Raw genomic sequence first — 55958 nt, forward strand, 5'->3', positions numbered from 1 at the left:
AACGTTCGGTCGGTCTTTGGCGCCGAGGTGGCGGGCGGCTGAATTCTTTGCCGTCCGTCCCGGCCGACCGTTCCATATGTCCAGGATGGGGGGACTTTATCATCCTGTAACCGAGTAGGATGCTCTCACCTACCTGATCATCCAAAGAGTTTGCACGCTGGAGAACCCGCAACCCATGCCCCCGCGCCTGAGCATCGTCGTCCCCGTCTACAACGTCGAGCTCTATCTCGACGAGTGCCTGGAGTCCATTGCCGCCCAGACGTTCGCCGACTTCGAGTGCATCCTGGTCGACGACGGTTCCACGGACAACAGCGCCGCCATCGCCAAGGCCTTCGCCGCGCGGGACAAGCGCTTCCGGGTGGTCATGCAGGAGAACGCCGGCCTCGGCGCCGCCCGCAACGTCGGCGCCCGCCACCTCTCCGAAGGCAGTGAGTACCTGGCGTTCGTCGACAGCGACGACACCATGCCCGACTACGCCTACGAGCGCCTGATCGCCGCCCTCGACGAAACCGGCTCCGACTTCGCCGGAGGCAACGTCAAGCGCTTCCGCTCCGTCGGCATGCAGCAGTCCTGGGGCCACCGCGCCGCCTTCGCCAAGACGCAGCTGAAGACCCACATCTCGAAGTTCCCGGCGCTGGTCACCGACCGCACCGCATGGAACAAGGTCTACCGCCGCACCTTCTGGGACGAGCACGGCTTCCAGTACCCCGAGGGCATCCTCTACGAGGACGCCCCCGTCAGCATCCCCGCGCACTACTTCGCGTCCAGCGTCGACATCCTCAGCGAGTGCGTCTACCACTGGCGCGTCCGCGAGACCGGCGAGCGCTCGATCACCCAGCGCTCCACCGACCCGGTCTCCGTCATCGACCGCGTCACCTCCATCCGCCTGGTCCGCGAGGCCCTCAAGGGCAAGCAGGGCGCCAAGTACGTCCGCTACCTGCGCGACTACGACCACAACGTGCTGAGCGAGGAGCTCCCGCTCATCTACAAGTACGTCGAGGAGGGCGGCCCCGAGTTCCGTGCCGCGTTCGTCAAGGAGGTCGGCGGCCTGATCCGCGAGATCGGCCCCGAGCCCTGGTCCGGCCTGACCGTCGCCGACCGCCTCAAGGCGTTCCTGGCCAGCGAGGGCCGGGTCGAGGAGTTCATCGCGCTCAACAACCACCAGCGCGACTACTCCTACAGCGTCCCCGTCAAGGGCCTGGCCCGCCCGCAGGCCGACTACCCGTTCCTGCAGGGCCGCCCGCCGGTCCCCGCCAAGCTCCTCACCCTCGGCAACCGCGAGCGCCGCGTCGTCAGCCGCCTGGAGCAGGCCGTCTGGAGCGACGGCAAGCTGCTCCTGCGCGGTTACGCCATCCCCGGCCACCTCGGTGCCGAGAGCCGCCTCGCCTCCCGCAAGATGCTGATCTTCCGCGAGGGGGGCAAGCGCCGCCGCACCGTCGTCAGCGCCCGCACGGTCGCCTCCCCGCAGGCCACCGCGAACGTCGCGCACCTGGCCCTGCGCCACGCCGACTGGGCCGGCTTCACCGCCGTCGTCGACCCCACCGTCTTCCAGTCCGGCGGCACCTGGCGCGACGGCATATGGACCACCTCGGTCGCCGTCACCGGCGCCGGCGGCCTGCACCGCGCCCGCCTCAAGGGCGGCGAGTCCGACAGCGGCCAGAACCCGCCCGCCCACTGGGTCGCCCCCGACGTCCGCATCCTGCCGAACGCCCAGGGTGCGCTCACCATCCAGGTCGAGGTCGTCCGCGCCCGCGCCCTGGACGCCCGCCCGGTCGGCGACGACGCCGTCGAGATCAGCGGCGAGCTCGCCGCCTCCCTCGCCTCCGGCGCCACCCTGCGCCTGGAGCACGTCTCCACCGGCACGGTGCTCACCCTCCCGGTCGAGACCGCCGCCGGCGGCGACCGGATCCCCTTCACCGCCCGCGTGCCGCTCGCCGACCTGGCCGCCGTGCCGGACGCCGAGACCGAGCCCGGGGCCTGGGCCCCCGAGCCGTGGAGCGTCACCGTCACCGCCGCGGACGGCACCGAGCACCGCCTCGCCTACGACGAGCGCGGCGGCTTCACCGGCCTGGTCGTGGCGCTGCCCGGCGACACCCCCGGCCGCACCCTCTACGTCAAGCGCGGCAACACCGGGCACCTGACCCTGTCCGTGCAGCCCTCGCCGCCGCTGGTCGACTCGGTCTCGGCGCAGGACGGCACCGTGACCCTGCGAGGCCGCTTCACCGCACCCACCGACGAGCCGTACGAGCTGGTCTTCCACGACGCGAACGGCATCGAGTTCAGCTACCCCGTCACCCGGGACGGCGACACCTTCGAGGCCTCCTTCGAGCCCGTGTGGCCCGAGTCCTTCGCCGGCCGCACCAGCATCCCCAGCGGCCGCTGGTGGCCCACGCTGCGCCCCGTCTCCCAGGGCGGCACCACGGCCGGCCTGCTCGGGGTCGAGCGCGGCGCCCCGGTCCAGTTCGCCCCCGGCGCCCTGCACGCCGGTCCCGTCGCCCTGACCGTCCTGGGCCGCCGGATGCGCGTCGAGGCCCGCTTCTACGACCGCATGGCGCTCGTCGCCGACTCGATGCTCAGCCTCCACGACCGCTCCCGGTACGCCCAGCGCGTCCTGCGCTTCGAGACGTACCCGGCCCGCCGCGCCCTGCCGGTCAAGGACATCGTCGTCTACGACGTGCACCAGGGCCTCGGCGGCGGCGACTCGCCCCGCGCCATCCACGAGGAGCTGGTGCGCCGCGGCGAGAAGCTCGACCACGTCTGGCTCGTCCGCGACGGCCGCACCGAGGTCCCCTCGACGGCCCGCGCCGTGCAGTACGACAGCGCCGAGTGCTGGGACGTCCTGGCCCGCGCCCGCTACTACGTCGTGAACGACAGCGTGCCGCGGCACTTCCTGCGACGCTCCGGCCAGGTCGTCGTCCAGACCTGGCACGGTACGCCGATCAAGGAGATCGGCCACGACTTCATCCACGACTACTACACGAGCCCGGACGTCCTCGACGGGCTGGAGCACGACAGCGCCCAGTGGACGCTGCTCGCCTCCCCGAGCTCGTACGCCACGCCGATCCTCCAGCGCGCCCTGGGCTACCGCGGCGAGGTCATCGAGTCCGGCGCCCCGCGCGCCGACGCCCTCGTCCGGCCCGACGCCAAGCGGATCGCCGAGGTCAAGCGGCGGCTCGGCCTGCCCGAGGACAAGAAGGTCGTCCTCTACATGCCGACCTGGCGGGAGAACCGCGAGGGCTGGTCCGGCGGCTACAAGCTCGACCTGCAGATCGACCTGGACGCCGCCCGCCGCGAGCTCGGCGAGGACCACGTCCTGCTCGTCCGCGGCCACCACAAGGTGACCGAGCAGGTCCGCGACCGCGTCCGCGACGGCTTCGTCGTCGACGTGAACCGCTGGCCCGACCCGACGGACCTGCTGCTCGTCGCCGACGTGCTGATCACGGACTACTCGGCGGTGATGTTCGACTTCGCGCTCACCGACCGGCCGATCCTGTTCTTCACGTACGACCTGAAGCACTACCTGAGCACGCTGCGCGCCCTCAACATCGACCTGGAGGAGAAGGCGCCCGGCCCGCTGCTGGCGGACTCGGCGAGCCTGATCGAGGCCGTCCGCAACGCCGACGCGCTCGGGGAGCAGTACAAGGACGCGCGTGCCGCGTTCCGCGCCGAGTTCTGCGACCTGGACGACGGCCGCGCCGCCCAGCGCGTCGTCGACCGGATGCTGGAGCAGGGCGCCAAGCCGAAGGCGTAAGCCAGAGGAGTGCAATCCAGGCACATCCGAGACCGGCCCCGGGCCCACCGATGAATTTCGGGCCCGGGGCCGGTCTGTAGTGGAAAGCGATGCGGCGCCCCGCCGGGGCCGCACCCGACCCACCCGCCTGGAGGGCAGTCATGAGCAGCAACGGCTTCACCACGTGCCTGTGGTTCGACGGTGTCGCGGAGGAGGCCGCCGCGTACTACGTGTCGGTGTTCAAGGACGGCCGGATCGGCCGGATCGCCCGCTACACCGACGCGGGGCCCGGCCCGGCCGGCGAGGTGATGGTCGTCGAGTTCGAAATCAACGGCCAGAAGTTCGTCGGCCTCAACGGCGGCCCCCAGTTCACCTTCAACGAGTCGATCTCCTTCCAGATCCACTGCGCGGACGAGGCCGAGGCCGACTACTACTACGACGCGCTGACCAAGGACGGCGGCGAGGAGTCCGCCTGCGGCTGGGTGAAGGACAGGTTCGGCGTGTCCTGGCAGGTCGTCCCGCCCGGCGCGATCGACCTGGTCACCGACGCCGACCCGGGGCGGGCCGCCCGGGCCACCGAGGCGATGATGAAGATGAAGAAGCTGGACGTGGCGCAGATGCGCCGGGCCGCCGACGCGGCCCCGTGACCTGCCGGGCGGCGCCGCAGGGGGCCCGGGTCCGGCGTCCGGCCGGCCCGGTCCCGCGCGGACGTCCCCGGTCCGGTCTCAGCCGCCGGCGATCCCGGCCAGCAGCTTCGGCAGGGCGGTTCCGATCGGCTCGCGGATCACCTCGTCGGCCAGGGCGTCGTACGGGGTCTCCTCCGCGTTGACGATGATCAGCCGGGCCCCCGCCTCGGCGGCCATCCCGGCCAGCGAGGCCGCGGGCTGCACCTGCAGCGTCGACCCGACCGCGATGAAGACGTCGCAGCCCTTGGCGATGGCCACGGCCTGCGCCAGCACCTCGGGGTCGAGGTGCTGGCCGAACATCACGGTCGCCGTCTTCAGGATTCCGCCGCAGGACAGACAGGCGGGATCCGGATCCCCGGCCGCAAGCCGGTCCAGCGCCTCCTCCATGGCCGTGCGCGCCCCGCAGGCCGTGCACACCACGGCCCGCGCGGTGCCGTGCAGCTCCAACACCTTGCGCTCCGGGACTCCGGCGAGCTGGTGCAGTCCGTCCACGTTCTGCGTGATCACCCGCACCGGCACGCCGCTGCGCTCCAGCTCTGCCACGGCCAGATGCGCGGCATTCGGCCCCGCCGCCAGCGCCCCGATCTCGGCACGCATCCGCCAGGAGCGGCGCCGGATCTCCGGATCGGCCATGTAGTACTGGTACGTCACGAGCTTCTCGGCGTCGGGCTCCCGGCGCCACAACCCCTGCGGTCCCCGGTAGTCAGGGATCCCGGAGTCGGTGGACATCCCGGCCCCACTGAACACTGCGACAAGCGGCTTACCCATGCCCCGACCCTACGGAGCGCGGGCAGGGGACCGCGACCGGATTTGCCGTGTGCCCGCGGACGGCCCGGCGCCGTTCCTGCGGTGAATCCCGCCCTCCACAGGAGTGAGATCCGGCCTCCACCCCTGCCCGCGGCGCCGCCCGGCGGTTACACATCCCCCATGGACCTCTCGCCGTACCGCCTCGGCGCCGCGCTGCTGACCCTGCTCCTGCTGCCGGCCCCGACCACCGCCCTCGCCGATCCGGCCCCGGTGCCCGCCCGGCACCGGCACAGCGCCGCCGAGATCAGCGACTTCCTCACGTCCTTCTACGGCCACCACGGCCCCTCCGAGCGCGACCGCGAGCAGAAGGTGTCGCAGCAGCTCAAGGACCGACAGGTGCAGAGCCGGTACATGGACGTGCTGCTCTGTGCCAGCGGTGAGCCGCAGGACATCGTCGTCGGCCCGGTCACCGTGGCCCAGTCCGCGAAGGTCGGCTGGGCGACCGTCACGACCCACTGGAGCGCGGAGGAGACCGACACGTTCACCGTCTACGTCCGCCTCGACTCCCGCCCGATCAAGATCGACGATGTGATCTGCGCCGGCTGACCCCCCCGGAGCGCGGATCCCAGCCGACTCCGCAGTGCGGGCGCGCCGTTCGGGCGTGGCCGGGGACTTCCCGGGCGCCTGCGGGTCCCTCGGTGCGTCTGGTACAACACGGGACATGACGGGATTCGAGATCGGCGGTGCGAGCGCCGCGGACATGGAACTGATCCGCACCTGGGCCGACGAGGAGGGCTGGAACCCGGGCGACTCCGACCGGTTCGCCTTCGCCGTCGCCGACCCGGCCGGCTTCCTCGTCGGCCGGATCGACGGGGAGCCGGTGGGGTGCATCTCCGCCGTGCGGTACGGGTCCGGCTTCGGGTTCATCGGCTTCTACATCGTCCGCCCGGAATTCCGCGGCCAGGGGTACGGGATCCAGCTCTGGCACGCCGGGATGAAGCGCCTCGACGGGAGGCTGATCGGCCTCGACGGGGTGGTCGACCAGCAGGACAACTACCGCCGGTCCGGGTTCCGTTCGGCGTGGAACAACGTCCGCCACGAGGGCCGCCCGCGGCGCGACGGCGCAGCCGGGGGTACGGGCGGGGGCGGGGGCGGGGGCGCGGGCGCCGGGGTGGAGGTGGTCGACGCCGCCACGCTGCCCTTCGGGATGCTCGCCGCGTACGACCGCCGGTTCTTCCCCGAGGCCCGCGACGCCTTCCTGTCGGCCTGGACCGCCCTGCCGGGCCGCACCGCGCTCGCGGCCGTGCGGGACGGGCGGATCGAGGGGCTCGGGGTGGTCCGGCCGAGCAGCGGGGCCTCCCGGATCGGCCCGCTGTACGCGCAGAGCCCGCAGATCGCCGCCGCCCTGCTGCACCGGCTCGCGGAGCACACCCCGGACGGCGTGGTCGCCGTGGACGTGCCCGACACCCACACCGTGGCCACCGAACTGCTGACCGGACTGGGGCTGGTCCCGACCTTCGAGGCGGCCCGCATGTACACCGGCCCGGCCCCGCAGCTGGAGCTGTCCGGGCTGTACGGCGTCACCAGCCTGGAACTCGGCTGAAGGGCCCGGCCCTGACGCGGGGCCGGGCACGCCACGGCCGCCGCCGGGGTCCGGACGGCGGTCGCACGGCGCCGCCCGGACCCCGCCGCGCGCGCGGCCGGTCAGACGCGGCCGGTCAGAAGCGGAAGAGGGCGCCGCTCGCGTGCCGCAGGCCGCAGGGGTTGCCGAAGGTGTACGAGTAGCTGAGGCGGCGGCCCTGCCAGACGCCCTCGGCGGTCACCGTCATCGGGTTCCACTCCCGGGTGCAGTCGACGCCCGGACCGGGCTGGGCGCTCACGTCCAGCCGCGTCGCGTGCGCCCGCAGGTCGGCGCAGGCGGCCGCCGGGGACGGATGGGTGCCGCCGGGGGCGGGCGCACAGACCAGGGTGACCGCGCGCATCACCCGGTCCTGCGCGGGGTTCTCGCCGGCGGTGATGCTGAGGACGATCGCCGAGGGCGCGTACAGGCTCTCCGTACCGGCCGGCGCGGCGTCGGCGGCTCCCGGCCAGGCCAGCGCGCTGAGCGCGGTGAGCGTCATGGCGGCGGAACCGAGGCCGAGACTCCGTGCGATGGACCGCATTTCGAACTCCCTTTGGGGTGGTTGCTTCGGATAGCGGACAGGAGTCTTGCCGAACGAAGCCGTGAACGCCCGTTCGGACCGTGATTTTCCGTCACCGTTCGTGAGCGGATGTATGCAGTCCGCAGTGGGGTGGGTGCAGTTGACCTGTGCCGACGCGCTGCCGCGAATCGGCCGAACACAGGCGCTGAAACCTTTGGCGCGGTCCCGCGCAGCCCCGGTCCGACGCAGCGCGGCGCCGGTCCGGGGCCGAGGGCCCGCCTACTGGGTCGCGTGTGCGTGCGGGGCGTACAGGTCGAGCAGCCGGGAGCGGGTCTGCTGCAGGCGCAGCGCGAGGACGCGCCCGACCCAGTGCCCGATGGCCGAGCCGAAGGCGGGGTCGGCGTCCATGAGCATCCGTACGGCGGTCGCGTCGAACTCGTAGCTGCGCACCGGCGTCATCGCCTCCGCGCTCAGCTGCCACACGTACGGCGGGAACAGCCAGGACCAGCCCACCAGCTCGCCGGTGCCGAGGTTCTCCACGGAAGCCGGCCGCCGCAGGCCCGGGACCGGGAGCTGGAGGGTCACCGTGCCGGAGCGCACGATCCAGAAGGACTCCGCCGGGGAGCCCTCGTCGAAGATGCGGGCGCCCTCGGGGAAGTTGACCTCGCGGGCCCGGTCCATCAGCCGGGCGCGGTGCTCCGCGGACAGGACCGCGGCGATGCGGACGGGGGAAGGTGTGCTCACGACGGCCTCCGATCACGGCCCCCCGCTACCCCCAGTGTGGCCGACCCCGGGCACATCCGGGTGAGGCCGCGCCCGCCGGCCCGGCCGCAGCCGGTCACTCCTCGGCATTGGCCTCCAGGCAGGCCAGCTCCATCGCATCGAGGACCGCCTCGTGGCTGCGCCGGCTGAGCTCGGCCACGTTCTCGATCTGGGCCGTGGCCCAGGCGGCCAGCGTCATCGCCAGCACCCGCAGCCCGTCCGTGCCGTGCTCGGCCAGGATCGCGTCGGCCACGAGCATCGCCTCCTCCGGCACCCGCTCCGGCGGCTCCAGCCCGGCGAGGGCGCGGAGCATGACGAGGGTGCGGCGGGAGATCTCCGGCGTGATCCTCGCCAGCCGCAGGTCTTCTTCTTCGTCCATCCGCCCCGCCCTCCGATGCCTCGCCCGTCCCCTGAGGGCACGGTAGAGGCCGGAGGCAGCGAGCGGGGCCGTTTCGGCGGGCCGGCTCCGCGCGAAACGCCCGTCCCGTGGGTTCCCTGATTGCCGACCGGCCGGTAACTTGGCCGCCGCAGTCGCCCGGACCGGGCGGCCCGGACCCGGCGGGAGACCGATGAAGAGCCTCGTGCGAGCGGTGTCGGCCGTCCTCCTGCTGCTGGGGGGCGCCCTGCCGGCAGCAGCCGCGCAGTCGGGCGCCCCGCCGGCCGCCCCGGCCGCCGCCGCGGAGGACTGGACGCCGCCGCTGGCCACCCGGGGCCGCTGGATCGTCGACGCCCACGGCAACCGGTTCCGCCTGCGCTCCGGAAACTGGGACGGCGCCCAGGGCTCCTGGACCGGCTCCGGCGACCGCACCGACCCCGCCGCGCACCACGCCGGCCAGGACTCCCACGGCATCCCGCTCGGCCTGGACCGGGTCGCGCTGCCCACGCTGCTCGCGGACTTCCGCGCCCTCGGCCTCAACAGCATCCGGCTGCCCTTCTCCAACGAGATGCTCCGCAGCACCGCCCCCGTCCCGGACGCGGCCGTGGCCGCCAACCCGGCGCTGCGCGGCCGGACCCCGCTCCAGGTCTACGACGCGGTCGTCGCCGCGCTCACCGACGCCGGCTTCGCGGTCATCCTCAACAACCACACCGTCACCACCCGCTGGTGCTGCGGCCTCGACGGCAACGAGCGGTGGAACAGCGGCCGCACCACCGCCCAGTGGGCCGACGACTGGGTGTCCGTGGCCCGCCGCTACCGCGACAACCCGCGCGTGGTCGGCGCCGACCTCTACAACGAGGTCCGCCGCGACACCTTCGACGACCCCAACTGGGGCCTGGGCGACGGCCACGACTGGCAGGCCGCCGCCCAGGAGGCCGCCGACCGCATCCTCACCGAGGCCAACCCGGACCTGCTGATCGTCGTCGAGGGGATCAACTGGACCGGAATCCCCGCGGACGGCCTCCCGCACGGCCGCCCGGTCCTCACCCCCGTCCGCACCCTCTCCCACACCCTCGTGGTTTCGCACAAGCTCGTCTACTCCGCCCACTTCTACGGCTACACCGGCCCCCGGCACAGCGGTGCCACCGGCATCGGCGAGACCCACGACCCCCGCTACCAGGACCTCACCCGCGCCGAGCTCGAGCAGGCCCTGTACGACCAGGCCTTCTTCGTCGCCGCCGAATCCGGTACGCACTTCACCGCACCCGTATGGATCAGCGAGTTCGGCATCGGCGCCGACGAGGGCGCCGCCCGCCCGCGGGCCTGGTTCGACAACCTCACCGCGTACCTGGCCGCCTCCGACGCCGACTTCGCGTACTGGCCGCTCGTCGGCTGGAGCACCACCGCCCAGGGCGCCCCGGGCGGCGACACCTGGGCCCTGCTCCGCTACGACGCCGCCGGCCGCCGCTCCGGCGTCCTCGACGCGGCCGACTGGCGCACCCCGCAGTGGACCGGCCTCGCCGCAGCCGCCGGGCGCACCGGGCCCGTGCCCGCCACCCCGTCCTCGTACCAGCTGAGCACCGACCACCGCGACCACAGCGCCTCGCTGCTCACCCGGGCTGGCGGCGACTGGGATAGCGGCGCCCGCAAGGCGGTCTGCCCCGACGGCGCCCGCCTGGCCGGCCTCTCGCACACCGGCGGCCGCGGCCTGTGCGCCGACGCGGACCTGCGCGCCGCGGCCGGCGGCGCCACCGTGGTCCGCGACGAGGCGTACGTCCCGCCCGGCGGCGACTGGGCCACCGGGTACACCAAGCTCCAGTGCCCGCAGGGCGGGTTCCTGATCGGATACAGCCTGCGCGGCGAGCGGGTCTCGGCGGCCCTGTGCGCCCCGGCCCGTACGGCCCTGCCCGCGGCCCCCGGCCGGACGGTCTGGTTCGACCGCGGGGACAACCGCCCGCAGGGCGCCTCCGGCGGTGACTTCGCGTACGGCCGCTACAAGGGCCAGTGCCCGGCGGGGGAGTACGCCGCGGGCATCGCCTTCACGACCCGCTTCGCCGCCCGCCCCTCGCCGGCGGCCCTCCTGTGCCGGCCCCTGCCGGCCGGCTGAGCCGCCGCCCGCGCGGGCCGGCCGATTTCGCATCCGATACGCCAAGTCCGGTGACCGGATGCGCGAGGCGCCCTAGGGTGCCGGTACACGCGGCCGGGGCCTGGCGTACGCCCGGTCCCGGCCACCACCGCAGCACACACTGGGGGGTTCATGCGGAGATCCATGCGGAGAGCCGTGCGGGCGTCCGGAGGGGCCGCGGCCCCGGTCGCCCTGTCCTTGTCCCTGTCCCTCTCCTTCTCCCTGGCCGCGGCCGGCGCGGGCGTCGGGCTCGGGCTCGCCGGGCCGGCGGCGGCCGTCACCCCGCCGGTGGCCTTCACCGCCGACGCGCTGCCCACCTGGCAGCCCAACGGGGTCGTCTGGGCGCTGGCCGAGGCCGGCGGCACCGTCTTCGCCGGCGGGACCTTCTCCGCCGTACGGCCCCCGGAGGGCTCCGCCGGCGCCGACCGGCCGGCGGTGAACTTCGCGGCCCTCGACGCCGCGACGGGCACCCCGACCTCCTGCACGCTCTCCTTCACCGTCACGAGCGGCACCGCCACCGTCCGGGCCCTCGCCGTCTCGCCCGACAAGAAGACCCTCTACGCAGGCGGCTACTTCGGCGCCGTCAACGGCACCCCGGTCTCCAGCCTCGCCGCCGTCGACGTCGCGACCTGCACGGTGAAGCCGTCCTTCCGGCCGGCGTTCGCCGCCACCGTCAGGGCCCTGGCCGTCACCGGCGACACCGTCTACGCCGGCGGCGACTTCCTGACCGTCTCCGGACAGCCGCGCCTGCGCTTCGCCGCCGTCGCCGCGTCCGACGGCGCCCTGAAGCCCTTCCGGGCCGATGCCGACGAGCCCGGCCGCGCCGTCGAGCTCACCCCCGACGGGGCCCACCTCGCCCTCGGCGGCGACTTCTTCACCGTCAACGGCGCCGACACCCACGCGCTGGCCGTGGTCGACGCCGCCACCGGCGCCCTGACCAAGGCCTACCCGGGCTTCATACCGACCAACTCCGTGGTCAAGGACCTCGCAGCCGACGCGAACGGCATCTACACCGCCAACGAGGGCACCGGCGGCGGCGTCTTCGACGGCCGGATCGCCCTGCACCCCGCCGACTTCACCCAGCGCTGGCGCGACACCTGCCTCGGCGCCACCCAGGCCGTGCTGCCGTACCGGGACGTGCTCTACAGCGCCTCCCACGCGCACGACTGCTCCAGCGTCGGGGAGTTCCCCGACGGCCAGCGCCACCACCTGCTCGCCCAGCCGACCGGCGGCACCGGCAAGCTGGGCTGGGCCCCCGACACCAACGACGGCATCGGCGAGGGCATCGGCCCACGCGTGATGACGGTCGGCTCCGGCGGCGGCGTGCCGTACCTGTGGGTCGGCGGCGAGTTCACCACCGTCAACGGCGCCGCCCAGCAGAGCCTGACCCGCTTCGCGTCCACCGGCGACACCGGCGCCCCCACCGTCCCGCTCGCGAGCGCGGCGAGCTTCCGGCCCGGCGAGGTCCAGGTGCGCTGGCGCACCGGCCTCGACCTGGACGACAGCACGCTGACCTACCGCATCTACCGGGGCGGCGCCGCCGCGCCCGTCGCCACGGTCACCGCCGACTCGCTGTTCTTCCGGCGCCCGCAGGCCTCCTGGACGGACACCGCCGTCACGGCCGGCCAGACGTACACGTACCGGGTGACCGCGACCGATGCGGCCGGCAACACCAGCGCCCTCTCGGCGCCCGCGAGCGTCACCGTCCCGAGCTCGGCCGAGGCCTACGCCGGCCAGGTCCGCGCCGACGGGGCCCAGCTGTACTGGCGCTACGACGACACGGTCCTGCCGTACGCCGCCGACTCCTCGGCCGGCGGCAACCAGAACGGCGTCCACCTGGGAGCCCCGGCCCTGCGCCAGGCGCCCGCCGCGGTCGGCGGGGCGAGCACGGCCATCGGCTTCAACGGCACCGACACCCAGGTGTACGGGGACCGCCGCCAGACGGTCGGCAGCAGCTACTCCCTCGAGACCTGGTTCAGGACCGGCACCACCCGCGGAGGCAAACTCCTCGGCTTCGGTAACAACCAGTCCCGCGGCAGCAACCAGTACGACAAGCACCTCTACATGACCGACGACGGGCGGCTCGTCTTCGGCGTCTACACCGGAGCCACCCGCACCGTCACCACCGGCGCCGGCTACAACGACAACAGGTGGCACCACGTCGTCGCCACCCAGGGCCCCGGCGGCATGGCCCTGTACGTCGACGGCGTCCGCAAGGGCACCCTCGACGTCACCGCCCACGAGAACTACTCGGGCTACTGGCACGCAGGCGGCGACAGCCTCGGCGGCTGGCCCGACCGCCCGACCAGCGAGTACTGGGCCGGCCGGCTCGACGAGACCGCCGTCTACCCCACCGTCCTGAGCGCGGCGCAGGTCCAGAACCACTACGCCCTGGCCACCGCACCCGCCGACTCGGTGGTCCGGGTCACGGCCGCCGAGGACACCTACGCCAACGCCGGCGCCCCCGACGGCAACTTCGGCGCCTCCGGTTCCCTGGCCGTCCGCGGCACCCCGCTGTACACGAGCTACCTGCGCTTCGACCTGCCCGCCGCGCCCGCGGGCACCGTACTGAAGTCGGCCGCCCTCAGCGTGAAGACCAGCACCATGAGCGGCGCCGGCACGGCCGACACGGTCTCGGTCCTCCCCGTCACCGGCGCCTGGGCGGAAGGGGCCGTCACCTACAACAACCGGCCGGCGCTCGGCCCCTCCGCGATCGGCGGCTACCCGGGCATCCCGGACGGCTCGGCGGTCCACACCACCGCGCTGTCCACGTCCGCCGTGGCCGCAGCCCTCGGCACCGGCTACGGGCTCGCCCTCACCGGCAGCGGGACCGACGCCCTGTGGCTGTGGTCCTCGGAGGCGCAGGCGAACGAGGGGACGCCGCAGCTCACGCTCACCTTCGGCGCCCCCTAGCGGCAGCACCGGCAGCACCGGCAGCCACGGCTGTCACGGGCATCACGGCCGCCACGGCTGTCACAGCCGCCACCGGCGCCACGGCCGTCCCGTCACGTCACGGCAGGGCGTACGTCATGACGTACGGGACGGACGTCTCGCCGTGGCGGTACTCGAACCCGCCGGAGCCGGAGAGCCCGGCCAGGCCGCCCGTCCCCGACCCGGGGACGACCTCGAAGGTGCACCGGGTGCCGCCGGCGTCGAACGTGCCGTGCTGCTCCAGCGCGAACGACCCCGTGTGGCCGTCTACGGAGCCCGACAGCAGCTCCACGCCGGTGAACGTGCCGACGCTCTCCCCGGTGTACGTGATCGTGTAGGCGCAGGAGGTGGAGGGGGCCTCGATCCCGCCGGTGAAGGAGTTCACCACCGTGGAGCGGGCGAGCCGCGGGGCGGAGCCGGCCGGGCCGACCGGCTGCTCCTCCCAGTCGGCGAACGTGAATCGGCCCGTGGTGCGGATGGACACGGCAAAGCCTCCCGGGGGACGGGGCCGGGGAGGGCCTGTCCCGCCCCGGTACGGGAACCAGCCTGTCCGGGGTACCTGACACCTGCTGTCAGGTACCCCGGACGGCGCGGGGACAATGGCCGGCATGCGCGCCGACCGCCTCCTGTCCCTGCTCCTGCTGCTGCAGAACCGCGGCCGGATGACCGCACCCGAGCTCGCCGCCGAGCTGGAGGTCTCCGTGCGCACCGTCTACCGCGACATCGAGGCGCTGGGCGCCTCCGGCATCCCCGTCCACGCCGACCGCGGACCGGCGGGCGGCTACCGGCTCGTGGACGGCTACCGCACCCGCCTCACCGGTCTCACCGACAGCCAGGCGGACTCCCTCTTCCTCGCCGGTACACCCGGCCCCGCCCGCGATCTCGGCCTGGGCGCCGACCTCGCCGCCGCACAGCTCAAGCTCCAGGCCGCGCTGCCCGCCGGACTGGCCGACCGGGCCCGGCGGCTCCAGGGCCGCTTCCACCTCGATGCCACGGCCTGGTTCAGGGACGCCGACCCCGTCCCGCACCTCGCGCAGATCGCCCAGGCCGTCTGGGACCAGCGGATCCTCGTCGCGGGCTACCGCCGCTGGAACGGCGAGGTGCGCACCGGGCGCGTCCTGCACCCGCTCGGCCTGGTCCTCAAGGGCGGCATCTGGTACCTGGTGGCCCGGCCGGCGGACGAACCCGCCGCCGGGCCCGCCGGGACTCCCGCAGGGAGCCACCGGACCTACCGGACCTACCGCGTGTCCCGGTTCCTGGACGTGGACACCGCGCCCGGGACCTTCGTACGCCCGCCCGGCTTCGAACTCGCCGCGTACTGGGAGGAGTCCGCCCGGCGGCTGGACGACGCCCTGCGCCACCAGACCGCCGTCGTACGCCTCTCCCCGCGCGGGCTGCGGCTGCTGCCGATGCAGTTCGGCGCGGCCGGGAGCCGGGCCCTGGCCGACGCCGGGCCCGCCGACGCCGACGGCTGGACCACGGTCCGCCTGCCCGTGGAGACGCAGTCCGTCGCCGTCGGCGACCTGCTGCGCCTGGGGGCCGAGGCCGAGGTGGTCTCCCCGCCCGAGCTGCGCCGGGCCGTCGCCGGGACGGTCGCGGTTCTCGCAGAGCGATACCGGTGAACCGCTCCGTAGCGTCCCGACTACCCTGGCGCCATGACGATGCAGAAGACGGTTCATGTGAGTGTCGAGGCGATGCTGGAGGACCTCAGGACGCTCGTGGAAGTCGAGTCCCCGTCGCGTGACCACGCAGCGCTGACGGCATCGGCCCAGGTGGTGGCCGGGGTGCTCGAGAACCGGCTCGGCGGGCGGGCCGTCCTCATCGACAGCGAGGCCGGGCCGCACGTCCACTGGTCGGGCGGCGGCGAGCCCAGGGTGCTGGTCCTCGGCCACCACGACACGGTCTTCCCGCTCGGGACCCTCGAACGCCGCCCGTTCGCGGTCGAGAACGGCCACGCCACCGGACCCGGCGTCTTCGACATGCTCGGCGGCCTGGTCCAGGCCGTCCACGGCGTGGCCGCCCTGGAGGACCGGTCGGGCGTGGAGATCCTGGTGACGGCCGACGAGGAGGTCGGCTCCCACTCCTCCCGCGCCCTCATCGAGGAGCGGGCGCGCGCCTGCGGCGCCGTCCTCGTCCTCGAAGGCGCCGCCGAGGGCGGGGCGCTGAAGACCGGCCGCAAGGGCTGCGGCACCTTCCAGGTCTCCATCACCGGCCTGGCCTCGCACGCGGGCCTGGAGCCCGCGGCCGGGGTCAACGCCCTGATCGAGGCGGCCCACCAGGTCCTGGACATCGCGGCGCTCGGCCGGCCGGAGCTGGGCACCACCGTCACCCCGACCGTCGCGTCCGCGGGCACCCTGGACAACGTCGTCCCCGCGGAGGCGGTCGTCGTCGTCGACGTCCGCGTCGAGACGGACGGGGAGAAGGACCGCATCGAAGCCGCGTTCGCGGCCCTGGCCCCGCACCTGGACGGCGCCAAGATCGAGGTCCACGGAGCCGTCGGCCGGCCCCCGATGCCGGAGTCGGCATCCGCCGAGCTGTTCGCGGTGGCGAAGAAGCTGCTGCCCGGCCTGGAGGGCAAGGCCGTCGGCGGCGGCAGCGACGGCAACTTCACCGCCGCACTGGGCGTGCCCACCCTCGACGGCCTCGGCGCGGTCGGCGGCGGTGCCCACGCTGACCACGAGTACCTGGTCGTCGACCGCATGCCCGAGCGCGCCGCCCTGGTCACGGGCCTCGTGACCGCGATCCGCGGCTGAGGCGCCGGACGGCGTCAGCCCTCGAAAGCGGGCAGGGGCAAGCGCACCCTTCAGGCCCCCGGCTCACGGACCGCCGTCCGGCGCGGACCCGGGCGCTCGCCGTCACCGGGCTCGTCCCCGGCCCCCGGCTCAGCGCGGCGGTTCGACCTCCAGGAAGCGGCGCCGGCGCGGGCCGCGGTAGAGGAGGCAGACCCAGCCCAGCGGTTCCAGGGCGGCTGCGCAGGCTGTCAGGCGGTCCTGCTCCTCCTGGGCAGCGCCGCTGCCGGGCGGGCCGAGCCAGGACACCTCCGCCCGCCCGGCCGCCGGCTCCGGTCCGGCCGAGACCCGGTAGCCGGTCCGGGTGCGCCGGCCCTCCCCGTCCACCGCCGACGGGGGCAGGCCCGCGGCCTCCAGGGCCAGGGCCACCGCCCGCGGCAGCTGCCGCAGCTCCCACGGTGCGGGAACCCCTTCGCCCGCCCCGCCGTTGACCAGACGGCGGATCTGCAACAGCCCCTCGTACGCCGTGCGGACCTCGCGCGCACGCTCCGCCGTGGCCGGCACGGGCGGCCCGTCGCCGGTCGCCGGCTCGAAGGCCTGTCCGGGCTCGGTCAAGGGGCCACCGCCTTCCTCCGGCCTCCGGGGACTTGAGTACGTCACGGCCAACAGCCTGAGTATCCGCCCCCATTCCCGGGGCGGGCGCCGCTGCTCGAATGGGGCCATGACCTCCGACGCCCCGCGCGGCCCGCACCGCCGCCGCCCCTTCCGCCGCAGCCCGCGCATGCAGCACGTGGCCACCGCCGGCTCCGCCCTGGCCGTGGCGCTGCTGCCGGTCGTGGTCGGCGTCCTGGTGGCCAAGGGCATGGCCACCGACCCGCACGCCCCGGTCAACGCCCTCATCACCGGCGGAGGACAGCGGGCGGGCCTGCCGCGGGCCGAGTGGCGGCGCCGCGGCCACACCACGATGCGGCGGCTGCGCACGGCCCGGCGGAGCACCGTACGGCGCTGCGCCGCGGTCCGCGGGCGGCGGCCCGGCGCTTCCTGAGGGCGCGTCAGCGGCCGTACTCGCGCACGCACAGGTCCACGATCGACGGCGGCACGGTGCCCTCGGCGGCGCCGCACAGTTCGTCCATGCGGGGCGCGGGCGCCGGGACCGGGCCCTGCCGGTGCTTGGTCCGGGGCGGGGAGGGCTTGGGCGCATGCGCCCGCCGGGGCGAGGCGGCCGGCTTCACGGTCCGGGCGGCGGGCGGTCGGGCCCCCGGGGCCGGAGCACCCTGCGGGGCCCGCGGCTGCGGCTGCACAGGCAAGGGCGGGGCAGGCGGCGGGGGAGACGGCGAGGGGGACGGGGAGGGCCGGGGTGCCGGCGCCGAGGGGGACGGCGCCGCGGACGCGCCGTGGGCGGAGGCGGTCGGCCCTGCGGGCGGCCGGGCCTGCGGCACGGACGGGCGCGCCGGGGCCGGGTCCGGCGCGGGATCCGGAGCCGGGCCCGGGTCCACGGAGACACAGCCGGTGCTCGCGAGCAGCGCGACGAGGGACAGGGGCAGGGCCCGGCGTAGCTGCATCCGTCCACGATGCCGCACCGCCGGCCCTCGCAGGCCCAGGCGCTCACGCGTCCGGGTGACGGGCCGTCCGCTCCCGCCCGAACGGCGAAGCCATTGCTCCGGACGGGAATCTCCGTAGGCTGCCGGGGAACGTGGAACGGCAGTGCGGTTCCGGGGGAGGCGCGACCCCCGGCCCCTGCACGGCCCGCCCTCCCGCCCGACCCGCCGCGGAGCCCGCCCATGCCCCGACCCGCCGCGCCCGACGAGCCCACGCCCGGTTCCCCGCCCGCCCGGCCCGCCGCGCCGGGTTCCCCGCCTGCCGGACGCGCCGTGGCGGAGGAGTCCGTGCCCGGTTCCCCGACCGCCGCCGGAGCCGCCCCGGCCGCCGTCCCCGCTCCCGGCCCCCTCCGCCCCGTACCGGGCGCCCCGGCCCCCGACCGGGCGGTACGGCGCGCCTGGGGCGCCGTGATCGCCGTGGCGCTGGGGATCTTCTGCCTGATCACCTCCGAGCTCCTGCCCGTGGGACTGCTCACCCCCGTCGGGGACGCGTTCGGCGTGTCCGACGGGACGGCCGGGCTGATGGTCACGGTGCCCGGTCTGGTCGCCGGCTGCTGCGCGCCGCTCGTCGCCGTCGGCGCCGGCCGGCGGGACCGGCGGTTCGTGCTGTGCGGGCTCATCGCGCTGATGGCCGCCGCCAACCTCGCCGCCGCCCTCGCCCAGGACTTCGCCGTGGTGCTGGCCGCCCGCCTCCTCGTCGGGATCGGCATCGGCGGCTTCTGGGCGCTGGCCGGGGGGATCGCGGTACGGCTGGTCCCCGACCGGCACGTCGGCCGGGCCACCGCCCTCGTCTTCGGCGGCGTTCCCGCCGCGTCCGTCCTCGGGGTCCCGGCCGGCACCCTGCTCGGGGAGCTCGACGGGCTCGGCGGCTGGCGCGCCGCCTTCGGCGCGGTCGGCCTCCTCGGCCTCGTCGCGCTGACCGCCCTGCTCCTGCTGCTGCCCCCGCTGCCGCCGTCCCGGGCGGTCACGTTCCGCGAGCTGCCCGCCCTGCTGCGCGGCAACGGCGCCGTCCGCGCCGGCGTGGTCGTGACCTTCCTCGTGGTGACGGGGCAGTTCGCGGCCTACACGTTCGTCCGGCCCGTCCTCCAGGAGGTCTCCGGCATCGACGCCGCTCACGTGGGCACCCTGCTCCTCGGCTACGGGGCGGCCGGCGTCGTCGGCAACTTCCTCGCCGGGACGCGCGACGCCCACCGGACCCTGCTCGCCGTCAGCGCCGCCCTCACCGTCGTCCTCGCGCTGATCGCCACCCTGGCGGGTGCGGTCGCCGGGACCGTGCTGCTGCCGGCCTGGGGCCTGGTGTACGGAGGTGTCTCCGTCAGCCTCCAGCGCTGGATGCTCACGGCCGCCCCGGCGGCCGCCGAGGCCGCCACCTCGCTGATGGTGGCCGTGTTCAACCTGGCCATTGCGGCGGGTGCCCTGGCCGGCGGCGTCGCCGTCGACCGGATCGGCGCGGCCGCCGCCCCGCTGACGGGGGCGGCCCTGATGCTGCTGGGCGCCCTCACCGTCACCCTGACCGTCACCGTACGGGTCGGGGGACCCCGCGCCGCGGACGGCCGGAGCGGCTGACAGCCCGGACGGATCGGGCACTTCGGACAGCAGGCTTGACCCGGACCGTGCCGGGCGGCAAGAGTGCGCCGGTCGGACCCCGAGGGCCGACCGGCCGGGCGGGGGCCGGCACCGCACCGCCGCGCCGGCCCCCTGCCCCCTCCCGGGAGAGCACCGTGTCCCATCACCCCGACGAGAGCGGGCCCGACCCCGTCGAGCCCGCGCTGGTACGCCCGTACGCGACCCACCCGGCCGCGCCGCCGGCGCAGACCGCTCCGCTCTGGCCGCAGTCCGGCCCCTTCGCGCAGGAGTCCGGCCCCGCGGCCCCCGACGCCGCTGCCCCGGCCCCTGACGCCGCCTCGGCTCCGGCCCCGGCGCAGGGCCGCCGCAGCCACGCCCGCAGCCGGGAGCGGGCCGGTCGGCTCCCGTGGGCGGGCCTCGCCCTGCTCCTCCTCGGCGCCGCCGGCGGCCTGGTCTTCCTCCCGGGCGGCCGGGAACCGGAGCCCGAAACCCCGGCGAAGCGGCCCGACCTGTCCATACCGCAGCTCCCGGCCCGCAGCATCGACACCGCCGAGCCCTCGACGAAGGCGCCCGTACGCAGCTCCGCGCCCCCGGCGTCGCCGAGCCCCTCCCCGAGCCCCTCCGCCAAGCCGACGCCGCCGTCCGGTGCTCCGGCCCCGGCCCAGGCCGCCGCCCAGTCCGGAACGCTGCGCATGGGCGACCGCGGGCCCGAGGTGAGCGCCCTCCAGCAGCGGCTGTACGGGCAGGGGTTCACGTACGTCTCGGTCACCGGCGTCTACGACGGCCAGACCAAGCGGGGCGTCGCGCAGCTCCAGCGCGACCGGGACATCAAGGGCGACCCGACGGGCGTCTACGGCCCGGCCACCCGGGCGGCGTTCGGCATCTAGGCACGGACGGCGCAGGGCGGCGCGAGCCGGACGGGCAGCCCAACGGGCAGGCGGCCGGCCGGGCAGGTTAGCACCCCGTAAATCGGCTGGACCAGCGCAAATGCCGGGACGGAGAGTGGGCGCCGTCCGGCATTCACGACCACCGCAGTCCGAGGAGACGCCGCATGTCCACCCTGAGGGTCACCGTCGAGGAGCTGACCGTCCACGAGCACCCGAACGCCGACGCCCTGGAGCTCGCCCAGGTGGGCCTCTACCGCGCCGTCGTCGCCAAGGGCGCCTACCGCACCGGCGAGTTCGCGCTCTACATACCCGAGCAGGCCGTCCTGCCCGCCGGGCTGATCGAGGAACTGGGCCTGACCGGGCGCCTGGCCGGCAGCTCCGCCGACCGGGTCAAGGCGGTCCGGCTGCGCGGCGAGCTCTCGCAGGGCCTGGTGTGCCGGCCGGCCGCCCTCGCGGACGTGGACCTGGCTCAGGCGGCCCGCGAGGGAACGGACTTCGCGGAGCTCCTCGGCATCACCAAATGGGCCCCGCCGGTCCCCACGACCATGAGCGGCGAGGTGGAGGCCGCCCCCGAGCTGCTGCCGTGGGTCGACATCGAGAACCTCCAGCGCTACCCGCAGCTCTTCGAGGCCGGCGAGCAGGTCGTCCTCACGGAGAAGCTCCACGGCACGGCCTGCCTGATGACGTACCTCGCGCAGGACGGCCGGGTGCTCGTCTCCTCCAAGGGCTTCGGCTCCAAGGGGCTGGCCCTGAAGGAGGACGAGCGCAACCTCTACTGGCGGGCCGTCCGCGGCCACGGCGTCGCCGAGGTCGCCGCGAAGCTGGCGGCCCGGCTCGGCGCGAGCCGGATCGGCGTCTTCGGCGAGGTGTACGGGGCCGGCGTGCAGGACCTGGCGTACGGGACCGATGCGCGCTCCGCGGGGCAGGCGCCGGGGTACGCCGTGTTCGACGTGTCCGCCGAGATCGACGGACAGGTGCGCTGGCTGGACCCGGCCGCACTGCTCGCGGACGGCGAGCTGCCGCTCGTACCGAGGCTCTTCGAGGGCCCGTACGACCTCGATGCCGTGCTGGAGCTGGCGAGCGGCCGGGAGACGGTGTCGGGGCGCGCGGTGCACCTGCGCGAGGGCGTCGTCATCCGCCCGGCCGCCGAGCGGTACAGCCCGGTGGTCGGCGGCCGGGCCATCGCCAAGGCGGTCAGCCCGGCGTACCTGACGCGCAAGGGCGGCACCGAGTACGAGTGACGGCTGCCGCCGCGCTCAGACCAGGCGGGCGCCGCCGTCGACGTGCAGGACGGTGCCGGTGACGAACGGGTTGCCGACCGCGTACAGCACCGACCGCACCACGTCGTCGGGGGTGCCCGTCCGGCGGGCCGGGTTGCGGTCGGCCGCGCCCCGCAGGAAGGCCTCCTTGCCCGCGCCGAGCCGGTCCCAGGCGCCGGAGTCGATGATTCCGGGGGAGACGGCGTTGACCCGCAGAGGGGCCAGCTCGACGGCGAGCGCCTCGACGAGGAACGCCAGCGCGCCGTTGGCCGTGGCCATGACGACCCGCTCGGGGGCGGGCCGCCACGCCGCGACCCCCGAGAAGAAGGTGAACGAGCCGCCCTCGTTCATCCGGCCCGCCAGGTGCTTGGCGAGCAGTAGCGGGCCGAACACCTTGGCGGCGAACGCCCGCTGCACGTCGGCGAGGTCGAGCCCGGCCACCGGCCCGTTGGCGGGGGCGGCCGCGGTCGACACCACGTGGTCGACGCGGTCGGCCGCGGTGGCGAGCGCGGCGATCGCGTCCTCGTCGGTGAGGTCGGTGGGCCGCACCAGCGCCGGGCGTCCGTTCAGCGTGGCCGCGGTCGCCTCCAGGCGGCCGGTGTCCGGCCCGGCCAGGACCAGCTCGGCGCCCGCCGCCGACGCGGCCTGCGCCAGCCGGCGCCCGATGCGGGATCCGGCGCCGATGACGACGATCCGCCGGCCGTCGAGCGAGTCGTGCAGAAGAGAGGTGTGCATGGGAACGGTCCTTGCGTAGGTGGAGGCGCATGCGCTCGCGCAGGCGCGGGCGTGGGGGGACCGGTCGCGGACCGGCCCCGGCGGGCTCCGGCCCGGTGCGGCCGGCCTTGGCCACGACTCTCTCCCGGGCGGAGGCCATACGTCCAAGACTTGGTTTCTACCGCTGCCATAACCTCTGCTCATGGCAACGCTGCGTCAGCTCGCATACCTGGTCACCGTCGTGGACACCGGCTCCTTCACCCGCGCCGCCGAGCTGCTCCACGTCTCGCAGCCCGCGCTCTCGCACCAGGTGCGCGCCCTGGAGCGGGACGCCGGGGGCCCGCTGCTGGAGCGGCTGCCCCGGGGCGTCCGGCTCACCCCCACGGGCCGCGCCATGCTCCCGCACGCCCGCGCCGCGCTCGCCGACGCCGAACGCGCCCGTACCGCCGCACGCCGGGCCGCGGGCCTGGACGGCGGTGAGATCCAGGTCGCCGCCGTCTACTCGGTCACCCTCGGGCTGCTCCTTCCCGTCCTGCGCCTCTGGCACGAGCGCCACCCGCGCACCCGCGTGCGGCTGCTGGAGTTCCCGCACACCGACGCCCTGACCGCCGCCATGGCGGCCGGCCGGGCCGACCTCGCCGTCGGGCCCGCGCCCGGCGCCTGGGACGGGCCGGTGCGGGAGCTGGGGCACGAGGAGTTCGTCGTCGCGGTTCCGGCGGCGCCCGGCCCCGCGGAGCCGGCGCCGGGCGGGGAGCCGGCCTCCGGCCGGGTGCGGCTCGCGGACCTCGCCGACCGGCCGTGGGTGCACTACGCCCCCGGCAACGGGCTGGCCGAGGTGGTGGACCGGGCGTGCGAGGCGGCCGGCTTCCGGCCGCAGGCTGCCGTACGGACCGAGCAGACCGCCGCGGCCCCCCTGCTGGCCGCGGCCGGGCTGGGGCCCGCGCTCGTGCCCGAGAGCGTCCTGCCGCCCGGCTTCGCGGGCCGGGTGCTGCGACCGGAACCGCCGGTGCGGCGCCTGCTGGCCGCCTACACGCGCCCGGACCCCGACCCGCTCACGGCGGCCTTCCTGGAGACCGTCACCCGCAGCGTCCGCCTCGCCCCGGCCGACGGCGCCTGACGGCGGCGCGCACGGCCGCACGCACGGCCGCACGTCCGCGCCACGCCCGCCGCGGCTGCCGCCGTCGGCGCGGCCCTTCGTGGTGGGATGTCGCAAGGATCGATTTCACCAGCTCACGAGAGGTCGGGCCGATGTCCCAGGAGCGTCAGCAGGACACCATGCGGGCGATGGCGTACGAAAGGTACGGCGGGACGGAAGTGCTCCGCGAGACCAGGCTGCCGCTGCCGAAGGTCGCGCCCGGCGAGGTCCTCGTCAAGGTCAGGTGCGCCGCGGTCAACCCCGTCGACTGGAAGATCATGGCGGGTGGCCTCGACGGCCTGATGGACGTCGTGTACCCGGTGGTCCCCGGCTGGGACGTCTCCGGAACGGTCGAGCGGCTCGGGATCGACGTGCCCGAATTCTCCGTGGGCGACGAGGTCATGGCGTACGCGCGCAAGGACCACGTGCACGGCGGCACCTTCGCGGAGTACGTGAGCGTGCCCGTACGCGCCCTCGCGGCCAAGCCCGCGTCGCTCGGCTGGGCGGAGGCCGCCGGGCTGCCGCTGGCCGGGCTCACCGCGTACCAGCTGCTGACGCGGCTCGCCACCGGCAAGGACGACACCGTGCTCATCCACGGCGCGGCGGGCGGGGTCGGGTCGATCGGGGTGCAGATCGCCCGTGCGCTGGGCGCGCGCGTCATCGGCACCGCCTCGCCGCGCAACCACGACCGGCTGCGCGAACTCGGGTGCGATCCCGTGGAGTACGGGGAGGGGCTGGTGGACCGGGTCCGGGCACTCGCCCCCGACGGAGTCACCGTCGCCGCGGACTTCGTCGGCGGGGTCCTCGACGTCACGCGGGCGGTCCTGGCCGAGGGGGGCCGCCACGCCTCCATCGCCGACCACACCGTGCTCGGCGCGGGCGGGCAGTGGATGTGGGTGCGGCCCGTCGGCAGCGACCTCGCCGAGCTGGGCCGGCTGGCCGACGCCGGGCAGCTCCGGGTCACCGTCGCGAAGACCTTCCCGTTGGCCGACCTGGCCGAGGCCTTCGCCCTCAACCAGGAGGGCCACACGGCCGGCAAGATCGTCATCGAACTCTGACCGGCGGGCCGCTGCCGCGGCCCGCCGCCCGGAAGACCGCCCGGGGCGCCGCCCCGGACGGCGGGGACCGGGTCAGTGCAGCGTCGGCACGGCCCCGCCGTCCGCGTGCTGCACGCCGACCCCCCGCAGGTCCGCGGACCAGCCCCGCGCGATCGCGGCGAGGCGTGCCGCGTCCGGGGGGTCCTGGCCGAGTCCGATCGCGTAGCGGGCCGCGGTGGCCGAGGTGTCGAAGGGGCGCGGCCAGGCGTGCGCGCCGTGCACGCCCGCCTCGGCGAGCGCGCCGAGCAGCGCGCGCATCCGGCCCCGGGCCCGCCCGAGCAGCTCCTCGAACTCCGCCTCCGACGCCGCCCGTACGTCCACCACCGCCCACGCCGCGTGCCGCCGGTGCAGGGGTACCGGACCGGGCACCCCGGCCCCGGCGGCGGGGTCCGCCTCCAGGTGCTCCCAGGTCTGGTAGAGCTCCTGGGCCAGGAGGTCGCGCAGCCCTGGCAGGACCTGCGCCGTGCAGGTGCGGACCGGGGCGGACGGGGTGAGGACCGTGAGGGGGCCGGGGTCCGGGTCCGCGTCGGGCTGCCCGGGCGGGGCGGCCAGGGCGACCGGGATGCGCCAGTCCCAGGCGGCCCAGGTGCCGAAGAACTCGCGCAGCAGGGCCGCCGGGGAGAGGTCGGCGGCCTCCCGGGCCGTGCGGGCCGCCAGGACCGCCCAGGCCAGACCCGGCAGCCCCCCGAACGGAGCCGAGTCCAGGCCGCGGGCGCGCGCCCAGGCCTTGACCTGCCGGGCCAGCGCGGTGAACGCTGCCTGCCGGGGGCCCTCGTCGCCCACGAAGGCCCGTACCGCCTCGGCGTCGCCGACCGCGCTCAGGGCGGTCGCCGCCGCCTCGCCGAGCTCGGCCCGCCGCTCCACCGCGCGCGCCGGATCCAGCGCCCCGGTGGCGACGACCACCAGGTCCACGTCCAGCCCGTCGGCCCGCAGCCGCAGCCCCGGCACCCGCGCGCCGGTGACCTCGCGCAGCCGCCCGGCCCGCGGCAGCGCCGCCGCGACCCGCTCGCGCACCTCCGCGATCCGGGGGGTGCCCGGGAGCGCGGCCACCAGGTCCAGGTCGGCCCCCGGCAGGGCGCAGCCCATCCGCCGGGACCCGGCGAGGTGGACCACCCCCTCGCCCAGGGCCTGCCCGATCGCCGCGGCGAGCGACTCGGCCCGCGCCGCCTCCTCGGCCTGCGGGGCCTCCTCGGCCTGCGGTCCCGGCTCCGGCAGCCACCGGACCGCGCCGGTCCCCAGCTCCACCGTCGCCCGTACCCGCATCGGCTCGTCCCCGCGGCGCGAGAGCACCGCCAGTTCCCCGACGCGGGCCCTGCGGCCGCCCTCGCCCAGCCGGGCGGCGAAATCGGCCACCGCCCTCTGCGGGTCCCGGCTGCGTCCGAGCGTCAGGTGCGGGGTGAACCCGTCACCGCGGCCCCGGCATCCCGGGAACCGCGCGGCCAGCGCCTGCCACAGCTCCTGCCAGGGCGCCTCGCCGACCGCCGCCGGGTCCAGCCAGACCGTGGCGTCCTCCCGGTGCCCGAAGCCGTGCACCCCGGCCATCCGGACCGGGAACGGCGCCCGGCCCGCCGCTGCTTCGGCCAGCAGCGGCAGCGCCTCCTCGAAGGAGGACTCCGGCACGAACCCGAACAGCAGGTTCACGTGCGCCGGCCACCGCCGGTACCCCGGGTCGTGCGCCTGTCGCAGCCCGTCCACGACCGGATCGCGGGGCGGCAGCCACGCCACCGCCGTCCGCGCTGTCGCCGGCACGTCGAGCACCGCGGCGCCCCCTGCGCCGCCGTCCGGCCCGGCGAGCTCCACGGTGGCCTCGAGCCCGTAGTGGTCGGAGACGAACAGGCCCTCCGCGGCGGGCGAATCGCCCCGCAGCGCGGCCCGACCGACCCGTGCCCCGGCCGAGCGCAGCAGGATGCGGTCCAGCCGGCCGGGCCGTCCCGACAGGCTGCCCACCGCCGCCAGCGGATTGGCCACCGGGTCGAACGTCGGCGTGCCGTCCTGCGCCCCGTGCACCTCGCTCCAGGCGTCCCGCATCGCCAGCGCGGCCGCGGGCCCCTCGGCCCCGCCGCGGCCGTCGTTGAAGTCGCCGAGGAGCGCCACGTCGGCCTCGATGCCGCCCAGCCCCTCGGCGATCCGGGCCAGTTCGGCGCTGCGCCGGTCCGCCCCGTTCTCGCTGTGATCGCTCGTCAGGTGGACGGAGGCGACGACCAGCGGCCCGGCCGCCGTGCGCACCGTCACGGCGGACACGGCCTTGTACGGCCCGAGCACGTGCAGGCCCGCCTCCGCCACCGGAAGCCGGCTCAGCACGAGCAGCCCGCTGGAGGCGACGTCCTTGCCGGCCGGGTCGGTGCCCACCGTGTACCGGGCCCGCACCCACGGCTGCGCCAGCAGCATGCCGAGCAGCTCGGGCTCGACCTCCTGCAGCGCGATGACGTCGGCGTCGGCGGCCTCCAGCTCGGCCAGCAGCAGCGGCCGGCGCCGGGCGGTGTCGATGCGCGGGGCGTCGTACCGGTCCCACAGGGTGTTCCAGGTCAGCAGCCGCACCCGTGACGGTGCACCGGTCCCGTCCCGGCCCTCGGCGGGGCGCCAGGCACCGCCGCCCGACGGGTCCCAGGCGTGCGGGGTCCGGGCGGTGAAGAACGGGGCCCGCAGCAGGCGGGGGTCGCGGACCCGCCCGGCCGTGGTGGAGTCGATCCGGTCGACGCCGGTGGCCCGGTCCCAGACGAGCTCGCCGTCCGCCTCGACGAACAGCACCCGGTGCCAGGGAATCTCCCCGCCGGGCACGAACGAGTGGAACGGCACCCGCTTCGGCGCGGCCCCGCGCTGGTGCAGCCCGATCACGAACCGCGCCGGGTCGAAGCGGGGGTCCCACTGGATCCGGTGGTAGAGCTGCTCACTGGTACGCATCAGCCGTTCCCGCCGTTCCCGCCGTCCACGGTACCGGGGGTCCCGGCGGTGCCGGCCGTCCCGAGGCCGCCCGCGGTGTCCTCGACGGTGCCGGACGCCCCGATGTAATGGGTGCGGTGCGCCTGCGCCTCGCCCGGATACGGCGGGCTGAACCGGTGCAGCTGGGAGGTGAGCACCTGCGGCGGCACCGGATGCGGACGCAGGGCGTTGCGCCGGACCAGCTCCGCCTCCTCGACCAGCACCACGGCATGGGTGACCAGCGCGCCGCGCCGGGCCGCGACCGCGCCGGCCAGCCCGCGCTGCTGCCCGGTGAGGGAGGTGGCGTCCCACACGACGGTGCCACCGGCGGCGAGCGCCGCGTCCAGCCGGTCCAGCCCCTCGCGCAGCACGTCCGGGTTGGACCGCTGGTCGGCGCGCGAGCCCCGGGCCGTGCGCAGGTCGTCCAGGCTGATGTACGCGGCCACGCCCGGCAGGCTCCGGGCGTACGTGCTCTTCCCGCTGCCCGAGGGCCCGCACAGCTGCACCAGCCGGGGGAAGCCGCCGCCGCGCCAGCGCCACGTCGCGGCCACGGCCTCCTCGGGGGTGGAGATCCCGCCCCGCCCGAAGGCCTCGCGGGCCTCGGCCCAGCACCGGTCGGCCGCGTCCGCGTCCAGCCCGGCGAGGGCCGTGCGCAGCCCCGCCCGCAGCGGGCCCAGCGGGTCGGGGCCGAACAGCCCCTCATCCTGCGCGTACAGCGCCGACCACTCCACGCACTCCCGCGCCCCGGCATCCGCCGGACCCCCGGCCGGCCCGCCCGCGGCCACCGCCAGCGCGTGCAGCACCCCGAGGTCGGCCGCGGCGGCCATCCGGACCAGCCCGGCCCGGCGTTCGGCGTCCGGGAAGGGCCGCCGCAGCCGCGGGTACAGCCCGACCAGGTCGGCGACGCGCCGGGCCAGCGGCATCCCGGCCGGGCCCGCCGCCAGCCGCGCCGCGATCCGGGCGCGGGGCGCGCGGTGCAGTACGGCGGCCAGGACCCCGGCCAGCCGGGCATCGCCGGTACGGCCCAACGCGTCCAGGCGGCCGGTCACTTCGGCGACGACGTCCGGGCCGGGGGCGGCATGGCCTGCGGGGGCGGCATGGTCTTTGGGACCGGTGCGGCCTTCGGGACCGGCGTGGCCGCCCGGACCGCCCGGGGCCCCGGCCTCCATGCCGACGCCGGCCGACAGCGCGGCCGCGTCCGGCTCGGAGCCCGACCGCACCGCCCAGAGGGCGGCCTGCGGGCCGAGCCCGTTCGGCACCACCGCGGCGTACATCCAGTGCGTGTCGGTCTGCACGTGGCCGCCCCGCACCCACTTGGCCACGCAGCGGCCGAAGTCCGCGCGGGCGAAGCCGGCGGTGGTCCGCACGACGTACCCCTCCTGGCGGGAGGTGTCGAGGCGCAGCCTGCGCAGCGCCCGCTCGTCGAAGACGCCCCGCCACAGCACGCGCGGCACGGGAATCCCCAGGCCGTGGAGGAAGCGCACGGTCCGGTCCCAGTCCAGGCACTGGTCCGCGTCCCACACGGAGAACCCGTAGAACCAGCTGTCCAGGTCCTCGTAGGGCAGGGAGTGGCGCGCGTACAGGTTCTCCCCGCAGATCCGCCGGCCGGCGGGTATGCCGGAGCCGATGCGGCCTTGCAGGCCCTTGACCCAGGCCCGCGACGGGTGGTGGCCGGAGTCGAGGGAGCGTGCGTGCAGGCCGTCCGCGTACAGGGTGGTGTTCTCGCCGTCGAGCTTCTCGGTCACCACGACCTCGCGCCCGGCGAACCCCGCCAGGGAGCCGGCCCGCACGTCGTCCGCGGCGGCCCCGGGCGACCAGGGCAGATGCGGGGTGCGGGGGTAGGGGGTGCGCATGACGGGCTCCTGCCGGACGAGGTGGTGCCTGGTCACTGTAGGTATCCGAAGCCCCCCGCTCCACCCATTAACCCCCCGTCCCTGCACCGGAAGGCCGGCAGCGGCCGCCGCGCCGGGCCGTCTCAGCGGCAGAGGGCGACGATGGCCGGGGAGACCCTGCCCTTGGCCGCTTCGCAGAGCGCGGCCATGTCATAGCCGTGTCCCGGCACCGGGTACGCCTCCGCGGGCCGTCGGAGCGGCGTGGCCGGCGCCTTCGCCGGGTGCTCGGGGCGGGGCGCGGGCCGGCCCCCGGCCCGGCGCGGGGGCGTGGGCCGGGGGCCGTCGTACCGTACGGCGGGCGGCCGCGGTGCCTCCGGCGCCGGGTCGCCGGAGGGAGTCGGGGAGGGCGAGGGCGTCGGCGCCGACGTCGGCAGCGGCCCCAACGGCAGGGCTTCGACCACGCGTTCGCCGCGGGCCGCGCCCCCGGCCGCCGCCGGTCCGTGCGGCCGGACGGTCACGCACCCGGCGGTCGGCGCCAGCACGGCGAGAACGAGCGGCAGGGGCAGTACGACCCGGCGTAAGTCCATCCGCCCACCCTGCCCGACGAACGGCCCCGGCACCCAAGCCGTCACGCGTACGAGTGAGCCCGGCCCCGACGGGGCCCCTGTGCGGAATCGTTCGGCCCCGTTCGGTGCGGGGCCCCCTGCGCCCCCGCGCCGGTGGGGGCGGGGGGTGGCTGCGGCTTCCGGGCCCCCTCGGTTCCGGGGCGGGGCCCTGCCCCGGGCGGGCGTGCCGGGGCGGCCGGACCTGCCCCGGATGCCGCGGTCGGGGTGGTCCTCACGTGGTCGGACCGGAGGGGTTCATTCCGCCAGTCCGCACGGAGACGGTACCAGGACGCGGCGCGGAAAGGTAATGGGGAGGTGTGGTTTTGGTAAAGGGAAGGTTGGGAATCGGGTCGCCGCGGCCGGGGAAATCCGGCCTCCGCGGCCCGCGGTCCCGCAGCATGGGGGGCATGACCGACAGTGCGATCACCTACACCCTCTACATCCAGGCCGATCCCGCCCGGGTGTGGCAGGCCCTCACCGAACCGGCCTACACCCGCCGGTACTGGGGCGTGACCTTCGAGACCGACTGGGCGGTGGGCTCGCAGATGGAGTGGGTCGAGCGCGGGGCCCGCACCCGCGATCCCGAGCAGGTCGTGCTCGACTGCGTCCCGGACCGCAGGCTGTCGTACACCTGGCACACCTTCACCCCCGAGTGGGCGGAGTCCGTCGGGGTCCCGGAGGAGCTGCGGGCCGAGCTCGCCGCGCAGCCGCGCACGAAGGTGACGTACGAGATCGAGCCGGTCGGGGACACCCTGGCGCGGCTGACGATCCTGCACGAGGGCTTCGAGCCGGGCGGCACCCTGATCGACATGTGCGGCCGGGCCTGGCCGAGGCTCGCGAGCAGCCTGAAGACTTTGTTGGAGACGGGGGCTCCGCTGCCCGGGCCGCCCGGCGGCACCGCACCCGGTCCGGCGCACTGAGCCACCCTGCCCGCCGGCCGCCCGCGGCGGTCGTGTGGAATGGGCCGTATGGGGACAGCAGACAACCTGATACGCCAGGGGGCCGGCCCGGCGGAGGGCGCCGAGGGGGCGGCCCCGCCCGAGCACTGGCGCTACACCCGGCACCTCGAAGCCCTGGCCGCGGCGGCCGCGGGCGGCCCCGAGGCCGGCCCCGACCCCGATGCCGCGGACCGGGCCGAGGCCGCGGCCGTGGCCGAAGTGCTCCGCGATCCCGACCCGGTGATGGCCGAGAGCGCGGTGGTCACCCACCTCGACCGCCGCGCCGCCCGGCTCCTGGACGACCCCCGCTTCCCCGCCTGGGCCCGCGCCCTGGGCGCCGCCCTCGGCGAGCGCGCCTTCCCGGCCCGCCGGCTGCGCGAGTGGGCCCTGCTCAAGGCGATCGGCGCCGGCGAGCCGTGGTCGGCCGAGGACCTCACCGGCGCCTCCGACTGGTGCCAGCGCACCGCGGCCCAGCTGCTCACCTCGTACGAGGCCCTCGGCCTGCTCGCCGCATCGGCCCGCACCCGCCGCGTCCGCAACGCCGCCGCCGGCCGCCTGCGCCGCCGCAGCCTCACGGCCTGATCGCGCCACCACCCGGCACCGGGGCCGCAGTTGCGGCGGCTCTGCTCGGACTCCCGGCCTCCGCACGGAAGTTGCCGGCGCCGCGGGCCGCCGACGGCGGGAGGGACCCCTCGCGCGAGGGACTCGACGCGGGGATGAACCTTGACAAAAAGGGGCAAAATAAGGAGGTGGCGGCCGAGGATTTCGCTCCTCTGCCCGATGGTCTCGTCATTCACCCATCCGGAGGTTTAAGGTCTGGCTACCTGGCCAGGTATCAGCGCCGATCCCATGCCGTCCACTGGAGGCTGCACTCCGTGTCGCACCTTACGCAAGCTCCCGTCACCACCCCCGACGGCGAGCCGGCCCTGCCCGTTCCCACCGCCTACGGCCAGGTCGACGGGTGGTTCTCCGACTACGACCAGGCGCTCTTCGACTGGTTCCTGACGCACCAGAACGAAAGCGGGCACGAGCCGGGCGATCTCCTGGAGCTCGGTGCGTTCATGGGCAAGAGCGCGATCTTCCTCGGGGGCTACCTTCGGGGCGGCGAGGAGTTCACGGTCTGCGACCTCTTCGGCTCGCCCGCCCCGGACGAGTCCAACCTGGCGGAGACGCAGGACTCGTACCCCACCCTGACCCGCCGCGGGTTCGAGACGAACTACCTGGCCTTCCACGAGTCCCTGCCGACCCTCATCCAGGCCCCGACCTCCGTGGTGGCCGACCGGGTGCGCCCGGCGAGCTGCCGGTTCGTCCACATCGACGCCTCGCACCTCTACGAGCACGTCGTCCAGGACATCGCCTCCTCGAAGAAGGTGGCCGCCCCGGGCGCGGTCGTGGTCTTCGACGACTACCGCTCCGAGCACTGTCCCGGCGTCGCCGCCGCGGTCTGGGGCGCGGTGGCCACCGACGACCTGCACCTGATCTGCGTGTCGGCGTCGAAGCTGTACGCCACCTGGGACGACCCCGCCCCCTACCGGTCGGCGCTGCTCGCCTGGCTGGAAGGCCGCGAGGACCTGTGGCACGGGGTGGACGTCGTCGCCGGCCAGCCGCTGGTCCGCATCGGCGACCACGGAGCCGTCCCGCCGCGGCAGCCGAAGCCGCTGCGCCCGGCTCCCGAGCCCGCCGCCGCGACGTCCGCGCCGGCGCCCCGGCCCGCACAGCGCCCGCGGCCCGGCGCGGCCTGGCGCAAGCTCGCCAAGGACGTGCTCCCGCCGGTCGTCACGCGGGCGATCGTGGCTCAGCGGCGCAAGCGCCGCTGAGCCGGCCGCCGCGGCGCCGAGCCGTCGGCGGCCGGCGCAGTCAGCGGCCGCGCCGGACGCGGGCCGCGCGGCGGGCCTCGGCCAGGGCCTTGGCCTCGGCGGTCTTGCGGGACTCCTTGCCCTTGCCGGAGCGGCCCGGGCGGCTGCCCATCCCGCGGAAGCCGAGCTCCGACCCGGAGGGGCGGCCCTTCGCGTCCGTGGGCTCGGCGCCGGCCAGCGGCACGCCGGGCGGGGTCTTGGCCCCGGTGATCCGGCTCAGGGCGGCCTCGCCGGAGCGGACCTGGGTGATCGTCGGCCGGATCCGGGCGTCCGACATCAGCCGGACCATGTCCCTGCGCTGGTTCGGGGTGACCAGCGTGACGACCTTCCCCGACTCGCCCGCCCGGGCGGTCCGGCCGCCCCGGTGCAGGTAGTCCTTGTGGTCGGCCGGCGGGTCCACGTTCACGACGAGGTCCAGGTCGTCGATGTGGATGCCGCGGGCGGCGACGTTCGTGGCGACGAGTACCGTGACCGCGCCCTCCTTGAAGCGGGCCAGGGTCCTGGTGCGCTGCGGCTGCGACTTCCCGCTGTGCAGCCCCTCCGCCCGTACGCCCATCGCCCGCAGGTGCTTCACGAACTGGTCCACGCCGTGCTTGGTGTCGAGGAACATCAGCACCCGGCCCTCGCGGGCGGCGATCTCGGTCGCCGACGAGTACTTGTCCGCCGCGTGGATGTGCAGGACGTGGTGGTCCATCGTGGACACCGTCGCGGCCGACGGGTCGACGGAGTGGGAGACCGGGTCCTTCAGGTACGAGCGGACCAGCTGGTCGACATTGCGGTCCAGGGTGGCCGAGAAGAGCATCCGCTGCCCGTCCGCGTGCACCTGGTCCAGGATCTCGGTGACCTGCGGCATGAAGCCCATGTCGCACATCTGGTCGGCCTCGTCCAGCACCGTGATCCGCACTCGCTCCAGGTGCACGTCACGCCGGCCCACCAGATCGCTCAGCCGCCCGGGGGTGGCCACGACGACCTCCGCGCCGGTGCGCAGCGCGCTGACCTGACGGCCGATGGACAGCCCGCCGACCACCGCGGCCATCCGCAGCCCCAGGGCCTGTGCGTACGGGCTCAGCGCCTCGGTCACCTGCTGGGCCAGCTCGCGCGTCGGTACGAGGACCAGGGCCAGCGGCCGCTTCGGATCGGCCGTGCGGCCCGCGGTGCGCGCCAGCAGGGCCAGGCCGAAGGCAAGGGTCTTGCCGGAGCCGGTGCGCCCGCGGCCGAGGATGTCGCGGCCGGCCAGTGAGTTGGGCAGGGTGGCGGCCTGGATCGGGAAGGGCTGCGTCACCCCGGACTCCGCCATCGTCCGCAGCAGCTCGGCGGGCAGGCCGAGCTCGGCGAACGACTCCGCCGGCGGCAGGGCCGGGGCCGTCGGCTCCGGCATCGCGAACTCGCCCTGCAGGGCGGTGGCGCGCGGGGCCTTGCCGGCCGTTCGGGCGCCGGCCTTGGCGGCGCCCTTCGGGGCGGCCTTGGCCGTGGGCCTGACGCCGAAACGCCCGTAGGGTGACGGGTTCCTCATGCAGAGCCTTCCGTGGGACACGAAAAGGGAAATTTTACCATCGGGGGTTCCAGCGCCTCCTTGGAGGCGGGCCCCAGCTCACCGGACCGCAGCCGGGCCAGGTGCGCCCGGGCCTCCGCGGTCGCGCGGGCGAACCAGTCGGCGATGACGGCGACCTCGTCGGGGGTGTACTCGGCGAACACCGCGGCGAGCCGGGAGTAGAACGGCTCGTACACCTCCACCACCCGCCGGGCGGCCGCGGGGTGCGCCACCACGCGGACCCGGCGCCGGTCGGCCGGGTCCGGCCGGCGCTCGGCGTACCCGGCGCGCTCCAGGCGGTTCAGGACGCCGGTGACGGCGCCGGTGGTGAGGCCGGTCAGGGCGGCCAGGTCGCCGGCCGAGAGCGGCTGCTCCCCGGCTCCCAGGATGTGGCCCAGGCAGGTCAGGTCCGTGACGTTGAGCCCGAGCAGCTGCGCCACCTCCTGCTGGCCGATCAGGCCGAGGGCGACGTAGTGGTCCATACGGGAGATCGCCTCCCCGGCCGTGGCCGGGGGGCGGGACTTGCCCTGCACCCAAGTACTCCTTAGCATCTAAGTTACTTAGCTCGCGAGATACTTCCTTCGTCAGATGTTTATCTCGCGAGGTAAATGTTCTGTCCAGGCCGAGCCTACTTCGGGAGAACCATGAGCGCGCACGGACACGTCGACCTCGGACACACCGTCGCCGGGTGGACCGGCACCGCCCTGGCCATACTTGGCAGCGCCGCGGCGGCCGTCGGCATCTGCCTGTCCTGGGCGCCAGGCCTGTGGATCGGCCTCGCCCTCGTCCTCGCGGCCGGCCTGGCCACCTGGCTGCTGCACCTCGCCGGCTGGGGAAAGCCGAGCGGCCCCCGTCCCGCCTCGGCGTGGGACTGGCGGGTCCGGGACGCCGCCGCCGGCGCCGGCCACGAGGACTGCCTGGGCTGCCGGGCCGCAGGCCGGGCCGCCGCGGCTTCCGGGACCCGGGCGGCCGAACTCTCGCCCGCCCCGGACGGCACCGCCTGACCTCGGAAGCGGGCAGCAGTTCGAGCGGTCCCCGGTTGGCCGCACACCGGGTGTGGCGTACGGGACGGACGGGCAGGATCGAGACGGCTGCACCGTACGTGCGGCCCGCGCGGAACGTTGAGTAAGGATCGGCACCGATGGCAACAGGCACCGTGAAGTGGTTCAACTCCGAGAAGGGATTCGGATTCATCACGCAGGACGAGGGCGGCCCCGACGTGTTCGTCCACTTCTCCGCCATCCAGTCGTCCGGCTACCGGTCGCTGGAGGAGAACCAGAGGGTCGAGTACGAGGTCGTCGCGGGCCCCAAGGGCCCCCAGGCGGAGAAGGTCGTCCCCCAGTGACGCCGCTTCACACGATTGCCCTGTGACGGCAGTGGGCCCCGCCCGAGGCTTCGGGTGGGGCCCACTGCCGTACGGGCCGGAAGGCCGGCCCGTACGGCCCGGCGGGGCCGGCCTTCCGGCGGGAGTCAGGCCTCCCGGAGGGTGATCGCGGCGACCGGGCAGGCCCGTACCGCCTCGCGCAGCAGCGGGCTGCCGTGGCCGCCCTCCCGGCCGGGCAGCACCCGGCTGAACCCGTCGTCGTCCTGGGTGAAGACGTCCGGTGCGGTCAGGGCGCACTGGCCCGCGCCGATGCAGACGGCGGTGTCGATGTCGATGCCGGCGACGCCACGCCGGTCGGACACGCCGCTCACCAGGCCACGGGCAGTTCGAGCATGCCCTGGATCGTGTCGCCCGGTTTGAACGGGATCCGCTCCGGCTCCTGCGCCAGTCGCAGTCCGGGCAGCCGCTCGAACAGCGTGCCCAGCGCGATCTCCATCTCGGCCCGCGCCAGGTTCTGCCCCAGGCACTGGTGGATGCCGAAGCCGAAGCCCAGGTGGTGGCGGGCGGGACGGTGCCAGTCCAGGACGTCGGGCTCCGCGAAGACCGCGTCGTCGCGGTTGATGACGGAGGTGGAGAAGACCACCCCGTCGTCCGCGCGGATCACCGTCCCGGCGACCTCGATGTCCTCGGTCGCCACCCGGAGCATGCCGTCCGCGATCGACAGGAAGCGCATCAGCTCCTCCACCGCGGCCGGGAGCAGCGCGGGGTCGGCGCGCAGCTCGGCGAGCTGCTCGGGGTGGCGCAGCAGGGTGAAGGTGCCGAGCGAGATCATGTTGGCCGTGGTCTCGTGTCCCGCGATCAGCAGGATCGCGGCCAGCGAGACCAGCTCCTCGACGTCCGTCTCGCCCCTCTCCAGCCGCCGGGCGACCAGCTCGTCGAGCAGCCCCTCGCCCGGCTCCGCCCGCTTGCGCTCGATCAGATCGGCCAGGTAGCCGTTGATCCGGTCGCGGGCGGTCTCCACGTCGGAGAGCTCCGGGCCGCGCAGCAGCCGCCTGGACTGCTCCTCGAAGAACTCGTGGTCCTCGTACGGGACCCCGAGCAGCGCGCAGATCACCATCGAGGGCACGGGCAGGGCGAAGGCGCTGACCAGCTCCGCCTGCGGGCCGTTCGCGACCATCGCGTCGATCAGCCGGTCCACGGTCTCCTGGATGCGGGGCCGCAGGGCCGCCGTCCGCTTCAGGGTGAAGCTCGGGATCAGCATGCGGCGCTGGGTGTTGTGCACGGGGTCGTCCACGCCGAGCAGGGCGGTGCGGCGCCGTTGCAGGCCCTTGAAGCGCTTGGTGGGGGTGGGGAAGGAAGCACGGTCGCGGTCGGAGGACAAGCGGGCGTCGGCCAGCAGGGCGCGCGCCTCGGCGTGCCCGGTGACCACCCACACCGAGCGGCCGTCGAAAAGCGTCACGCGGGACAGCGGCCGGCCCGCGCGGAGCGGCTCGTAGGCGGCGGGCGGGTGGTAGGGGCAGGTTCGGTCCTGGGGGAAGGCAACGGTTTCTGACATGCAGCACCTCATCGGCATGGTTCCGTGTTTCCGTCTCGCCTGAAACCCATTACATGCCCTGGGCACCTATCCCACCTATGCCACTTTCGGCCAGACAGCGCACCTTTCCCCGCAGTGGCCCGAAGGCGCCCCACCCGTCAGAGGTGCGCCTCGAGGAGCGCCCGCAGCTCCGTGCGCGACAGCGGGCCGGCCGCGTGGGCCACGGCCTCGCCTTCCGCGACGACGACGGCGGTGGGGGCGCCCGTGACGCCGAACCGCCTGGTCGTGGCCGGGCAGCGGGTCATGTCCGTCCGCACGGCCGTCAGCCGCGGGCCGAACTCCTCGACCGCCTCGGCCACGAGCGCGTCCATCGCCCGGCAGGCCTCCAGGGCCTTGGGCCAGGTCCCGGTGAAGTAGGCGAGGACCGGCCCCGGCGCCATCCGGAGGATGAAGTCGAACTCCGCGTCCTCCTGCGGGCGGTGGATGTGAGGTGCCATGTGCGGCGGTGCTCCTGTTGCTGTTGCTGTTGCTGTTGCTGGTCCGGTTGCCGTTCCTGCCCGCCGCGGCCCCCGGCGCCGTCCGCCGCGTGCCGTGCGCTGAGCCCATCATCGCCCCGGCCCCGGACCGGCCACGGGCCGGCCCCTCCGGATACCGCCGGAGCCCGCCATGCGGGCCGGCATTCCGGGCCGTCCTGCGACCGGGGGCGCCACCGCCGCCGCGGTGCGTTGTCAGTGCCGCCTGTGAAGCTGGCGGCATGGACGACAGGATGCTCCGGCGCCGGGTCTACGGCGCCGACCACGAAGACCCCGACCCCGGCCCGCGCCCCGGCCACGTCTACGGCGAACTCGTGGGCGGCCCCCTCGACGGGCTCCTGCTCGACGTCACGGGCTGGAGCGCCCGCCGTCTGGCCGAGGAGGCCGCCCTCCCCACGGAGATAGGCCGCTACGGGGCGGGCGGCCGGGCCCACTACCGCCGCCGGGCGGAGGATCCGGGCCACTGGGACTGGGCGGGCGACAGCCGCTGACCGCGCCGCTCTCGCCGCTCTGGTCGGGCGCCCGGCCACCGGCCCCCTTCCGGGTGGTCGAGCTGAACCGGGCGGTCGCCGTCCCCACGGCGAGGGCCCGGCGGCGGTGCTCCCGCTGGTCGGCGCCCGGCCCGGGAGCCGGCGCTGCGCGCCCGCCACCTGCTGCCGAGCGTGCGGGGAGGCCTGCCGGAGCGGGCCGGGCGGCGCGAGGAGGTCCGTGTCCGGTTCGCACGGGCGGACTCGGGCACCGGCGACGGCCGCGAACGGGCTCGAACGGGCTCTCCTGCCGCGCCGCCCCGCCGACGCCTGGCGCGGGCCCGGCCCCCTCCCTCAGCCCCGGGGGGCGACCGCGCTCACCCCGAGCGCCGCGCCGACCGGCCCGCGGGGCGCGGCCAGCGCCAGCGGCCGGCCGAAGGAGCCGTGCCGGGCGATCTCCCGGACCGTCCGGCGCAGCGCCTCCTGGAAGCCCTCCATGGTGCGCCGCGCCGCGGGCGTGTCCACGTAGATCGAGTTCATGTGCAGGCCGTGGGCGTCGCGCTGGAACCAGGAGCAGACGCCGTTGGCGCGCGCCGACCACACGTGCGTCGCGGGCCGCCACTCCTCGTGCCGCCCCGCGCCCGGCACCTTGCGCGTGTCGATGTACGAGAAGAAGTTCACCGGGTACGGCCACGAGCGGGCGGCGAACTCCTCGGGCGCCAGCAGCTGCCAGGCCCGCACGAACGGCACGTCGATGTGGCGCATCATCTCGCCGAACCCCTCCCGCACCCCGGCCATCACCTGCCCGAAGTCCCGCCCGGGCGAGGCGTCGAACTCGATCGGCATGGTGTTGACGAACCAGCCGACCGCGTCCGCCCACCCCGCCCGGCCACGCTCGCTCACCGGCATGAACCCCCGGTAGACCCCCGGCCCGCCGGCCTCGCGCAGGCAGACGGCGACGGCCGCCAGCACGCCCATGAACGGCTTGCCGTCGACCTCCCGGCACGCCTTCTCGAACACCTCGGCCTCGCCGGCGTCCAACAGCTCGGAGGCCTCGTTGACGATCGGGTACATCCGGCCGGGCGCCACGCCGAGGTCGAGCGGGAAGCGGGGGAAGAACGCCCCGCCGCCGCGCGCGACGAACTCCTTCCAGTAGCCGAGGCGTGCGTCGTCGGCGTCGAAGGACAGGTAGCGGCGGCGCTGCTCCTCGGCGAAGTCGAGGTACGACGGCGCGGGCGCCGCCGAGGGCTCCCCGCCGCGCCGCAGCGCCTCGTACGCGCCCTGTACGTCCTGCACCACGACCGGCATCGACAGGCCGTCGCAGACGATGTGGTCGAAGGCCAGGTAGACGGTCGCGGAGTCCTCGCGCAGCACGGCGCCCATCGTGAACAGCGGCCAGGACAGCGTGTCGATGCTCCGCTTGAACCGCTCCGACAGGAAGCCGACCAGCTCCCGGTTCGAGTCGAAGGAGGCCACGGGCACGGCCTCCAGGGCCAGTTCACCCGGCGCGATGGGCTCGCACGCCAGCTCCCCGGCGAGCCGCCGGAAGGTGCACCGCAGCACCTCGTGGCGCCGTACGAACGCCAGCAGCGCCCCGGCCAGGGCCCCTTCGTCCAGCGCTCCCTCCACCTCGAAGGTCACGGCCACCCAGGACGCGACCGGGTCGTCGGCGCAACGGCTCTCCTCGGCGACGGTGAAGTGCTTGTCCTGGTTGAACGAAGCCCACCTGCCCTCCCCGGCCGGCTCCGGCCCCGCGGTGGACCGGAGCCGCCACTCGACGACCCGGCCGGGTGCCATGCCGTGCATCTCCACAGGAAACTGCCGCATCAACGCCATCCCTTCGCCCCCAAGTCAACCCCGAGGCCCTAACGACACCCGGGCTTCGGAAGTGACGGACGCGGCAGCCCCCGGGTCAGGCCTCGGCGTCGTCGGGGCGGACCTCGATGCGGTCGGCGGCCAGATCGACGGCCACGCGGTGCTCCATGCCCAGGGCCTCCAGGAACTTCCTCGGCAGCTGTACGCGGCCGGTGCGGTCCAGCATCACGTACTCGCGCTCGCTCACCGACTCCGCGCCGTGCTCGTCGGTGACGGTGCGGCGCAGGACCTCGCTGCTGGTGCGGCCGTCGCGGATCGCGACCGTACGGCGCACCTCGCCCGCGACGAGCGGGTCGTGCGTGACGATGACCACCGTGGCGCCGAGCTCCCGGTTCACGGTCCGGAACGCCTCGAAGATCGCGGCGCCGGTGTCGGAGTCGAGTTCACCGGTCGGCTCGTCGGCCAGCAGCACCGCCGGGTCGTTCGCCATGGCCACCGCGATCGCGACGCGCTGCTGCTGTCCGCCGGAGAGCTCGGCGGGCCGGCGGCCCGCCAGGTCGGCGATGCCCAGGGCCTCGAGCAGCTCGGCGACGCGGGCCGTCCGCCCGGCCCGGCCCGCGGGGGAGCGGCCGCCTGCCGCGCGGCCCCCGCCGCGGGAGCGGCCCCGCAACTGCATGGGCAGGGCGATGTTCTGGGCCGCCGTCAGGAACGGCAGCAGATTGCGGGCGGTCTGCTGCCAGACGAAGCCCACCGCCTCCCGCCGGTAGCGCAGCCGGTCCTTGGCGGACATCTCCAGCAGGTCGTACCCGTCCACGACGGCCGTGCCGGCGGTCGGCACGTCCAGCCCCGCCAGGATGTTCAGCAGCGTCGACTTGCCGCTGCCGGAGGCCCCGACCAGGGCGACCAGATCGCCCCGGGACACGGTCAGCTCCAGGCCCTGCAGGGCCTGCACCTCCACCCCGTCGGTACTGAAGATCCGCACCAGCCGGTCGCAGGCGATGGCCGTGCCCGCCTGCGGACCGCGGGGCGCGGAGGCGGCCAGCGCCTGCCGGCGCAGCTCTTCGTAGGTCGGCTGCTCGGTGTTCAACGCTGGTCTCCCGCTCTCAACTCGGTGGTGATCTGGCGCCGCCCCGACACCGCCGCCTCGACGAGGACGGCCGCGGCGACCAGGGCGGCCAGCGCCAGCGCCTGCACCAGCACGGGCCGCAGGGCGGGCCGCAGTCCGGTGGGCACCGGCGAGCCGACCAGGGTCGACAAGTCCACGGCCGGCCCCAGCAGGGCCACGGCCGCGGCCGCGACCGCGGCGCCGCCGAGGGTGGCGGCCACCGCCTGCGGCAGGGCCTCCGCCAGGATCAGCCGCAGCCCCTCCCGCGGCCGCAGGCCCATCGTGCGCAGCCGGGCCAGCAGGGCGGCGCGCTCCGGTGCGGCCCGTACCAGCGTGAGCAGCACCGCCAGCAGGGCGAAGCCCGCGGCGCCGGCCAGCGAGGCCCAGAACAGCCGGCCCGCCGCCCGCTGCAGGGGGTCCCGGCCGAGGCCGTCGGCGACTGCGGTGCTGGTCGTGACCTGGAACTCCTCCGCCGGCGCTGCCGAGGCGCCGTGGGCGCGGACGAGTTCGCGCAGACGGCGCTCGCCGACCGCGCCCGTCGCCAGCCACCGGTCGGGGCGGGCGGTGAGGGGCGCGGCGGCCGCGGCCGGACCGGCCGGCAGCACCACGAAGGCCCCGCCTCCACCCGGCTTGGCCGGGGTGCCGTCGACCACGCCCACGGCGTTGATGCGCAGCTCCCCGCCCGCGTCCAGGCGCAGCCGGTAGCCGCTGCCCGTCGGGGCCTGCCGGGCCAGGGCGGTGCTGAACAGGGCGGGCACCGGGGCGTCGGGGGAGCCGCCGCCGGCGAGCAGGGCCGGGTCGAACCGCCCGCGTCGGACGGTCCGGGCCAACTCGGCGTAGGCGGCCGGCTCCGCGACGACCACCAGCACCTGGGTGGAGCCCTGGCTGGTGCCGAACACGAACGCCTGGTCGTCCGTCCACACGCCGACCGACGTCTTGACGCCCGGCAGCGCGGCCGCGGCCCGCACCAGCGGCTCCGGCAGCACCGCACCCGCCGGCGCGGCGATACGGGCGTCGCCGCCGACCTCCAGCCGGGCCACCCGCAGCCGGGCGGTGTCCACCGCGTCCAGCACGGTGGCGCCGAAGCCGCCCGTGGTGACCGCCAGCAGCAGGGCGACCAGCGGCAGCGCGGACGGCCGGGCCCGGCTCCCCGTGCCGCGCGCGGCGCGGGCCAGGCCGAGGAAGCCGATCAGACCGCGCCCCCGCCCGGCCGCCCGGGCCAGGGCCCCGACCGCGGCGGGCAGGAGCCGGGCCAGCAGCAGTCCCCCGGACAGGGCCAGCAGCAGCGGCGCGGCGACCAGCAGCGGATCGAGGCCCTGCCCGGCGGGCGCCACCCCGCGCCGGCGGACCTCGACCACGGCCGCGACGGTGGCGGCGAGGACCAGCAGCTCGGCGACGAGCCGGCGCCGCGGCGCCGGCCCCCGCGGCGGCGACAGCAGCACGGCGGCCCGGACCGGGAAGGCGAGCAGCGCGAGCAGGGCGGTGGCCGCCGCGGCGAGCAGCGTGCCCGTCCAGCGCGGAGCCGGCAGCAGCACCACGGCCAGAGCGGTCGCGAGGGCGGCAGCCGGCAGTACGGTGACCGCGCCCTCGGCGAGCAGGCGGCGCACGATGCCGCCGCGGGAGCCGCCGCGGGCCCGCAGCAGCACCAGCTCCTCCCGCCTGCGGTCGGCGGCGAGGGCACCGGCCAGGCAGAACACCACGACGGCCACCCCGGCGACCCCGGCCGGGCCGATCGCGGCGAGCGGCGCGGCGGCCTGCTGCCGGGCCCGGGCCTGCGTGAACAGCTGCGGCAGCCGCGAGGTGATGCGCAGGTCGCCGCGGCCGGTGGAGCGCGTCAGCCCGGTGGCGGTCGGCCCGGCCACGTACGAGGCCACCTCCTTCTGCACGGCGGGCAGCCGGTCGGCGCGCAGCGCGCCGGTGTCCACCGGGAGCCGCCAGAAGTCCTCGGCGCTCTCGCCCCACGGCGCGAGCCGGTCCAGCGCGTCCGCTCCGACGAGGGCGGCGGTCTGCCAGTACGGCTTCGGCGGCGAGGTGGTGGTGCGCAGGGCGCAGGCATGGGTGAGGCAGGGCAGCTCGGTCCAGTAGACGTCGTCCTCGTCGACGGCCGCGTACAGCCCGACCACCTCCGCCTTGCGGGGGACGCCGCTCAGGTCCGGCAGGGTCTCCACCACCGTGCCGAGCGGCGCGTTCAGGGTCTGCGAGGCCTTCTGCGACAGGGCGACCGGCACCGGTGCGTCGGGGGCGCCGCCGCCCGGCCACCGCCCGGCCACCAGCCGGGCGTGCCGCTCCGCCTGCCGCAGGTGGATCAGGGACATCCGCGGCGGGATGCCCTCGGGGCGGGCCAGCTCCGGATTGGCGAGGTCGCGCGCGCGGACCGCCTGGCTGCCGTGGACCGGTCCGGACGCGGCGAGGCGGAACTCCGGCCCCGTGCGGGCGAGGAGGGCGGCCAGCACGGAGTCGAGGTCCTCGGGGCTCTGCCGCCCGTACCGGGCCGCGGAGGTCGCGGTCAGGCTCGTCGGGCCGGGGCCGCGGTCGTGCAGGAAGGAGCGCAGCGCCTGGTCGGCGGCGCGGTCCAGGGCGCGCGGCAGGGCAGCGGCGAGGAACACGGCGGTGAACGCGAGGGCCGCGGCGAGCAGCGCGGTCAGCGGCGCGGCGCGCAGCCGCGTCCGCACCCAGGGCGCGGGCGCCGGGGGCCGCACGGCCGGGCGGCCGGATGCCCGGCGGGTCACACCGCCTCCCGGAAGGACAGCGGCCCGCCCACACCGCACCGACCGCAGGGCTCCGTCGACGCGCTCGCCTGCGCCGCCCGTGCACCGCCGCCGGTGCCGCGGGATGCCGCAGGTCCTGCGGCCGGTCGGAATCCGGTGGCTCCGGCCGGGCGTTGTCCGGCCTGACCGGGCGCGTGGCGGCCGTGGCGGCCGCCGGTTCCGGTCGGTGCGCTCGGCCGTGCGGTGCGTGTGCTACCGCCCGTGCTGCCGCCGAGGGATATCGCGGGCCGTGCGGCCGGTCGCAATCCCGTCTTCCTGGCGGGCTGTTGGCCGGCCTGGCCGGGGCGGCCGTGGGGTCCGGTCGGTGCGCTCGGGTGTGCGGCCCGCGTGTTGCCGCCCGTGCTTCCGCCGAGGGATGTCGCGGGTCGTGCGGCCGGTCGCAATCCCGTGGTTCCGGTCGGCTGTTGGGCCTTCTGGTCGGGTGTGGGGCGGCCGTGGGGTCCGGTCCCTTCGCTCGGGTGTGCGGCCCGCGCGCTGCCACCGGTGTCGGGGGATGTCGCGGGTTCTGCAGGCGGTCGTCGCTCCGCGGTGCCGGCCGGGCACCGGGGGGCCTGGCTGGTCACATTGCCTCCAGGTGGGACAGCGGGCCGGGCGCGCTCCGGTCGTGGCGGCACCGGGGCGGTGGTCGGGGGGCGGAAGGGGCTGGGGGTCACGCTTCCTCCACCTGGCGCAGGCGGTCGGCCACGTTGCGGCCGCGGCGGGCGCCGAGGCCCGCCGACAGCAGCGGCACCGCGGCGACGGCCGCGGCCAGCAGCAGGGTCTGGCCGACCGGCAGGCCGACCAGCACCTCGGGCTCCGGCCGCCGCGCGGCCGGGGTCAGCACCACCAGCGGCACCACCAGGTGCACGATCGCGGCGCCCAGCGCCACCCCCACGGCGGTGCCCAGCCCCACGAGCAGGCAGCTCTCGGCCGCGGCGGTCCGGGCCAGGGACCGCCGGGACGCGCCGAGCGCCAGGAGCACGGCGAACTCCCGGGCCCGCTCCCGCCCGGCAGCGGCGGCGGACGCGGCGAAGCCGATCGCCGCGAGCACCGCGCAGGCCGCGGCGAGGGCGGCCAGCGCAACCTGCGGGCCGGCGCTCAGCGGGTCCTCCAGCAGCCCGGCGGCCACCTCCCGGCGCAGCAGCACCTGCTGCACCCCCGCCCCGGAGCGCAAGGACGCCGCGGCCTCGGCCGGAGCCGGGTCGTCGGCGGAGGCGGCCGGCAGCCACCACTCGGCGGGCGCGGGCAGCTCCCGGGCGTCGGCGGCCAACAGCCGGCCGGCGGAGGCCAGGTCCACGGCGAGGGCGGTGTCGCCCACCACGGGCAGCGAGCCGACCGCGGCGGTGATCCGCACGGGCACGGTGGCCCCGCCCAGCGGGACCGGGACCAGGTCGCCGACGGCGCCGCCGACTCCGGCGAGGTAGCCGCGGGTTGCGGTCCCGGACAGCTCGGCGGGGGCCCGTACGCCGGGCGCGGCGAGCGCCAGCCGGACGCCGCCGGGCGCACCGGTACCGCCCTGGTAGCGCAGCCGCAGCAGCTCCGGGCGGTCGGGTGCGGCCGGCAGCAGTTCCGCGGGCGGGGTTCCGCCGGGCAGCTGCGGGGCGGTCAGCGTCCAGCCGGACCCTGCGCCGCCCGCCGACACGCGCCCGGGCACGGGCACCGGCACCGCCGCGCCGTCCGCGCTGTCGGCCACGGAGATCCGGCGCAGTGCCAGCTCGCCCCCGACCGCGGGGGGCCGGCCGGAGACGTAGGTGGTGCGGTCGCCCGCGGGGACGTACGAGACCACCATCCCGGCGATGCGCAGCGGACCGGCGGCCGCCCCGAGGGGCGCGCCGGTCAGCGCGCCGAGGTCCACCGACACGGTGGCCTCGCCGCGGTCGGGCAGCTGGACCATCGGCGCCCGGTAGGTCAGCCCGAACCGGTCGCGCAGCAGCAGCCCGAGGCCCGGGTGGCCGCTGTCCTCCGGCGCCTGTAGCGACACGTCGAGGTCGATCCGCCGCGGCTGCCCGGGCAGTTCGATGCCGTCGTCGCCGCCGGCGGTGCCCGTGGTCGCGGACCCGGCGGCCGCGGCGGGGCCGCTCGGCGCGGCCAGCGGTGCGAACAGCTCCCGCATCGGCCGCCCGTCGCGCAGGTCGGCGCGCAGCGGCACCCGTGCGGCGGCCGCGGCGGCGTCCAGTGCGACCACCTGCGCGACCCGCCCGCCGGGCAGCTCCTGCGGGACGCGGATCACGGGCATGGCGCGGGTGCCGTCGCCCAGCGCTCCGTACCGGCCGCCCTGGCCCATCGGGGCGAGGTCGCTGCCGGTGATCCGCAGGCCGCCCGCGGTGGCGAACTCCGCCTGGTCGCGCTGGGAGGCGGACCAGGCGGTGTGCTGGCCGAGGGCCATGACGGCGCTGGAGACGGCGAGGACGAGCAGCAGGACGGGTCCGGTCGCCCGCCCGGGGCGGCGCGCGAGCTGCCAGCCGACGAGCGCCGGGCCGAGCCCGCGGCCGCGCGCGGCGATCCGGCCGCCCAGCCGGGCGGCGAACGGCAGCAGCCGCAGCACCAGCAGCGTCCCCGCGCACAGCGCGAGCGTCGGCGCGGCCACCAGGACCGGGTCGACCCCGAGCCGGCCGGCGGCCCCCGCCGCCCCGGGCGGGCCGTCGGACGTCGCAGGCCCGTGGCCGCTGTACCGGGAGAGCTGCCGGTAGGCGAGGACGGCGAGGGCCAGCAGGGCGAGGTCGGCGCCGGAGCGGACGGCGCCGGCCACGAGCGCCTGCCGCCGCCCGGTGCGGCGCTGAGCGGCGGCCGCGGCGCCGCGCAGCACGCCGGGCAGCGTGGTCAACAGCACGCAGGCCAGGGCGCAGCCCGCCGCGACCGGCCACAGCAGCCAGGTCCCCGTCTCCTCGAACGACACGCGGGCCGGCGGTCCGAACCCGCCGAGCAGCCGCAGCAGCGGCCCGGCCAGCAGCGGCGCGAGCACGGCGGCCGGCGCCGCGAGCAGCAGCGACTCGGCGAGGCCGAGGGCGCCGAGCCGGGCGCGGGAGGCCCCCCGCGCGGTGAGCAGGACCCGCTCGCCCTCCTGGCGGTCCGCGAGCAGGTGGGCGACGAGGAGCAGGGCGGCCGCGGCGAGGACGACGAGCTGGAGCGCGCCGATGAGCACCGCCGAGCGCGCCACCAGCCGCGCGGAGTCCAGTTCGGCGAGCAGGGCGGGCAGTTCGCTGCGGGCCTGCAGCCCCGAGGAGTCCTTCAGCCGGTCGCCCAGGGCCGCCGCACGGGCCGCGACGGCCCCCGTGTCCGCGGTGCGGACGCCGGAGAAGTCGGGGGTGAGCAGCCAGGCCCGGCTGTTCTGCACCAGCCCGCCCGCCGTGAAGGCGCTGTCGTCGGCCAGGAGCGGCCCGTACGTGGTGAAGCCGGCCACCTGGACGTGCCGGCCGCCGAGCGGATCGAGCCGCCAGTACGCGTCCTGGTGGTCGGCGGCCGCGTACACGCCGGTGACGCGGACGGTGAGCGGGGCGCCCCCGTACCGGTCGTCGAGCCGGACCTCCGCCGGCAGGGCCTCCTGGGCCAGTCCCAGCGGCCCGAGCGCCTCCCGCGGGACGCTCACCGGCACCGGGCCGCCGGGCGCGGCCACCGGGCCGGGCCACTGGCCCGAGAGGAGCAGGGCCCGCTTGCGGTCGAGGGCGGCGAGCAGGGTCAGCGGCTGCTCCCCGCCCTGCGGGCGGCCGTGCGGCAGCCCGTACGCACGGCTGCGCGCCACGCTCTCCACGCCGAACGGGATCGGGCCGAACAGCCCGGCGCCGTAGGCGCGTACGGCCGCATCGTCCTTCTCCCGGGCGGACGCCGGGTGTTCGCCGGTGACGAGCACGGTGGTCCGGGCGCGGTCCGATCCCTGGAGGGCCTGGCGCAGTCCGGCCTCGCCGACGCCGCGGGTGAACGCGAACAGCGCCGTCAGGGCGGTGGTGGTGATCAGTACGGTCAGCAGCACGGCGGCGGCGAGCGGCAGTCGCCCGCGCAGCCGGCGCACGACGAAGCCGAGCATGTGCCGTTGTTCCTCCCCCGTTCCGGACCACTGGTCCCGGATAGCGGACGATGCTGTCAGATTCGAACGTGCTGCGGAAGGGACTTGCGCGAAGTAGGTGACGGATGAACAAATTCCTGAGGGAAGACGCGCAGAGGCCGAGCAGAAGCGAAGGAAGCGGCGTTGGTCGCTCCATTTCCGGGGGGAGCCCGCACCATGTCAGAGGACCACGCCGGAGGAGCCGCGGCAGCCGCCCCGATGGTCGCGGTGCACGAGGTGCACCGCACCTTCGGCAGCGGCGAGCGCGCCGTCCACGCCCTGCGCGGCGTCTCCTTCGAGGCCGGACGCGGCCGCCTGACCGCCCTCAAGGGCCGCTCCGGATCCGGCAAGACCACCCTGCTCAACCTGGTCGGCGGCCTGGACGCCCCGACCGGCGGCACCGTCACCGTCGACGGCACCGACCTGGCCGGCCTGGGCGAGGCGGACCTGCTCGCACTGCGCCGCGACCGGATCGGCTTCGTCTTCCAGTCCTTCGGCCTGATCCCGGTCCTCACCGCCGCCGAGAACGTGGGGGTCCCGATGCGGATGCGCGGCGTCCCCGCCGACCGGCGCGAGGAGCGCGCCCGCACCCTGCTGGCCCTGGTCGGCCTGGCCGACCACGCGGGCCAGCGGCCCGGCGAGCTGTCCGGCGGCCAGCAGCAGCGCGTCGCCGTGGCCCGCGCCCTGGCCAACGAGCCCGCGCTGATCATCGCGGACGAGCCGACCGGGCAGCTCGACTCCGAGACCGGCCGCTCCATCATGCAGCTGCTGCGCGCCGTGGTCCGCAGCGAGGGCGTGACGGCCCTGGTCGCCACCCACGACCCGGCCCTGATCGAACTCGCCGACGACGTGGTGGAGCTGCGCGACGGCCGGATCCACCGCCCGAACTCCCAGGTGTATTGACCCGCAGCGTTGTTCCCAGCCCTCGCCGGGATCCGCTGACCGGCGTTGACAACGCTGCGGGTCAAGGCGGCTAGGCGGGCCGGGCACCGGGCCTGATGACCAGGCCGCCTGAGGAGCGGCTCTCCTTCCGCACAAGCATCCGAATGTCATGCAATAGTTCGATATAAAAGCAGTTTGAGAGAAAGTCGGACAATCGTGTGGCCGATATGGGAGGCTGCTGCGCGCGGCGGCGCACACATGCGCGCAGCCGTCACTGGGGAGGTCATATGCGTGGATCACTGTGGCGGACGTCCCGGGCCGTACTGGCGGGCTCGCTCATGGCGCTGGGGGTCGTCGGCCTGAGCGCCGCCCCGGCCAGCGCCTGGTCGGGCGGGAACGTCTGGGTCAACTTCGGCAGCTGGAACTGTCCGGCGGGCGGATCGGTCGTCGGCGTCTACTGGGCGGTGGACACCTACTCGAGCGGTCCGGCCGGCGGAGACTGGGGCGACAACGTCATCTACCCGCGCGTGCGGGTGGGGACCGGGGCGTACAACACCCTGAGCTACCAGACGATGTGCAAGAAATGGGGCTGGTACACCTACCGCGGTGTGGTGTCCCAGCGCACCCTGACCCCGTACACGTCGGGCCTGAGCTACACCTACTGACCGGGGAGCGCGGACCGGCGGCGGCGCCCCCCTTCCGAGGGGGCGCCGCCGCTCTGTCGTTCAGCACCTCGGGGTCGGGGCGTGGGCGCTCACCCCGGACAACGCACACCTGGTGCAGGCGCACGGCGAGCCGGCCGGCCGGGCGGGGACGGGTCACGCCGTGGGGCCGGCCCCGGCCCCCGCGTCGGCTTCCGTGCCCGCCGCCGCGCGCAGCGCTTCGGCCAGGGCGTCGGCGTACGGCTGCGGGCCGCGGCGGCGCGGGGTGATCAGGCCGATGTGGCGGGCCGGGCGCGGCGGTGCCACCCGTACCGCCGTGCAGGAGGCGGGCGGGGCCAGCGACACGTGCGGGACCAGGGAGACTCCGACGCCCGCCCCGACCAGCGTCTGGGCGAAGAAGTAGTCGGTGGTGGACGCCGCCACCTGCAGTTCGAAGCCCGCCAGGGCCGCGTACCGGCGCAGGAACGCCTCGGTCTTCAGACAGCCCAGGACCCAGCGTGCACCGCGCAGTTCGGCCGGGTCGAGGTCGGCGCGGCCGGCGAGGGGATGGTCCTGCGGCAGCACCAGCCACATCGGATCGTCCATCAGCGGCGTCCAGTCCAGCCCGGCACGCACCGGCGGCGGCCCGTCGAAGTGGTAGGCCAGCGCCAGGTCCGCGCCGCCGCTGCGCACCAGCGCGACGGCGGTCTCCGGCTCGGCCTCCAGCAGGGTCAGCTCGGCCTCGGGCCGGTCGGCCACGAACCGCGGCAGTGCCCGCGGCAGCAGATGCCGGCCGCCGCTCGTGAACGTGGCGAGCGTCAGCCGCGGCCGCCCGGCCGACAGCCGGTCGATCGCACTGCGGACCTGGTCCAGCTCGGCCGCGATCGTCTCGGCCGCATCCACCAGCAGCCGCCCCGCCTCGGTCAGCGTCACCCCGCGGGTGCTGCGCGCGGCCACCGGATGGCCGAGGCTCCGCTCCAGCGCGGCGATGTGCTGCGAGACGGCCGACGGGGTCAGCAGCAGCGCACCGGCGGCCTTGTTGAAGCTGCCGTGCTCGGCGACGGCACGCAGGACGCGCAGCCGTTGCACATCGATCATCAGTTTCCCTTAACACCCGTACAGCAAGTGGCCTGTTCTGCTGGGGACGATACCTGGGCAGAGTCGGTGCCATGCAGCGGATACTCGTCATCGGCGGAAGCCGGTACTTCGGAAAGCACCTGGTCACGCTCCTGCGCGGGGCCGGCCACGACGTCACGGTCCTCAACCGGGGCACCGCCAGCCCGCCCCGCGGCGTCGCCCACCTGGTCGCGGACCGCGACGACGAGGGGCAGCTCCTCGCGGCGCTCGGCCCCCGCACCTTCGACACCGTCATCGACCAGGTGTGCTACACGCCGGCGCAGGCCGCCGTGGCCCGCCGCGTCTTCGCCGGCCGGACCGCCCGGTACGTGATGACCTCCACGATGGAGGTGTACGACCCGGCGCCGCCGAGCGCCGAGGCCCGCGCCTACGCCGAGGGCAAACGCCGGGCCGAGGCGGTGTTCCTGCACCGCGCCCCGGGCGAGGAGGCCCCCTTCGGCTTCGCCGCCGTACGCACGGCCCACGTGCTGGGCGGCGGCCGGGAGGAGTTCACCGGACGCCTCGCGCACTACGTCGAGCGGATCGCCGCCGGGACCCCCGTCGAGGTGCACGAGGCCCCGTACGCCACCTCCTTCGTCCACCACCGGGAGATCGCCCGGTTCCTGCACTGGGCGGCCGAGCAGTCCTTCACCGGGACCGTCGACGCCGCCTCCCACGGCTCCCTCGACGTCCTCGGGCTGTGCGAGCTGGTCGGCGAAGGGGTCGGCCGGGCGCCGCTCCACCGGGTCGTCGCGAACGGCACCGCCGCCTCGCCGTTCTCCTTCGACCGCGACTACGCCCTGGACAACGGCCGGGCCGCGGCCCTGGGTTTCGGCTTCGGCCGGCTGGCGGACTGGCTGCCGCAGGCCATCGTCGAGACGGCAGCCGCCTGACCCTCGCCGCCGCGCTCAGGGGCTGTGGAACCGGACCTCCGGCCGGTCCGGGCTCGGGCCGGTGAGCAGGGGCTGCGGCACGCCCCGCAGGTGCTCGTCGAAGAAGGCCGCGACGTAGGCCCGGGTCACGTCCAGCGCCCGGTCCGCGGGGATGTCCCCGGCGGGCAGGCCGAAGCGGCGCTGGAGCACGGGGGCGTCGGAGAAGCTGAAGTGGTCGGCCCCCGCCACGGTCAGCCACCGCTTCCAGCCGCCCAGCGCCGGCCAGGTCCGGTCCCAGGTGGCGTCGGTCCCGCCCGGCCGGTGCACCTCGTCGTCGGTGCCGAGCAGCAGGAAGGGCCGCCCGCCGAGGCCGCCGGCGGGCAGGGCGTCCCAGAAGGCGCCGTCCATGTTCACCCCCGCGGCGATCCGGCGGTCCGCGAGCATCGCCGCGGCCGCGGCCGCCCCGCCGATCGAGTGGCCGGCCATGCCGATCCGCGTCCGGTCGACGGCCGCCGCGTACCGCCAGGCCGGCCGCGGACCCGTCAGCCGGTCCAGCACGAAGCGGGTGTCGGCGGCGCGTGCCGCCGTCACCGCACTGCCGGGCACCTGCCCTTCCTCCAGGAGCTTGCAGGCCGTGCAGGTGAGGATCCGCCCGTCCGGGAGGGCGGTGCCCGAGGTCTCGTAGGCGTGGTCGACGGAGGCGACGACGTACCCGCGCGAGGCCAGGTCCTCGGCGAGGTGCGTGAGCGTGAACCGCGGCACACCGAACCCCGGCGAGAGCACCACCAGCGGGTGCCGTCCCGGCGCGGGCCGCGCGTCCACCGCGCTGTGCGTCCGCATCCGGGCCACCTCGCGGACCGAGGCCGGGTCCTCGACCCCCGCACCGCGCAGCAGCAGCCGCGCCTCCTCCTCGGCGGCGTACGGGGACGGCCTGCCCTGCGCGTGCGGCGCGGCCGGATAGTGGACGGTCACCATCAGCTCGCGCCCGCCGGCCTGGGGCACCCAGGGGTCGGGCCGGGACCGGTCGACCAGGTGGAGCACGGAACTGCCCACCCCGTACCGACCGGTGGGCGCGGGCAGCCGCACGCGGGCGCCCCGGTCGTCGGGCCCCGGGGCGGCCGCCGCGGCGGCGCCGGCGGCGGGTGCGGCGGGAGCGGCGTGGGCGGTGGCGGCGGTCGACGGTAAGAGGACCGCACAGGCGAGAACGGCGGCCGCGGCCGCCCGAGTCAGCTGGACCATGCCCAGGACGCTACGGGCGCCGTCCCCGCGCCCGCGTCACCCCCCGGACGTACGCGGCAGCGGCGGGCGTACGCCGAGAGTCGCACCCCGGGGCCGTTGCGGCGGCCCCGGCAGCGGCCCCCGGCAGCGGCCCCCGGCCGTGGCGCCGCACGCCGCGGGAGCCTCAGGCGGCCAGGCCGAGGAGCCGCAGGACGCCGTCCACGTACGCGGCCGAGACCGAGCCCGGCCGGGCCGCCGCCTCGCGCCGCAGCGATTCGACGCCCCGGCGGACGAACGCCGCACACTGCCCGTACAGCCCGGCTTCGTACGCGGATCCGTCGTCGTCCGATCCCAGCAGCGCGACCAGGCACCACAGCAGGGCCTCCCGCGTCGCCAGCCTCGGCGGCCCCGCCGTCCACACGGCCATCAGCACCCCGCACACCGCCGGGGCGGGGGCCTTGAGCACCCCCGCCCGGAACGCGTGCCCGTTCAGCGCGCGGTAGGCCGCCGGATGCCCCTCGGCCGCGTTCCACAGCGTGTCCTCCAGGTGCCCCGCGCTGCGGCCGCATCCGCACACCATGGAATCCCAGTGGTGCCGGGCGATTTCGGCCACGACGGCGTCGGGCACCAGCGGGCTGCTGCGCGGCTTGTCCGTCCCTCTCATGGCAGCAGTATGGGGACCGGCTCGGACAACGGGACAGGGGGCCCGACCTCCCGAGGGGCCCCCGGAGGCCGAGGGGTCGAACGGGCGGGCGGACGAAGCGGAACCGGAGCGACCGGGCGGTCGTCTGAGAGCCCGTGTGGATGAAGAGAAGAATCCTGACCCTGCTCCTCGCCCTGCTCGCGACCCAGCTGGGATCGCTGGTCAACCCCGCCTGGGCGTGCGGATGCGGGGCGATGGTCCCCGACGGCCAGTCCCGGATCGGCGTCTCCCGCGAGACCTCCGTCGTGCGGTTCGACGGCCGCACCGAGCAGATCGTGATGCGGTTCACCGTCGGCGGCAACGCCAAGCAGGCCGCCTGGATCATGCCGGTGCCCACCCGCGCCACGGTGGAGCTCGGCGACCCGGCGGTCTTCGGAGAACTGGAGCGGGCGACCCTGCCCGAGCACAAGGCGCGGTACTACTTCTGGCCGCGCCAGGGCGACTGGCCCTTCTCCTCCTCCATCGGCGACACCGCCGCCGCCCCGCCCCCCGAAGCCGCGGCCCCGGTCGGCGTCGTCGGCCGCGAGCAGCTCGGGGACTTCGACGTGGCCCGGCTGACCGCCACCGACCCCGGGGCGCTGCGCGGCTGGCTGGAGTCCAACGGCTTCCGGCTGCCCGAGACGCTCGCCGCCGAGGTCAAGCCGTACGTGGACCAGGGGTGGGAGTACGTGGCGGTCCGCCTGGCCCCGCGCGGCAAGGGCCGGATCCTGTACGGCACGCTGGACCCCCTGCGGATCCGCTTCGACAGCGACCGGCTCGTCTACCCGATGCGGCTCTCCCGCATGGCCAAGACCCCGCAGTCGCTGGGCCTGTACGTCCTGGCCGACCACCGCATGGAGCCCGTCGGCCGGATCGGCGGCGAGGCGCCGAAGGTCACCTTCGCGGGGCGGATCACGCCCGACCGGCACCTCGCCGCCCTCACCGACGGCAAGGAGGCCTTCCTCACCGCGATCGACCAGGAGTTCCCGGAGCCGGGCCGCATCGACGGCGACCACGAACTGCGCGCGACCGCCGCGGACACCCCGTACCGGCGCGCCGTCTACCACGGGGTGATCCGCAAGGTCGGCGGCGTCCCGGCCTGGCTGCTGACGGTCGGCGCCGGTTTCCTCACCGTGCTCCTCGGGGCGGTGGTCGCCCTGCGCCGCCGCAGGGCCCGGCGCGCAGCCCCGCCGGCGCCCACCGCGCCGCCGAACCCGGCCTGAGAACCGCCCGGGCCGACGCGCGGCGGCTACCTCGGCAGCGGGGGGACCGTGTAGGTGGCGCCCGGGTCGAAGGTCGGCGGGGTCCAGTCCAGGACCGGCGTGTGCGTCGGCGCGGGCGGCGGGTTGGGCCCGCGGTGGGGGTTCTGCGGGATCTGCGAACCGCCCGAACCGCCCGAACCGCCCGTCCCCGGCGGGGTCTTCGGGCGCGCGCCGGGGGTGGCCGTCGGATCGGGCGTCTCGGCCGGCTCCGAAGACCCCGAGGGCTCCTGCGACGGGGTCGGCGCCTGCGCCGGATCGGGGGAGGCGGAGGGCGACGGCGCGGGCGGGGCCGTCGATCCGGCGGGCTTGTCCCCCGCCGGCGCCTTGCCGGAGCAGCCGGCGGCCAGGACGACGGCCGCAAGGGCCGCCACCACGCCGGTCGCGGTCCGCGCCGCCACGGTCGTGCGGGACTTCGCTCCCACCAGCCCACCCCTTTCGGACGTTCGTCCGAGTGGTCGGACGAACGGACGATCGATCGAATCGCGGCAGATCGTAGCTCAGATCGCGGCCGGCTCCTGCGGCAGGACGATCGTCACCCCGCGGCCCGGCGCCGTGCCCATCGCCGCCAGGGCCGCCGGAGCCGCGTCGAGCGGCAGCGCGGCCGTGACCAGGAGGTCCGGCCGCAGCGCCCCGGACCGGACCAGCTCCATCATCGGCGGATACGCGTGCGCGGCCATCCCGTGGCTGCCGAGGATCTCCAACTCCCAGCCGATCACCCGCTCCATCGGCAGCACCGCCGCCCCCGCCGCGGGCGGCAGCAGCCCCACCTGCACGTGCCGTCCGCGTCGGCGCAGCCCGGCCACCGAGGCGGCGGCCGTCACCGGCGAGCCCAGGGCGTCCAGCGACAGGTGCGCGCCGCCGCCGGTCAGCTCCCGCACCGCCTGCGCCGTGTCGGAGGCCGTACGAGCGTCCACCGCGTGCACCGCGCCGAACTTCCGGGCCAGCTCCAGTGCTTCGGGAGCCGCGTCCACCGCCACCACCCGCGCCCCGGCCGCCGCCGCGATCATCACCGCCGACAGGCCGACCCCGCCGCACCCGTGCACGGCGACCCATTCCCCGGGAGCCGCCCGGCCCTGAGCGACCACCGCGCGGAACGCCGTCGCGAAGCGGCAGCCCAGGCCCGCGGCCGTGGCGTACGCGAGCTCCTCCGGCACGGCCACCAGGTTCACGTCGGCGTGCTCCAGGGCCACGTACTGGGCGAAGGAGCCCCAGTGCGTGAAACCGGGCTGGGTCTGCCGCTCGCACACCTGCTGCTGGCCGGCCGCGCACTCGGCGCAGCTCCCGCAGGCGCAGACGAACGGCACCGTGACCCGGTCCCCGGCCCGCCAGCGGGTGACCCCCGGGCCCACCTCCTCCACCACCCCGGCGAGTTCGTGGCCGGGGACGTGCGGCAGCACGATGTCCGGGTCGTGGCCCATCCAGCCGTGCCAGTCGCTGCGGCACAGCCCGGTCGCCTCGACGCGCACCACCACCCCGCCCGGGGAAGGCGACGGATCCGGCACCTGCCGCACCGCGGCCGGCTGCCCGTACTGCTCGAAGACCACTGCGCGCATCGCG

At 75.9% G+C, this 55958-nt stretch carries 49 protein-coding genes; 24 read left to right on the plus strand and 25 right to left on the minus strand.

The genetic code is table 11. The annotated features are described in order from the left end of the window. The first annotated feature begins 175 nt into the window (after positions 1-175). Both AB0953_RS17150 and AB0953_RS17155 read left to right on the plus strand, forming a co-directional pair. Positions 176-3751: a bifunctional glycosyltransferase family 2 protein/CDP-glycerol:glycerophosphate glycerophosphotransferase gene (locus AB0953_RS17150; protein WP_366860286.1), complete on the plus strand. Its 3576-nt coding sequence runs from the start codon at positions 176-178 to the stop codon at positions 3749-3751. Between the two features lie 140 nt (positions 3752-3891). Next, positions 3892-4377 (plus strand): VOC family protein, encoded by a 486-nt coding sequence (locus AB0953_RS17155; RefSeq protein ID WP_366860287.1) that lies wholly within the window; start codon positions 3892-3894, stop codon positions 4375-4377. 78 nt (positions 4378-4455) lie between these two features. On the opposite strand, the gene AB0953_RS17160 is transcribed toward AB0953_RS17155, so the two are convergent. After that, the gene (locus AB0953_RS17160) at positions 4456-5184 is read right to left on the minus strand and encodes a Sir2 family NAD-dependent protein deacetylase (protein ID WP_366860288.1); all 729 of its coding nucleotides are present in this window, start codon (positions 5182-5184) and stop codon (positions 4456-4458) included. 159 nt (positions 5185-5343) lie between these two features. On the opposite strand from AB0953_RS17160, the gene AB0953_RS17165 reads away from it, so the two are divergent. Both AB0953_RS17165 and AB0953_RS17170 read left to right on the plus strand, forming a co-directional pair. Next, positions 5344-5769: a hypothetical protein gene (locus AB0953_RS17165; protein WP_366860289.1), complete on the plus strand. Its 426-nt coding sequence runs from the start codon at positions 5344-5346 to the stop codon at positions 5767-5769. A gap of 115 nt (positions 5770-5884) precedes the next feature. Continuing rightward, complete coding sequence (locus AB0953_RS17170; protein WP_366860290.1) at positions 5885-6766, plus strand: GNAT family N-acetyltransferase; 882 nt, start codon at positions 5885-5887, stop codon at positions 6764-6766. 115 nt (positions 6767-6881) lie between these two features. On the opposite strand, the gene AB0953_RS17175 is transcribed toward AB0953_RS17170, so the two are convergent. The 3 genes from AB0953_RS17175 to AB0953_RS17185 all read right to left on the minus strand — a co-directional run bounded on the left by AB0953_RS17175 (position 6882) and on the right by AB0953_RS17185 (position 8445). Continuing rightward, positions 6882-7325 (minus strand): subtilase-type protease inhibitor, encoded by a 444-nt coding sequence (locus tag AB0953_RS17175; protein ID WP_366860291.1) that lies wholly within the window; start codon positions 7323-7325, stop codon positions 6882-6884. Between the two features lie 258 nt (positions 7326-7583). Beyond that, the gene (locus AB0953_RS17180) at positions 7584-8048 is read right to left on the minus strand and encodes a cyclic nucleotide-binding domain-containing protein (protein WP_366860292.1); all 465 of its coding nucleotides are present in this window, start codon (positions 8046-8048) and stop codon (positions 7584-7586) included. A gap of 94 nt (positions 8049-8142) precedes the next feature. Beyond that, on the minus strand, positions 8143-8445 hold the full coding sequence (locus AB0953_RS17185; protein WP_366860293.1) for a hypothetical protein: 303 nt from the start codon (positions 8443-8445) through the stop codon (positions 8143-8145). Between the two features lie 190 nt (positions 8446-8635). Here AB0953_RS17185 and AB0953_RS17190 point away from each other — a divergent pair, with 190 nt between their 5' ends. Beyond that, complete coding sequence (locus AB0953_RS17190; protein ID WP_366860294.1) at positions 8636-10549, plus strand: cellulase family glycosylhydrolase; 1914 nt, start codon at positions 8636-8638, stop codon at positions 10547-10549. Between the two features lie 162 nt (positions 10550-10711). Continuing rightward, on the plus strand, positions 10712-13480 hold the full coding sequence (locus AB0953_RS17195) for a DNRLRE domain-containing protein (protein WP_366860295.1): 2769 nt from the start codon (positions 10712-10714) through the stop codon (positions 13478-13480). Between the two features lie 97 nt (positions 13481-13577). Here the strand turns inward: AB0953_RS17195 and AB0953_RS17200 are convergent, their stop codons facing one another. Then, positions 13578-13982 carry a DUF3224 domain-containing protein gene (locus AB0953_RS17200; RefSeq protein ID WP_366860296.1) on the minus strand — a complete coding sequence of 135 codons (405 nt, stop codon included), beginning with the start codon at positions 13980-13982 and terminating at the stop codon, positions 13578-13580. Positions 13983-14106: 124 nt separating this feature from the next. Between AB0953_RS17200 and AB0953_RS17205 the strand changes: the two genes are divergently transcribed. Further along, positions 14107-15120 (plus strand): transcriptional regulator, encoded by a 1014-nt coding sequence (locus AB0953_RS17205; RefSeq protein WP_366860297.1) that lies wholly within the window; start codon positions 14107-14109, stop codon positions 15118-15120. A 33-nt stretch (positions 15121-15153) separates the two neighbouring features. Further along, entirely contained in the window at positions 15154-16251 is a 1098-nt protein-coding gene (locus AB0953_RS17210) for a M20 family metallopeptidase (RefSeq protein WP_366860298.1), read from the plus strand. Positions 16252-16380: 129 nt separating this feature from the next. Here the strand turns inward: AB0953_RS17210 and AB0953_RS17215 are convergent, their stop codons facing one another. Continuing rightward, positions 16381-16842 (minus strand): hypothetical protein, encoded by a 462-nt coding sequence (locus AB0953_RS17215; RefSeq protein WP_366860299.1) that lies wholly within the window; start codon positions 16840-16842, stop codon positions 16381-16383. Positions 16843-16948: 106 nt separating this feature from the next. On the opposite strand from AB0953_RS17215, the gene AB0953_RS17220 reads away from it, so the two are divergent. Then, complete coding sequence (locus AB0953_RS17220; RefSeq protein ID WP_366860300.1) at positions 16949-17272, plus strand: hypothetical protein; 324 nt, start codon at positions 16949-16951, stop codon at positions 17270-17272. Positions 17273-17279: 7 nt separating this feature from the next. On the opposite strand, the gene AB0953_RS17225 is transcribed toward AB0953_RS17220, so the two are convergent. Next, a complete protein-coding gene (locus tag AB0953_RS17225) occupies positions 17280-17459 on the minus strand; it encodes a hypothetical protein (RefSeq protein WP_366860301.1) in 180 nt (59 codons plus the stop codon). A gap of 549 nt (positions 17460-18008) precedes the next feature. Here AB0953_RS17225 and AB0953_RS17230 point away from each other — a divergent pair. The 3 genes from AB0953_RS17230 (at position 18009) to AB0953_RS17240 (ending at position 21519) form a co-directional block, all read left to right on the plus strand. After that, positions 18009-19391, plus strand: coding sequence for an MFS transporter (locus tag AB0953_RS17230; RefSeq protein ID WP_366860302.1), 1383 nt, complete (start codon positions 18009-18011; stop codon positions 19389-19391). A 155-nt stretch (positions 19392-19546) separates the two neighbouring features. Next, positions 19547-20278 carry a peptidoglycan-binding domain-containing protein gene (locus AB0953_RS17235; RefSeq protein ID WP_366860303.1) on the plus strand — a complete coding sequence of 244 codons (732 nt, stop codon included), beginning with the start codon at positions 19547-19549 and terminating at the stop codon, positions 20276-20278. 164 nt (positions 20279-20442) lie between these two features. Further along, on the plus strand, positions 20443-21519 hold the full coding sequence (locus tag AB0953_RS17240; protein ID WP_366860304.1) for an RNA ligase (ATP): 1077 nt from the start codon (positions 20443-20445) through the stop codon (positions 21517-21519). Between the two features lie 15 nt (positions 21520-21534). On the opposite strand, the gene AB0953_RS17245 is transcribed toward AB0953_RS17240, so the two are convergent. Further along, on the minus strand, positions 21535-22272 hold the full coding sequence (locus AB0953_RS17245) for an SDR family oxidoreductase (protein WP_366860305.1): 738 nt from the start codon (positions 22270-22272) through the stop codon (positions 21535-21537). 181 nt (positions 22273-22453) lie between these two features. Here AB0953_RS17245 and AB0953_RS17250 point away from each other — a divergent pair, with 181 nt between their 5' ends. Further along, positions 22454-23368 carry a LysR family transcriptional regulator gene (locus AB0953_RS17250; RefSeq protein ID WP_366860306.1) on the plus strand — a complete coding sequence of 305 codons (915 nt, stop codon included), beginning with the start codon at positions 22454-22456 and terminating at the stop codon, positions 23366-23368. Positions 23369-23499: 131 nt separating this feature from the next. Then, complete coding sequence (locus tag AB0953_RS17255; RefSeq protein WP_366860307.1) at positions 23500-24444, plus strand: NADP-dependent oxidoreductase; 945 nt, start codon at positions 23500-23502, stop codon at positions 24442-24444. A gap of 72 nt (positions 24445-24516) precedes the next feature. On the opposite strand, the gene AB0953_RS17260 is transcribed toward AB0953_RS17255, so the two are convergent. The 3 genes from AB0953_RS17260 to AB0953_RS17270 form a co-directional block, all read right to left on the minus strand. Beyond that, positions 24517-27384, minus strand: a complete 2868-nt coding sequence (locus AB0953_RS17260; protein WP_366860308.1) for a poly(A) polymerase — start codon at positions 27382-27384, stop codon at positions 24517-24519. Continuing rightward, positions 27384-29255 (minus strand): RNA ligase family protein, encoded by a 1872-nt coding sequence (locus tag AB0953_RS17265; RefSeq protein WP_366860309.1) that lies wholly within the window; start codon positions 29253-29255, stop codon positions 27384-27386. Before AB0953_RS17265 ends, AB0953_RS17260 begins: the two co-directional genes overlap by 1 nt. A gap of 122 nt (positions 29256-29377) precedes the next feature. Further along, a complete protein-coding gene (locus AB0953_RS17270) occupies positions 29378-29821 on the minus strand; it encodes a hypothetical protein (RefSeq protein WP_366860310.1) in 444 nt (147 codons plus the stop codon). A gap of 425 nt (positions 29822-30246) precedes the next feature. Between AB0953_RS17270 and AB0953_RS17275 the strand changes: the two genes are divergently transcribed. The 3 genes from AB0953_RS17275 to AB0953_RS17285 all read left to right on the plus strand — a co-directional run bounded on the left by AB0953_RS17275 (position 30247) and on the right by AB0953_RS17285 (position 32594). Then, complete coding sequence (locus AB0953_RS17275; RefSeq protein WP_366860311.1) at positions 30247-30759, plus strand: SRPBCC domain-containing protein; 513 nt, start codon at positions 30247-30249, stop codon at positions 30757-30759. A 48-nt stretch (positions 30760-30807) separates the two neighbouring features. Beyond that, the gene (locus AB0953_RS17280) at positions 30808-31359 is read left to right on the plus strand and encodes a hypothetical protein (protein ID WP_366860312.1); all 552 of its coding nucleotides are present in this window, start codon (positions 30808-30810) and stop codon (positions 31357-31359) included. 344 nt (positions 31360-31703) lie between these two features. Further along, positions 31704-32594, plus strand: a complete 891-nt coding sequence (locus tag AB0953_RS17285) for a class I SAM-dependent methyltransferase (protein WP_366860436.1) — start codon at positions 31704-31706, stop codon at positions 32592-32594. A gap of 40 nt (positions 32595-32634) precedes the next feature. Here the strand turns inward: AB0953_RS17285 and AB0953_RS17290 are convergent, their stop codons facing one another. Continuing rightward, positions 32635-34011, minus strand: a complete 1377-nt coding sequence (locus tag AB0953_RS17290; protein ID WP_366860437.1) for a DEAD/DEAH box helicase — start codon at positions 34009-34011, stop codon at positions 32635-32637. 131 nt (positions 34012-34142) lie between these two features. Then, complete coding sequence (locus tag AB0953_RS17295; RefSeq protein ID WP_366860313.1) at positions 34143-34697, minus strand: MarR family transcriptional regulator; 555 nt, start codon at positions 34695-34697, stop codon at positions 34143-34145. Between the two features lie 111 nt (positions 34698-34808). Between AB0953_RS17295 and AB0953_RS17300 the strand changes: the two genes are divergently transcribed. Together AB0953_RS17300 and AB0953_RS17305 are read left to right on the plus strand one after the other, a co-directional pair. Continuing rightward, positions 34809-35168: an HGxxPAAW family protein gene (locus AB0953_RS17300; RefSeq protein ID WP_366860314.1), complete on the plus strand. Its 360-nt coding sequence runs from the start codon at positions 34809-34811 to the stop codon at positions 35166-35168. Positions 35169-35305: 137 nt separating this feature from the next. Then, the gene (locus AB0953_RS17305; RefSeq protein ID WP_366860315.1) at positions 35306-35509 is read left to right on the plus strand and encodes a cold-shock protein; all 204 of its coding nucleotides are present in this window, start codon (positions 35306-35308) and stop codon (positions 35507-35509) included. 125 nt (positions 35510-35634) lie between these two features. Here the strand turns inward: AB0953_RS17305 and AB0953_RS17310 are convergent, their stop codons facing one another. The 3 genes from AB0953_RS17310 to AB0953_RS17320 all read right to left on the minus strand — a co-directional run bounded on the left by AB0953_RS17310 (position 35635) and on the right by AB0953_RS17320 (position 37519). After that, a complete protein-coding gene (locus AB0953_RS17310) occupies positions 35635-35850 on the minus strand; it encodes a ferredoxin (protein ID WP_366860316.1) in 216 nt (71 codons plus the stop codon). A gap of 5 nt (positions 35851-35855) precedes the next feature. Continuing rightward, a complete protein-coding gene (locus tag AB0953_RS17315; protein WP_366860318.1) occupies positions 35856-37043 on the minus strand; it encodes a cytochrome P450 in 1188 nt (395 codons plus the stop codon). 137 nt (positions 37044-37180) lie between these two features. Continuing rightward, positions 37181-37519, minus strand: a complete 339-nt coding sequence (locus AB0953_RS17320) for a thioredoxin domain-containing protein (protein ID WP_366860319.1) — start codon at positions 37517-37519, stop codon at positions 37181-37183. Between the two features lie 257 nt (positions 37520-37776). On the opposite strand from AB0953_RS17320, the gene AB0953_RS17325 reads away from it, so the two are divergent. Then, a complete protein-coding gene (locus AB0953_RS17325) occupies positions 37777-38046 on the plus strand; it encodes a hypothetical protein (RefSeq protein WP_366860320.1) in 270 nt (89 codons plus the stop codon). A gap of 330 nt (positions 38047-38376) precedes the next feature. Here AB0953_RS17325 and AB0953_RS17330 read toward each other — a convergent pair whose 3' ends face one another. The 4 genes from AB0953_RS17330 to AB0953_RS17345 all read right to left on the minus strand — a co-directional run bounded on the left by AB0953_RS17330 (position 38377) and on the right by AB0953_RS17345 (position 47710). Continuing rightward, positions 38377-39849 carry a condensation domain-containing protein gene (locus tag AB0953_RS17330; protein WP_366860321.1) on the minus strand — a complete coding sequence of 491 codons (1473 nt, stop codon included), beginning with the start codon at positions 39847-39849 and terminating at the stop codon, positions 38377-38379. A gap of 85 nt (positions 39850-39934) precedes the next feature. Beyond that, positions 39935-40879 (minus strand): ABC transporter ATP-binding protein, encoded by a 945-nt coding sequence (locus tag AB0953_RS17335; protein WP_366860438.1) that lies wholly within the window; start codon positions 40877-40879, stop codon positions 39935-39937. A gap of 41 nt (positions 40880-40920) precedes the next feature. Then, complete coding sequence (locus AB0953_RS17340; RefSeq protein ID WP_366860322.1) at positions 40921-43671, minus strand: hypothetical protein; 2751 nt, start codon at positions 43669-43671, stop codon at positions 40921-40923. A gap of 688 nt (positions 43672-44359) precedes the next feature. After that, positions 44360-47710 carry an FtsX-like permease family protein gene (locus tag AB0953_RS17345; RefSeq protein ID WP_366860323.1) on the minus strand — a complete coding sequence of 1117 codons (3351 nt, stop codon included), beginning with the start codon at positions 47708-47710 and terminating at the stop codon, positions 44360-44362. A 195-nt stretch (positions 47711-47905) separates the two neighbouring features. Here AB0953_RS17345 and AB0953_RS17350 point away from each other — a divergent pair, with 195 nt between their 5' ends. Next, positions 47906-48631 carry an ABC transporter ATP-binding protein gene (locus AB0953_RS17350; protein ID WP_366860324.1) on the plus strand — a complete coding sequence of 242 codons (726 nt, stop codon included), beginning with the start codon at positions 47906-47908 and terminating at the stop codon, positions 48629-48631. Positions 48632-48897: 266 nt separating this feature from the next. Beyond that, complete coding sequence (locus tag AB0953_RS17355) at positions 48898-49275, plus strand: hypothetical protein (protein ID WP_366860325.1); 378 nt, start codon at positions 48898-48900, stop codon at positions 49273-49275. A gap of 153 nt (positions 49276-49428) precedes the next feature. On the opposite strand, the gene AB0953_RS17360 is transcribed toward AB0953_RS17355, so the two are convergent. Beyond that, positions 49429-50349 (minus strand): LysR family transcriptional regulator, encoded by a 921-nt coding sequence (locus tag AB0953_RS17360; protein WP_366860326.1) that lies wholly within the window; start codon positions 50347-50349, stop codon positions 49429-49431. Between the two features lie 71 nt (positions 50350-50420). On the opposite strand from AB0953_RS17360, the gene AB0953_RS17365 reads away from it, so the two are divergent. Beyond that, positions 50421-51260, plus strand: a complete 840-nt coding sequence (locus tag AB0953_RS17365) for an NAD-dependent epimerase/dehydratase family protein (RefSeq protein WP_366860327.1) — start codon at positions 50421-50423, stop codon at positions 51258-51260. Positions 51261-51275: 15 nt separating this feature from the next. Here the strand turns inward: AB0953_RS17365 and AB0953_RS17370 are convergent, their stop codons facing one another. After that, the gene (locus AB0953_RS17370; protein ID WP_366860328.1) at positions 51276-52478 is read right to left on the minus strand and encodes an alpha/beta hydrolase; all 1203 of its coding nucleotides are present in this window, start codon (positions 52476-52478) and stop codon (positions 51276-51278) included. Positions 52479-52641: 163 nt separating this feature from the next. After that, positions 52642-53121 carry a hypothetical protein gene (locus AB0953_RS17375; protein WP_366860329.1) on the minus strand — a complete coding sequence of 160 codons (480 nt, stop codon included), beginning with the start codon at positions 53119-53121 and terminating at the stop codon, positions 52642-52644. Between the two features lie 140 nt (positions 53122-53261). On the opposite strand from AB0953_RS17375, the gene AB0953_RS17380 reads away from it, so the two are divergent. Continuing rightward, positions 53262-54362: a DUF2330 domain-containing protein gene (locus tag AB0953_RS17380; RefSeq protein ID WP_366860330.1), complete on the plus strand. Its 1101-nt coding sequence runs from the start codon at positions 53262-53264 to the stop codon at positions 54360-54362. Positions 54363-54388: 26 nt separating this feature from the next. Here the strand turns inward: AB0953_RS17380 and AB0953_RS17385 are convergent, their stop codons facing one another. Then, the gene (locus tag AB0953_RS17385; RefSeq protein ID WP_366860331.1) at positions 54389-54823 is read right to left on the minus strand and encodes a hypothetical protein; all 435 of its coding nucleotides are present in this window, start codon (positions 54821-54823) and stop codon (positions 54389-54391) included. 75 nt (positions 54824-54898) lie between these two features. Next, positions 54899-55954 (minus strand): zinc-dependent alcohol dehydrogenase family protein, encoded by a 1056-nt coding sequence (locus tag AB0953_RS17390; protein ID WP_366860332.1) that lies wholly within the window; start codon positions 55952-55954, stop codon positions 54899-54901. Positions 55955-55958: the final 4 nt, after the last annotated feature.

It is taken from the genome of Streptomyces sp. NPDC046866 (assembly GCF_040704625.1).
In the GTDB taxonomy this organism is placed as follows: domain Bacteria; phylum Actinomycetota; class Actinomycetes; order Streptomycetales; family Streptomycetaceae; genus Streptomyces.

Coding starts and splice junctions, on each gene's coding strand:
- AB0953_RS17370 (WP_366860328.1), bottom strand. CDS start 52,478: ATGGTCCAGCTGACTCGGGCGGCCGCGGCCGCCGTTCTCGCCTGTGCG.
- AB0953_RS17265 (WP_366860309.1), bottom strand. CDS start 29,255: ATGCGCACCCCCTACCCCCGCACCCCGCATCTGCCCTGGTCGCCCGGG.
- AB0953_RS17355 (WP_366860325.1), top strand. CDS start 48,898: ATGCGTGGATCACTGTGGCGGACGTCCCGGGCCGTACTGGCGGGCTCG.
- AB0953_RS17375 (WP_366860329.1), bottom strand. CDS start 53,121: ATGAGAGGGACGGACAAGCCGCGCAGCAGCCCGCTGGTGCCCGACGCC.
- AB0953_RS17325 (WP_366860320.1), top strand. CDS start 37,777: ATGGACGACAGGATGCTCCGGCGCCGGGTCTACGGCGCCGACCACGAA.
- AB0953_RS17150 (WP_366860286.1), top strand. CDS start 176: ATGCCCCCGCGCCTGAGCATCGTCGTCCCCGTCTACAACGTCGAGCTC.
- AB0953_RS17300 (WP_366860314.1), top strand. CDS start 34,809: ATGAGCGCGCACGGACACGTCGACCTCGGACACACCGTCGCCGGGTGG.
- AB0953_RS17170 (WP_366860290.1), top strand. CDS start 5,885: ATGACGGGATTCGAGATCGGCGGTGCGAGCGCCGCGGACATGGAACTG.
- AB0953_RS17330 (WP_366860321.1), bottom strand. CDS start 39,849: ATGCGGCAGTTTCCTGTGGAGATGCACGGCATGGCACCCGGCCGGGTC.
- AB0953_RS17245 (WP_366860305.1), bottom strand. CDS start 22,272: ATGCACACCTCTCTTCTGCACGACTCGCTCGACGGCCGGCGGATCGTC.
- AB0953_RS17155 (WP_366860287.1), top strand. CDS start 3,892: ATGAGCAGCAACGGCTTCACCACGTGCCTGTGGTTCGACGGTGTCGCG.
- AB0953_RS17365 (WP_366860327.1), top strand. CDS start 50,421: ATGCAGCGGATACTCGTCATCGGCGGAAGCCGGTACTTCGGAAAGCAC.
- AB0953_RS17360 (WP_366860326.1), bottom strand. CDS start 50,349: ATGATCGATGTGCAACGGCTGCGCGTCCTGCGTGCCGTCGCCGAGCAC.
- AB0953_RS17240 (WP_366860304.1), top strand. CDS start 20,443: ATGTCCACCCTGAGGGTCACCGTCGAGGAGCTGACCGTCCACGAGCAC.
- AB0953_RS17305 (WP_366860315.1), top strand. CDS start 35,306: ATGGCAACAGGCACCGTGAAGTGGTTCAACTCCGAGAAGGGATTCGGA.
- AB0953_RS17185 (WP_366860293.1), bottom strand. CDS start 8,445: ATGGACGAAGAAGAAGACCTGCGGCTGGCGAGGATCACGCCGGAGATC.
- AB0953_RS17195 (WP_366860295.1), top strand. CDS start 10,712: ATGCGGAGAGCCGTGCGGGCGTCCGGAGGGGCCGCGGCCCCGGTCGCC.
- AB0953_RS17350 (WP_366860324.1), top strand. CDS start 47,906: ATGTCAGAGGACCACGCCGGAGGAGCCGCGGCAGCCGCCCCGATGGTC.
- AB0953_RS17345 (WP_366860323.1), bottom strand. CDS start 47,710: ATGCTCGGCTTCGTCGTGCGCCGGCTGCGCGGGCGACTGCCGCTCGCC.
- AB0953_RS17190 (WP_366860294.1), top strand. CDS start 8,636: ATGAAGAGCCTCGTGCGAGCGGTGTCGGCCGTCCTCCTGCTGCTGGGG.
- AB0953_RS17230 (WP_366860302.1), top strand. CDS start 18,009: ATGCCCCGACCCGCCGCGCCCGACGAGCCCACGCCCGGTTCCCCGCCC.
- AB0953_RS17275 (WP_366860311.1), top strand. CDS start 30,247: ATGACCGACAGTGCGATCACCTACACCCTCTACATCCAGGCCGATCCC.
- AB0953_RS17220 (WP_366860300.1), top strand. CDS start 16,949: ATGACCTCCGACGCCCCGCGCGGCCCGCACCGCCGCCGCCCCTTCCGC.
- AB0953_RS17390 (WP_366860332.1), bottom strand. CDS start 55,954: ATGCGCGCAGTGGTCTTCGAGCAGTACGGGCAGCCGGCCGCGGTGCGG.
- AB0953_RS17255 (WP_366860307.1), top strand. CDS start 23,500: ATGTCCCAGGAGCGTCAGCAGGACACCATGCGGGCGATGGCGTACGAA.
- AB0953_RS17250 (WP_366860306.1), top strand. CDS start 22,454: ATGGCAACGCTGCGTCAGCTCGCATACCTGGTCACCGTCGTGGACACC.
- AB0953_RS17175 (WP_366860291.1), bottom strand. CDS start 7,325: ATGCGGTCCATCGCACGGAGTCTCGGCCTCGGTTCCGCCGCCATGACG.
- AB0953_RS17280 (WP_366860312.1), top strand. CDS start 30,808: ATGGGGACAGCAGACAACCTGATACGCCAGGGGGCCGGCCCGGCGGAG.
- AB0953_RS17260 (WP_366860308.1), bottom strand. CDS start 27,384: ATGCGTACCAGTGAGCAGCTCTACCACCGGATCCAGTGGGACCCCCGC.
- AB0953_RS17210 (WP_366860298.1), top strand. CDS start 15,154: ATGACGATGCAGAAGACGGTTCATGTGAGTGTCGAGGCGATGCTGGAG.
- AB0953_RS17205 (WP_366860297.1), top strand. CDS start 14,107: ATGCGCGCCGACCGCCTCCTGTCCCTGCTCCTGCTGCTGCAGAACCGC.
- AB0953_RS17315 (WP_366860318.1), bottom strand. CDS start 37,043: ATGTCAGAAACCGTTGCCTTCCCCCAGGACCGAACCTGCCCCTACCAC.
- AB0953_RS17160 (WP_366860288.1), bottom strand. CDS start 5,184: ATGGGTAAGCCGCTTGTCGCAGTGTTCAGTGGGGCCGGGATGTCCACC.
- AB0953_RS17290 (WP_366860437.1), bottom strand. CDS start 34,011: ATGCCGGAGCCGACGGCCCCGGCCCTGCCGCCGGCGGAGTCGTTCGCC.
- AB0953_RS17320 (WP_366860319.1), bottom strand. CDS start 37,519: ATGGCACCTCACATCCACCGCCCGCAGGAGGACGCGGAGTTCGACTTC.
- AB0953_RS17270 (WP_366860310.1), bottom strand. CDS start 29,821: ATGGACTTACGCCGGGTCGTACTGCCCCTGCCGCTCGTTCTCGCCGTG.
- AB0953_RS17165 (WP_366860289.1), top strand. CDS start 5,344: ATGGACCTCTCGCCGTACCGCCTCGGCGCCGCGCTGCTGACCCTGCTC.
- AB0953_RS17380 (WP_366860330.1), top strand. CDS start 53,262: ATGAAGAGAAGAATCCTGACCCTGCTCCTCGCCCTGCTCGCGACCCAG.